The organism is Oceanicella sp., from assembly GCF_056449545.1.
On the sequence record NZ_JBWOMN010000016.1, the window covers coordinates 1 to 57671 of the forward strand.

General features: G+C 68.1%; 45 protein-coding genes. 17 read left to right on the forward strand and 28 right to left on the reverse strand.

The genetic code is table 11. The features are described from left to right. Positions 1-393: 393 nt before the first annotated feature. The 3 genes from soxB (at position 394) to AC1HC7_RS02465 (ending at position 4077) form a co-directional block, all read left to right on the forward strand. Positions 394-2088, forward strand: coding sequence for a thiosulfohydrolase SoxB (gene soxB / locus AC1HC7_RS02455; protein WP_479495360.1), 1695 nt, complete (start codon positions 394-396; stop codon positions 2086-2088). 98 nt (positions 2089-2186) lie between these two features. Continuing rightward, positions 2187-3458: a sulfite dehydrogenase gene (gene soxC, locus AC1HC7_RS02460; RefSeq protein WP_479495361.1), complete on the forward strand. Its 1272-nt coding sequence runs from the start codon at positions 2187-2189 to the stop codon at positions 3456-3458. After that, positions 3442-4077 (forward strand): c-type cytochrome, encoded by a 636-nt coding sequence (locus AC1HC7_RS02465; RefSeq protein WP_479495362.1) that lies wholly within the window; start codon positions 3442-3444, stop codon positions 4075-4077. The genes soxC and AC1HC7_RS02465 overlap by 17 nt, the downstream gene beginning before the upstream one ends. Before the next feature lie 150 nt (positions 4078-4227). Here the strand turns inward: AC1HC7_RS02465 and AC1HC7_RS02470 are convergent, their stop codons facing one another. Both AC1HC7_RS02470 and AC1HC7_RS02475 read right to left on the reverse strand, forming a co-directional pair. After that, positions 4228-5715: a flavin-containing monooxygenase gene (locus AC1HC7_RS02470; protein ID WP_479495363.1), complete on the reverse strand. Its 1488-nt coding sequence runs from the start codon at positions 5713-5715 to the stop codon at positions 4228-4230. A gap of 62 nt (positions 5716-5777) precedes the next feature. Beyond that, a complete protein-coding gene (locus AC1HC7_RS02475; protein WP_479495364.1) occupies positions 5778-6272 on the reverse strand; it encodes a cupin domain-containing protein in 495 nt (164 codons plus the stop codon). Between the two features lie 179 nt (positions 6273-6451). On the opposite strand from AC1HC7_RS02475, the gene AC1HC7_RS02480 reads away from it, so the two are divergent. Continuing rightward, complete coding sequence (locus AC1HC7_RS02480) at positions 6452-7474, forward strand: AraC family transcriptional regulator (RefSeq protein WP_479495365.1); 1023 nt, start codon at positions 6452-6454, stop codon at positions 7472-7474. Positions 7475-7726: 252 nt separating this feature from the next. Next, on the forward strand, positions 7727-8941 hold the full coding sequence (gene hemA, locus AC1HC7_RS02485) for a 5-aminolevulinate synthase (protein WP_479495366.1): 1215 nt from the start codon (positions 7727-7729) through the stop codon (positions 8939-8941). A gap of 174 nt (positions 8942-9115) precedes the next feature. Here hemA and AC1HC7_RS02490 read toward each other — a convergent pair whose 3' ends face one another. From AC1HC7_RS02490 to AC1HC7_RS02525, 8 genes are all read right to left on the reverse strand, one after another. After that, positions 9116-9445 (reverse strand): DUF1491 family protein, encoded by a 330-nt coding sequence (locus AC1HC7_RS02490; RefSeq protein WP_479495367.1) that lies wholly within the window; start codon positions 9443-9445, stop codon positions 9116-9118. A gap of 1 nt (position 9446) precedes the next feature. Next, positions 9447-10478 carry a GTPase Era gene (era, locus tag AC1HC7_RS02495; RefSeq protein WP_479495368.1) on the reverse strand — a complete coding sequence of 344 codons (1032 nt, stop codon included), beginning with the start codon at positions 10476-10478 and terminating at the stop codon, positions 9447-9449. Further along, positions 10471-11169 carry a ribonuclease III gene (rnc, locus tag AC1HC7_RS02500; protein ID WP_479495369.1) on the reverse strand — a complete coding sequence of 233 codons (699 nt, stop codon included), beginning with the start codon at positions 11167-11169 and terminating at the stop codon, positions 10471-10473. Before rnc ends, era begins: the two co-directional genes overlap by 8 nt. Positions 11170-11179: 10 nt before the next feature. Further along, positions 11180-11944: a signal peptidase I gene (gene lepB, locus AC1HC7_RS02505; protein ID WP_479495370.1), complete on the reverse strand. Its 765-nt coding sequence runs from the start codon at positions 11942-11944 to the stop codon at positions 11180-11182. Between the two features lie 280 nt (positions 11945-12224). After that, positions 12225-12623, reverse strand: coding sequence for a holo-ACP synthase (gene acpS / locus AC1HC7_RS02510; RefSeq protein WP_479495371.1), 399 nt, complete (start codon positions 12621-12623; stop codon positions 12225-12227). Then, on the reverse strand, positions 12620-14230 hold the full coding sequence (locus tag AC1HC7_RS02515) for a hypothetical protein (protein WP_479498612.1): 1611 nt from the start codon (positions 14228-14230) through the stop codon (positions 12620-12622). Before AC1HC7_RS02515 ends, acpS begins: the two co-directional genes overlap by 4 nt. Then, positions 14227-15012: a pyridoxine 5'-phosphate synthase gene (locus AC1HC7_RS02520; RefSeq protein ID WP_479495373.1), complete on the reverse strand. Its 786-nt coding sequence runs from the start codon at positions 15010-15012 to the stop codon at positions 14227-14229. The genes AC1HC7_RS02515 and AC1HC7_RS02520 overlap by 4 nt, the downstream gene beginning before the upstream one ends. A gap of 193 nt (positions 15013-15205) precedes the next feature. Beyond that, entirely contained in the window at positions 15206-15832 is a 627-nt protein-coding gene (locus tag AC1HC7_RS02525) for a hypothetical protein (RefSeq protein WP_479495374.1), read from the reverse strand. Between the two features lie 223 nt (positions 15833-16055). On the opposite strand from AC1HC7_RS02525, the gene xth reads away from it, so the two are divergent. From xth to AC1HC7_RS02540, 3 genes are all read left to right on the forward strand, one after another. Further along, entirely contained in the window at positions 16056-16838 is a 783-nt protein-coding gene (xth, locus tag AC1HC7_RS02530; protein WP_479495375.1) for an exodeoxyribonuclease III, read from the forward strand. Between the two features lie 111 nt (positions 16839-16949). Next, positions 16950-18035 carry an Mrp/NBP35 family ATP-binding protein gene (locus AC1HC7_RS02535; RefSeq protein WP_479495376.1) on the forward strand — a complete coding sequence of 362 codons (1086 nt, stop codon included), beginning with the start codon at positions 16950-16952 and terminating at the stop codon, positions 18033-18035. Positions 18036-18047: 12 nt separating this feature from the next. Continuing rightward, positions 18048-18284: a hypothetical protein gene (locus AC1HC7_RS02540; RefSeq protein ID WP_479495377.1), complete on the forward strand. Its 237-nt coding sequence runs from the start codon at positions 18048-18050 to the stop codon at positions 18282-18284. Positions 18285-18299: 15 nt separating this feature from the next. On the opposite strand, the gene AC1HC7_RS02545 is transcribed toward AC1HC7_RS02540, so the two are convergent. Next, the gene (locus AC1HC7_RS02545) at positions 18300-19076 is read right to left on the reverse strand and encodes a glycosyltransferase family 2 protein (RefSeq protein ID WP_479495378.1); all 777 of its coding nucleotides are present in this window, start codon (positions 19074-19076) and stop codon (positions 18300-18302) included. 304 nt (positions 19077-19380) lie between these two features. Between AC1HC7_RS02545 and AC1HC7_RS02550 the strand changes: the two genes are divergently transcribed. Both AC1HC7_RS02550 and AC1HC7_RS02555 read left to right on the forward strand, forming a co-directional pair. Beyond that, positions 19381-21084, forward strand: coding sequence for a bifunctional sulfate adenylyltransferase/adenylylsulfate kinase (locus AC1HC7_RS02550; RefSeq protein ID WP_479495379.1), 1704 nt, complete (start codon positions 19381-19383; stop codon positions 21082-21084). Positions 21085-21317: 233 nt separating this feature from the next. Further along, a complete protein-coding gene (locus AC1HC7_RS02555; protein WP_479495380.1) occupies positions 21318-22355 on the forward strand; it encodes a GGDEF domain-containing protein in 1038 nt (345 codons plus the stop codon). A 29-nt stretch (positions 22356-22384) separates the two neighbouring features. Here the strand turns inward: AC1HC7_RS02555 and recQ are convergent, their stop codons facing one another. Next, complete coding sequence (gene recQ, locus AC1HC7_RS02560) at positions 22385-24442, reverse strand: DNA helicase RecQ (RefSeq protein WP_479498613.1); 2058 nt, start codon at positions 24440-24442, stop codon at positions 22385-22387. Between the two features lie 112 nt (positions 24443-24554). Beyond that, positions 24555-24890: an iron-sulfur cluster insertion protein ErpA gene (erpA, locus tag AC1HC7_RS02565; protein ID WP_479495382.1), complete on the reverse strand. Its 336-nt coding sequence runs from the start codon at positions 24888-24890 to the stop codon at positions 24555-24557. Positions 24891-25047: 157 nt separating this feature from the next. Between erpA and AC1HC7_RS02570 the strand changes: the two genes are divergently transcribed. Beyond that, positions 25048-26232: a deoxyguanosinetriphosphate triphosphohydrolase gene (locus AC1HC7_RS02570; RefSeq protein ID WP_479495383.1), complete on the forward strand. Its 1185-nt coding sequence runs from the start codon at positions 25048-25050 to the stop codon at positions 26230-26232. Here the strand turns inward: AC1HC7_RS02570 and AC1HC7_RS02575 are convergent. The 5 genes from AC1HC7_RS02575 to AC1HC7_RS02595 all read right to left on the reverse strand — a co-directional run bounded on the left by AC1HC7_RS02575 (position 26229) and on the right by AC1HC7_RS02595 (position 36993). Then, positions 26229-27566, reverse strand: a complete 1338-nt coding sequence (locus AC1HC7_RS02575; RefSeq protein ID WP_479498614.1) for an aspartate aminotransferase family protein — start codon at positions 27564-27566, stop codon at positions 26229-26231. The two genes, AC1HC7_RS02570 and AC1HC7_RS02575, sit on opposite strands and share 4 nt — an antisense overlap. 587 nt (positions 27567-28153) lie before the next feature. Then, the gene (locus tag AC1HC7_RS02580; protein ID WP_479495385.1) at positions 28154-29767 is read right to left on the reverse strand and encodes an alkaline phosphatase family protein; all 1614 of its coding nucleotides are present in this window, start codon (positions 29765-29767) and stop codon (positions 28154-28156) included. A 69-nt stretch (positions 29768-29836) separates the two neighbouring features. After that, positions 29837-34669 carry an NAD-glutamate dehydrogenase gene (locus AC1HC7_RS02585; protein ID WP_479495386.1) on the reverse strand — a complete coding sequence of 1611 codons (4833 nt, stop codon included), beginning with the start codon at positions 34667-34669 and terminating at the stop codon, positions 29837-29839. Between the two features lie 283 nt (positions 34670-34952). Further along, positions 34953-36308, reverse strand: coding sequence for an aminotransferase class III-fold pyridoxal phosphate-dependent enzyme (locus AC1HC7_RS02590; RefSeq protein ID WP_479495387.1), 1356 nt, complete (start codon positions 36306-36308; stop codon positions 34953-34955). Positions 36309-36312: 4 nt separating this feature from the next. Then, positions 36313-36993 (reverse strand): HAD-IA family hydrolase, encoded by a 681-nt coding sequence (locus AC1HC7_RS02595; protein ID WP_479495388.1) that lies wholly within the window; start codon positions 36991-36993, stop codon positions 36313-36315. A gap of 107 nt (positions 36994-37100) precedes the next feature. Here AC1HC7_RS02595 and AC1HC7_RS02600 point away from each other — a divergent pair, with 107 nt between their 5' ends. From AC1HC7_RS02600 to tdh, 4 genes are all read left to right on the forward strand, one after another. Next, positions 37101-38588: an aldehyde dehydrogenase family protein gene (locus tag AC1HC7_RS02600; RefSeq protein ID WP_479495389.1), complete on the forward strand. Its 1488-nt coding sequence runs from the start codon at positions 37101-37103 to the stop codon at positions 38586-38588. Next, the gene (locus AC1HC7_RS02605) at positions 38585-39838 is read left to right on the forward strand and encodes a Tm-1-like ATP-binding domain-containing protein (protein ID WP_479495390.1); all 1254 of its coding nucleotides are present in this window, start codon (positions 38585-38587) and stop codon (positions 39836-39838) included. The genes AC1HC7_RS02600 and AC1HC7_RS02605 overlap by 4 nt, the downstream gene beginning before the upstream one ends. Before the next feature lie 153 nt (positions 39839-39991). Then, positions 39992-41179 (forward strand): glycine C-acetyltransferase, encoded by a 1188-nt coding sequence (locus tag AC1HC7_RS02610; RefSeq protein ID WP_479495391.1) that lies wholly within the window; start codon positions 39992-39994, stop codon positions 41177-41179. Further along, complete coding sequence (gene tdh / locus AC1HC7_RS02615) at positions 41176-42216, forward strand: L-threonine 3-dehydrogenase (RefSeq protein ID WP_479495392.1); 1041 nt, start codon at positions 41176-41178, stop codon at positions 42214-42216. The genes AC1HC7_RS02610 and tdh overlap by 4 nt, the downstream gene beginning before the upstream one ends. Before the next feature lie 6 nt (positions 42217-42222). Here the strand turns inward: tdh and AC1HC7_RS02620 are convergent, their stop codons facing one another. The 7 genes from AC1HC7_RS02620 to AC1HC7_RS02650 form a co-directional block, all read right to left on the reverse strand. After that, positions 42223-44277: a putative 2-aminoethylphosphonate ABC transporter permease subunit gene (locus AC1HC7_RS02620; RefSeq protein WP_479498615.1), complete on the reverse strand. Its 2055-nt coding sequence runs from the start codon at positions 44275-44277 to the stop codon at positions 42223-42225. After that, on the reverse strand, positions 44274-45482 hold the full coding sequence (locus AC1HC7_RS02625) for a putative 2-aminoethylphosphonate ABC transporter ATP-binding protein (protein ID WP_479495394.1): 1209 nt from the start codon (positions 45480-45482) through the stop codon (positions 44274-44276). Before AC1HC7_RS02625 ends, AC1HC7_RS02620 begins: the two co-directional genes overlap by 4 nt. A 117-nt stretch (positions 45483-45599) precedes the next feature. Next, on the reverse strand, positions 45600-46616 hold the full coding sequence (locus AC1HC7_RS02630) for a putative 2-aminoethylphosphonate ABC transporter substrate-binding protein (protein WP_479495395.1): 1017 nt from the start codon (positions 46614-46616) through the stop codon (positions 45600-45602). 171 nt (positions 46617-46787) lie between these two features. After that, positions 46788-47624, reverse strand: coding sequence for a hypothetical protein (locus AC1HC7_RS02635; protein ID WP_479495396.1), 837 nt, complete (start codon positions 47622-47624; stop codon positions 46788-46790). After that, positions 47621-49015, reverse strand: a complete 1395-nt coding sequence (gene pbfA, locus AC1HC7_RS02640; protein ID WP_479498616.1) for a (R)-1-hydroxy-2-aminoethylphosphonate ammonia-lyase — start codon at positions 49013-49015, stop codon at positions 47621-47623. The genes AC1HC7_RS02635 and pbfA overlap by 4 nt, the downstream gene beginning before the upstream one ends. Before the next feature lie 72 nt (positions 49016-49087). Further along, positions 49088-49936, reverse strand: a complete 849-nt coding sequence (phnX, locus tag AC1HC7_RS02645; protein WP_479495398.1) for a phosphonoacetaldehyde hydrolase — start codon at positions 49934-49936, stop codon at positions 49088-49090. 41 nt (positions 49937-49977) lie between these two features. Next, positions 49978-51165 (reverse strand): 2-aminoethylphosphonate--pyruvate transaminase, encoded by a 1188-nt coding sequence (locus tag AC1HC7_RS02650; RefSeq protein ID WP_479495399.1) that lies wholly within the window; start codon positions 51163-51165, stop codon positions 49978-49980. Positions 51166-51312: 147 nt separating this feature from the next. Here AC1HC7_RS02650 and AC1HC7_RS02655 point away from each other — a divergent pair, with 147 nt between their 5' ends. Next, on the forward strand, positions 51313-52191 hold the full coding sequence (locus tag AC1HC7_RS02655; RefSeq protein WP_479495400.1) for a LysR substrate-binding domain-containing protein: 879 nt from the start codon (positions 51313-51315) through the stop codon (positions 52189-52191). A gap of 36 nt (positions 52192-52227) precedes the next feature. On the opposite strand, the gene AC1HC7_RS02660 is transcribed toward AC1HC7_RS02655, so the two are convergent. Genes AC1HC7_RS02660 through AC1HC7_RS02670 form a run of 3 tightly spaced genes read right to left on the reverse strand, consistent with a single transcriptional unit; the run spans position 52228 to position 56223 of the window. Continuing rightward, entirely contained in the window at positions 52228-53013 is a 786-nt protein-coding gene (locus AC1HC7_RS02660; RefSeq protein ID WP_479495401.1) for a carnitinyl-CoA dehydratase, read from the reverse strand. Between the two features lie 19 nt (positions 53014-53032). Then, a complete protein-coding gene (locus AC1HC7_RS02665) occupies positions 53033-55066 on the reverse strand; it encodes an acetate--CoA ligase family protein (protein ID WP_479495402.1) in 2034 nt (677 codons plus the stop codon). Continuing rightward, the gene (locus AC1HC7_RS02670; RefSeq protein WP_479495403.1) at positions 55063-56223 is read right to left on the reverse strand and encodes an acyl-CoA dehydrogenase family protein; all 1161 of its coding nucleotides are present in this window, start codon (positions 56221-56223) and stop codon (positions 55063-55065) included. Before AC1HC7_RS02670 ends, AC1HC7_RS02665 begins: the two co-directional genes overlap by 4 nt. Before the next feature lie 159 nt (positions 56224-56382). Between AC1HC7_RS02670 and AC1HC7_RS02675 the strand changes: the two genes are divergently transcribed. Further along, complete coding sequence (locus AC1HC7_RS02675) at positions 56383-57588, forward strand: hypothetical protein (RefSeq protein ID WP_479495404.1); 1206 nt, start codon at positions 56383-56385, stop codon at positions 57586-57588. The last annotated feature ends 83 nt before the right edge of the window (positions 57589-57671 follow it).

The following is a 57671-nucleotide window of genomic DNA, read 5'->3' on the forward strand; positions in this document are numbered from 1 at the left end:
GGGCCCCTCCGCCGCGGGGGGGGGCCGGGGGGCCGGCCCGCCCCCCCCCCCCCGACGCGCCGTCCGCCGCGACCGCCGGCGCGCGGGCGGTCATCATGATCCACGGGCGGGCGACGCGCCGCCAGACCCTGGCCCCGACAGGCCGCCGGCGCGCGCCGACCGCGCGCGGGACGCATGGCGCGGTCCGAACCGGTCGCGCCTCAGATCCAGACCAGACCCAGTTCCAGACCCGGACGCCGCCCGACAGCAGACCCAGCCCCTGACGCCGCGCGGCGGCCAGCCGCGACGCCGATCCAGACCCGGCCGACCCGACGGATCGAGCCCACGGCGCCCGCGGCGCGAAGACAAACGGCGCCCGCGGCGCGAAGACAAACGGACACAGGAGACACGATCATGATTTCCCGCAGAGATTTCCTGCAGGCGACCGTTGCGGCCTCGGCGATCGTCGGCGCTTCGGGCGTCGGGCGCTGGGGGCGGATCGCGGCGCAGCAAAGCCTGACGCAGGATCAGCTGCTGGCCTTCAACGCCACCGGCAACGTCACCATCGTGCATGTCACCGACATCCACGCCCAGCTGAAGCCGATCTGGTTTCGCGAGCCCGAGATCAATCTCGGCGTCGGCGCGGTGAACGGCCTGCCGCCGCATGTGACCGGGGCGGATTTCCTGAAGCTGTTCAATCTCGAGCCCGGCAGCCCCGAGGCCTACGCGCTGACCTACGAGGATTTCACCGCCCTGGCGCGCGGCTACGGTCGCATGGGCGGGCTCGATCGCGTCGCCACGGTGGTCAACGCCATTCGCGCCGAACGCCCCGAGGCGCTGCTGCTGGACGGCGGCGACACCTGGCAGGGGTCCTACACGGCGCAGATGACCGCCGGGCAGGACATGGTCAACGTGATGAACGCGCTGAAGCCCGAGGCGATGGTCTCGCATTGGGAGTTCACGCTGGGCATCGACCGGGTCAACGAGATCGTGGACACGCTGGATTTTCCGTTCCTCGGGGCCAACATCTTCGACAACGAATGGGACGAACCCGCCTACGATCCCTACAAGATGTTCGAACGCGGCGGCGTGAAGATCGCGGTCATCGGCCAGGCCTTTCCCTACATGCCGATCGCCAATCCCGGCTGGATGTTCCCGGGGCTCAGCTTCGGCGTGCGCGAGGGGCGCATGCGCGAGGTGGTCGCGCAGGTGCGCGAGGAGGAGGGCGCCGATCTGGTGGTGCTGCTGTCCCATAACGGCTTCGACGTGGACCGCAAGATGGCCGCGCGGGTCGACGGCATCGACATCATCCTCACCGCCCACACCCATGACGCGCTGCCCGAACCGGTGATGGTCGGCAAGACCATGCTGATCGCCTCGGGGTCGAACGGCAAGTTCGTCACAAGGCTGGATCTGGACGTGCGCGACGGCGCGCTGAAAGGATTTTCGCACAAGCTGATCCCGATCTTTTCCGATGTGATCGCCCCGGACCCTGCGGTTGCGGCGCTGATCGACGAACAGCGCGCGCCCCACAAGGCGCAGCTGGAGGAGGTGCTCGGCCACACCGATTCGCTGCTGTATCGGCGCGGCAATTTCAATGGCACCTGGGACGATCTGATCTGCAACGCGCTGATCGAGCAGCGCGAGGCCGACATCGCGCTCAGCCCCGGATTCCGCTGGGGGCCAAGCCTGCTGCCCGGCGACCCCATCACCCGCGAGGATCTGTTCAACGCCACCGGCATGAACTACCCCGCCGCCTACCGTTCCGAAATGACCGGCGAAACCCTGAAGCTGATCCTGGAGGACGTGGCCGACAACCTGTTCAACCCCGACCCCTATTACCAGCAGGGCGGCGACATGGTGCGGGTCGGCGGCATGGGCTATTCCATCGACGTGTCCAACCCCATGGGATCGCGGGTCACCGACATGACCCTGCTCAAGACCGGCGAAAAGCTGGCCGCGGACAAGACCTATGTGGTCGCCGGCTGGGCCTCGGTCAACGAGGGCACCGAGGGGCCGCCGATCTGGGACGTGGTGGAAAGCCATATCCGCAAGCACGGCACGGTGAGCATCGACCCCAACGCCTCGGTGAAGGTGTCGGGCGCCTGAGCGCCGGCGGTGTTGGTTGGGGGAAGAAACCTCTGGATATTCGCCATAAATTCAATTATATGAATATGTGACGGATTCGAGCTGAAACGGAGAAGCAGATGAGCGACCACCGCAAGGATGGGCTTGCCTCGCGCCGCGGCTTCCTGACTGGCGGCATGGCCGCGGGCGGGGCGTTGGCCGCGGCCGGCGTCGCCAGGGCCGCGAGCGGCGACCCGGCGATCACCGAACTGCCGGACTGGACCACCTCCCCCGGCGCGCCCGTGGACGAGGCGCCCTACGGGCTGCCCAGCGAATACGAATCCCGGGTGGTCCGGCGCAACGTGCCCTGGCTGACCGCGGACGCGATCAGTTCGATCAACTTCACGCCGCTGCACGAGCTTGACGGGATCATCACCCCCAACGGGCTGTGCTTCGAACGCCATCACGGCGGCGCCGCCAATGTGGACCCGCAGGAATACCGGCTGATGGTTCACGGCATGGTGGAACGGGAACTGGTGTTCACGCTGGAGGACATCCTGCGCTTCCCCCGCGTCAACAAGGTGTATTTTCTCGAATGCGCCGCCAATTCCGGCATGGAATGGCGCGGCGCCCAGCTCAACGGCTGCCAGTTCACCCACGGCATGATCCACAACGTGATGTATACCGGCGTGCCGCTGCGGCTGATCCTGGAGGAAGCCGGGCTGAAGCCGGGCGCCAAGTGGATCCTGCCCGAAGGCGCCGACGCCGCCGCCATGACCCGATCCGTGCCCATCGAAAAGGCCATGGATGATTGCCTGGTGGCGTTCAGGATGAACGGCGAGGCCCTGCGCGCCGAGCAGGGCTACCCGGTCCGCCTTGTGGTTCCCGGCTGGGAAGGCAACATGTGGATCAAGTGGATGCGCCGCATCGAGGTCGGCGACAAGCCCTGGCATCATCGCGAGGAGACCTCGAAATACACCGACCTGCTGCCCAGCGGCAAGGCGCGCCGCTTCACCTGGGAAATGGACGCCAAATCGGTGATCACCAATCCCAGCCCGCAGGCGCCGATCACCCATGGCAAGGGGCCGACGGTGCTGACCGGCGTCGCCTGGTCCGGGCGCGGCGCGATCCCGCGCGTGGACGTGACGCTGGACGGCGGCATGAACTGGCATCAGGCGCGCATCGACGGGCCGTCCTTCGACAAGTCCATGCACCGGTTCTATTTCGAATTCGACTGGGACGGCAAACCGCTGCTGCTGCAGTCGCGGGCGCATGATTCCACCGGCTACATCCAGCCCACCAAGAACGCGCTGCGCGCGGTGCGGGGCGAGAACTCCATCTACCACAACAACGGCATCCAGACCTGGTTTGTGAACGAGAACGGCGAGGCGGAAAATGTCGAGATTTCATGAACTGACCCTTGCCGCGCTGCTGGCCGCCGGCCTCGCCGCGCCGGCGATGGGCGAGCCGCTGGGCCTGGGCCGCGCCGCCGCCCCCGACGAGATCGCCGCCTGGAACATCGACATCCGGCCCGACGGCGTCGGCCTGCCGGAGGGCTCGGGCAGCGTCACCGATGGCGAGGAGATCTTCGTCGAGAACTGCGCCGTCTGCCACGGCGATTTCGGCGAGGGCGTGGACCGCTGGCCGGTGCTGGCCGGCGGCCAGGACACCCTGACTTCCGACCGCCCGGTGAAGACCATCGGGTCCTACTGGCCGTATCTGTCCACGGTCTGGGATTACATCCACCGGGCCATGCCGTTCGGCGACGCGCAGAGCCTGGAGGATGATCAGGTCTACGCCATCGTCGCCTATCTGCTGTATTCGAATGACATCGTCGACGAGGATTTCGTGCTTTCCAGGGAAAACTTCCTCGACGTGGAGATGCCCAATGTCGGCGGCTTCATCGACGATGACCGCCTGCAGACGCCGGTGGGCCTGAAGCGAGAGGTCTGCATGACCGATTGCAAGCCCTCGGTCGAGATCACCAAGCGCGCCGCCATCGTCGACGTGACCCCTGACGCGGAGCAGTGATCGAGACGCCGGGCGCGCCCCCCCCAGCGCCCGGCGTTTCAATGGTCGTCGATGCGGGTCATCCGTGACAGGATTCGCGTTTGGTGGAAGGCCCGGTCAGGTTCCTGACCGGGCCTTTTCCGTGTGGCGATCGCCCTGCGCGGTCGCGGTTCACGCGGCGCGGTATTGCGGGGCCGAGGCGAGGAATTCGGCGAAGGCGTCGGCGTTGGGCGGGGCGAAATATTCCGCCAGCAGGTTGCGCCGCTTGCGCCTGGCGGCGCCCATGTCCGCGAGCAATTCGTCGAAATGGCGGAAATGGAACGGCGCCGAGCACAGCCCGCCATAGACCTGCGCCGCCGGGCGCTGGGTGCGCCGCCAGCGCAGATTGGCCTCGATATCCGCGTCCATGGCCGGCTTGTCGGGCTGGTTGGCCAGCATGCCGTCGGCGTAGCGCACCAGCCAGTTGGCCCCCATTTCCGCCGACAGCATGGTGCAGAAGCTGGAATTGAAGCCGACGAAGCCCATGTCCGGCAGATCCGGGTTCACGCAAAGCCGGTAGATCCGGTATTGCCCGTCATCCTCGATCAGCTTGCGCCGATAGGCGTCGTCCAGATACGGCACGCCCAGTTTCCAGCCCACGGCGAGCAGCGACAGGTCGGCGGCCACGCGCTCGCCGCCGGTCATGACGATGGCGCCGCCGTCATAATGGTCGAAGCTGCCGCGGATCGCGGTGATGCGCCCGCTGTCGAGATGTTCGAAAAATCCCGGGGTGACGATGGGCAGCGAACAGGAGGCCTCGCGCTCGATCGGCGTGTCGGGGACCATGTCATGGCGTTTCAGCCCCAGCTGCAGTTTCAGCAGGCTTTCCAGCCCGCGGAAATTCGCCCATATCAACGGCTTGGACAGGGCGAAGGCCAGCTTGCCCAGCGGCGAGCCGCCCCAGCCGTTGAACTGGATTTCCTGCGCGCGCATGTAGAGCAGGTTCTTGAAGTTGATGCCGGCGATGTAATAGGGCACGCGCCAACAGGGCTGGCGATAGACGATGGTGACCGATTCGGCGCCGTTGTCAGCGGCGTTGACCGCCAGGTCGGTGGCGGATTTCGAGAACCCCAGCACCACCACCCGCTTGCCCCGCGCCAGCGCCGGGTCGGTGTATTCCGAGGAATGCAACACCTGCCCGCCGGCGGTTTCGAACTCCGCCTGCCCGGGATGGCTGATGATGTTCTTCTCGCTGAACTGGCCGGTGCAGACCGCGACGAAATCGTAATCCTCGTCATGGGCGCCGGCCGCGTCCTCCACCGCCAGCCGCCAGCCCGGCGCGCCGTCGGGGCGCCGGGTCATGGCGCGGATGCCGGCGTTCATGCGATACAGCGGCTTCAGGTCGTGGCGCTCGGCGTAGCCGTGCAGATAGGCGTGCACCTGCGGGCCCTTGGGCCATTGCGGGTAGTCCTCGGGCATCGCCATGTCGGTGAAGCGGTAAAGCTCCTTGGGCGATTGGGTCTGCACGCCGGGATAGGAGCGCGAGGGCGCCCACACGCCGCCCAGATCGCCGCTGCGCTCGAAGGCGCGGACCTCGTGTCCGCGTTCCCTGAAAACCTTGGCCGCGGCCAGGCCGCTGACGCCGCCGCCGATGACGGCGACCTTCTTCTTCTTCACCATATGCGAATCCCCCCGGCTGGCTGATCGGCGCGGCGGCGGCCTTCGCCGCTGCGCCGCGCGGGTCATTTCTTCAGGTCGAGCGGGTCGAAGGCCATGTCCTCGGGGCGCAGGAACTGCACCTCGCGCATGGCGCTTTCGCGCACCACCTGTTCGGGGTCGCCGAGATTGTGCAGGTTGTCGAACAGCTCGCGCAGGCGGCGCGCCGGGCTGACCCAGAACATGGCGCGGGCGTCCTTTTCGGTCAGGTTGTAGTAGCCATGGGGGATGCCCATGGGCATGCGCACCAGATCGCCGACATTGGCGACGTGGTGTTCGCCGTCGAGGTAAAGGTCAAAGCGCCCTTCGGTGACGTAGATGAATTCGTCCTGCGTCGGGTGGACATGGGGCGGCACGAAGGTGCCCGGCGGATCGAGGGTTTCAAAGCAGAAGCAGCTCTCGCCCTCGGATTTCAGCCAATAGGTGTGGCCGAGGATCGACCATTCCACGTTTCTGAGGCCGGTGTTGGCCTGAATGACGCCCGGATCGGTCTGCACCTGCGCCATGTTCGCGTCAGCCATGCGTGTTCTCCCTTGATTGACGGGCCTTGTTGCGCCCAGTTTGCTATTGCAACTATCCTGCGCGGCGGCGGCGGGCGCTGTCTATCCGCATTGCGAACCCGCTGGCCGCCAGACGAACGCGCGGCGCCGAAAAATCGGATTTGGCGCATTGAACGGGATGAAAGGGGCCGGAGCGAGCGATGTATCTGTCCGCCCACAGCGTGGTCAGCACCGAGGCGCCCGACGAGGCGGAGGCGGAGATCGCGCGGATCTTCTGCCCGCACCGTCTGGAGGCGCGCGGCGAGGGGTTCTTCGCGCGGCACAATTCCTGCGCCGTCGCCGGGCGCGCCGCCAACGCCCCGCCGACGGGCTGCGCCTCGATCAACTACGTGCGCTATGGCGGCGAGGTGGACATCGACCCGGGCGAGCTGGCGGGGTTCTTCCTGCTGCAATTGCCGGTGAGCGGCGGGGCCACGGTGCGCTGCGGGGCCAGCCTGGCGCAGACCGCGCCCGGCGCGGCGGCGAGCCTGGTGTCCCCGACCCTGCCGACGCGGATGACCTGGCGCGACAGCTGCGGCCAGCTGATCCTGCTGTTGCCGCGCGATCTGGTGGAGCGCCGGGGGCGGGCGCTGTTCGGCGGCGACGGGCTGGTGGAATTCGACGCGCGCCTGGATCTGCGCGGGCCGGTGGGGGCCATGCTGCACGCGCAGCTGCATCTGCTGGCGGCGCTGGCGGGGCGCGGGCGGGCGGGCGTCGAAAAGGGCGGGCGCGGCGACATCCTGGCGGCGGAAACCGTTGATGCGGTGATCGGCGCGCTGCTCGCGGGGCAGGGCTCCAACCTCACGCGCGCGGCGGCCCGGGCGCCGGCGACGCGCGCCGCCGGCGGCGCGGCCTTCGCGCGCGCCCGCGAATTCATCGCCGCCAATCTCGACCGCCGCATCGAGGCCGAGGAAATCGCCGCCGCCGCCGGGACCGGGCTGCGCGCCCTGCAAAAGACCGCGCGCCGGGTCGGCGGGGTTTCGCTCACCGGGCTGGTGCGCGACATGCGATTCGCCCGACTGCGCGCGCTTCTGGACGCGGCCCCGGACGACGCGCGGGTCAGCGACCTGATGCTTGCCGCCGGGCTCGATCATTTCGGCCGCGCGGCCGAGGGCTTCCGGCGCCGCTACGGCGCCGCGCCGTCGGGGTATCTGGCTGAACGGCGGACCCGAAAGCGGCGCTGAGCGGCGGCGCGCAAACCGCGGCGCCCGGGCGAATGACGCCCGTGAGTCCAGGGCGGCGCCGAGGCGGATGCGGCGCGGCCGCGCCGTATCGTCGCGTTGCGACCATTCGGCCATTGGTCGGCGTCTGCAACTATTCTATGTTCGCGATCAGCACTTGACCAAAATCAACGCGCGGCGCCGCCCGACAGGGCATGAAGGATCAGCCAGCCCGCCGGATTTCCGCGATCCGGTCCCGCCAGTCGGAGGACCAGAATGGACTATCAATCATTCTTCCAGCAGCAGCTCGACGCCCTGCGCGACGAAGGCAATTACCGGGTCTTCGCCAATCTGGAACGCCATGTGGGCGATTTTCCGAAAGCCACGCGGCGCACGGACGGGCGCAGCCATGACGTGACGGTGTGGTGCTCCAACGACTATCTGGGCATGGGCCAGAACGCCGAGGTGCGTCAGGCCATGAAGGACGCCATCGACGCCTGCGGCGCCGGGGCCGGGGGCACGCGCAACATTTCCGGCACCAACGTGCATCACGTGGAGCTGGAAAAGGAACTCGCCGACCTGCACGGCAAGGATGCGGCGCTGCTGTTCACCTCGGGCTACGTGTCAAACTGGGCGGCGCTGGGCACGCTGGCCTCAAAAATCCCCGGCTGCACGGTGCTCTCGGACGGGCTGAACCACGCCTCGATGATCGAGGGCATTCGCCATTCCCGCGCCGCCAAGCAGATCTGGAAGCATAACGACGTCGCGGATCTGGACCGGCGGCTGGCCGATCTCGACCCTGCCGCGCCCAAGCTGGTGGCGTTTGAATCGGTCTATTCCATGGATGGCGACATCGCCCCCATCGCCGAGATCCTCGACGTGGCCGAAAGGCACGGCGCCATGACCTATATCGACGAGGTGCACGCGGTCGGCCTCTACGGTCCGCGCGGCGGCGGCGTCGCGGAGCGCGAAGGCCTGATGGACCGGATCACGGTGATCGAGGGCACGCTGGGCAAGGCGTTCGGGGTGATGGGCGGCTACATCGCCGCCTCCGAAGCGCTGTGCGATTTCGTGCGCAGCTTTTCCAGCGGTTTCATCTTCACCACCTCGCTGCCGCCGGCGGTGGCGGCGGGGGCCTGCGCCTCGGTGCGGCACCTGAAGACCAGCCGGGCGGAGCGCGACGCGCAGAAGCGGGCGGTGGCCAGGCTGCGGGCCCGGCTCGACCGGCTCGGCATCCCGCATCTGGACAATCCGAGCCACATCGTGCCGGTGATGGTCAACGATCCGGTGAAGTGCAAGATGCTCTCCGACATCCTGCTCGATGATTTCGGGATCTATGTGCAGCCGATCAACTATCCCACCGTGCCCAAGGGCGCGGAACGCCTGCGCTTCACGCCCTCGCCCATGCATAGCGACGCGGATATCGATCATCTGGCCGAGGCGCTGCACGCGCTCTGGTCGCAATGCGCGCTGTCGCGCGCCGTCGCCTAGGCGCGCGGCCTTCGCGGGCGGTCTCGCGACACGGGCCTTGCGACACGGGCCTTGCGACACGGACGGGGGCCTGACGGCGGGCCAATGGCGGATCGGGATCCGCCCTACACGGGATTGCGGGCGTTTTCGCGCAATGGGGCGTGCGGCGCGCGATGGCGGCGCGGCGCGGGGCGTTCAGGTCAGGCCCGGTTCGTCGAGCAGGGTGCGGCCCTGCCGGTCCTCGACCTCGATCACCCAGAGATCAGGATCGAAGCCGCGCTGTCTGGCGATCGACGCGTCGACCCGGGGTTCCGGGCCGCTGGCCAGTTCCGACCAGATGCGCTCGCCTTCGGGGCCGTAGCTGCGGGCGAAGGCGCGGGCCGCGCCGTCCAGCGTGTTGAGCTTTATGATGATCGCCCCGGCGGTGGCATCGCCGCGGGCGGTGACGAAGGCCGGGATGTCGCTGAGCCGCAGCCTTGCGAGATAGGCCCGCACCCAGAAATCCGCCGTCAGCCGGGGCGTCATGTCAGTCGCCCCCTGAATTGCCGTCCGAATAGTTCAGCCCCATCTGCGAATAGCGTTCGGGTTCGTCCATCCATTTCGGCCGGGCGCGCACCTGCAGGAAAAGATGCGCCTTGCGCCCGAGGAATTTCGACAGCTCCTCGCGGGCCAGGGCGCCGATTTCCTTGATGGTCTCGCCCTTCTTGCCCAGCACGATGCCCTTGTGGCCGTCGCGCATGACGTAGATGATCTGTTCGACGCGCACCGAGCCGTCCTTGCGTTCCTCCCAGTTCTCGGTTTCCACGGTCATCTGGTAGGGCAGTTCCTGATGCAGCCGCAGGGTCAGCTTTTCGCGGGTGATCTCGGCGGCCAGCAGGCGCAGGGGCAAATCGGCGATCTGGTCCTCGGGGTAGAGCCACGGGCCTTCGGGGACCTGCTGCGCCAGCCATGCGCGCAGGTCGTCGACGCCATGGCCCTTTTCGGCCGAGATCATGAAGCTGGCGGCGAAATCATGATCGGCGTTCAGTTCGGCGGACAGCGCCAGCAGGCGGTCGCGCTTCACCCGGTCGATCTTGTTGATGGCCAGCGCGATGGTCTGCTTGCGGTCGTCGCGCTCGGACAGGCCCTTGAGGATCGCCTTCACGCCCTCGGTGACGCCGCGCTGGGCCTCCACCAGCAGCACCACGACATCGGCGTCGGCGGCGCCGGTCCAGGCGGCGGCGACCATGGCGCGATCCAGCCGGCGGCGCGGGCGGAACAGGCCGGGGGTGTCCACGAACACCAGCTGCGCGGCGCCCTCGATGGCGATGCCGCGGATGCGCGCCCGGGTGGTCTGCACCTTGTGGGTGACGATCGACACCTTGGCGCCGACCATGCGGTTGAGCAGGGTGGATTTTCCGGCGTTGGGTTCGCCGATCAACGCCACGAAGCCGGCGCGGGTCGGGGCCGGGGATGCGACGCCGCCGGTTTCGACATTGGCTGCGGGGTCTGGCCCGGGGCCGGATCTGGGGCTGGATCTGGGGCTGGATCTGGGGCTGGTCTTGGGCGTTTCAGTCATGGCTTTTCTCCAGCCGCGCCAGCAGTTCGGCGGCGGCGGCCTGTTGGGCGGCGCGTTTGGAGGGCGCGGCGGCGGTGGCGCTTTCGCCGGTCTCCATGTTCGCGGTGATGGTGAAGATCGGGGCGTGGTCGGGGCCGCTGCGCCCCACGGTGTCATAGACGGGCGTCGCCTGTCCGCGCGCCTGCGCCCATTCCTGCAGCGCGGTCTTGGCGTCCACGGGCGCAGCGCCGGCATCGGCCAGCCGGTCGCCCCACAGCGCCAGGATGGCGCGGCGCGCGTCCTCGACGCCGTTGTCGAGATAGATGGCGGCGATCAGCGCCTCCATGGCGTCGCCGAGGATCGCGGTCTTGCGCCGCCCGCCGGTGGTGGATTCGGATTTGCCCAGGCGGATGAGATCGCCCAGCCCGGCTTCGACCGCGCATTCGGCGCAGGTTTCCTTGCGCACCAGGGCGTTGAAGCGGGGGGCGAGCTTGCCTTCGGGTTCGTCGGGATGGCGGGCCAGCAGCAGGTCGGCGATCACCAGCCCCAGCACCCGGTCGCCGAGGAATTCCAGCCGCTGATTGTCGGGCCGGGCGCGCGAGGAGGCGGAGGAATGGGTCAGCGCCTCGTCAAGCCGGGTCGAGGGCGCGACCGTCACCCCCAGCCGCGCGGAGAGCGCGGCGGCGTGGCGGGCGAGCGCGGGTCTGGCCATGACCGGACGATCACTCGATGGTCATGAAGAAGCGGTCGGCGCGCCAGTTCCAGACCTCCCAGAACGCGCCGCCAAAGCTCAGCGCGATCAGGTCGGCGCGGCCCACGAGGTTTTCGAAGGGCACCATGCCGACGCCCTGCCGGCTGTCGTTGGAATTGTCGCGATTGTCGCCCATGAAGAAATAGTTCCCGGCGGGGATGCTGAATTCGCGAGTGTTGTCGGCGCCGAAGCTGTTGTTGTCATTGGCGTTCAGCACCAGATGTTCGACGCCGTTGGGCAGGGTCTCGATGAAGCGTTCCTTCACGCACAGCACCTTGCCGTCCTTGTGGGGGAAGGATTTGCACTGGAGGTTGGATCCGGGGGTGACCTCCTCGACGAACTGGCCGTCGGGACGCTGGGGGGCGAGGACGCCGTTGATGTAGAGCAGCCCGCGTTTCATCTGGATGCGGTCGCCAGGCAGGCCGATCAGGCGTTTCACGTAATCCTGGCCGCTGCGCGGATGCTTGAACACGATGACGTCGCCGCGTTCGGGCTGTCTGGCCATGATCCGTCCGCTGAACGGGGCGAAGGACCAGGGGAAGGAATGTTTCGAATAGCCGTAGGAGTATTTTGAAACGAACAGGAAATCGCCGATCAGCAGCGTTGATTTCATCGAGCCAGACGGAATCCAGAACGGCTGGAACAGGAAGGTGCGGAACACGCCGGCGATCAGCAGGGCGTAGATGACGGTTTTGACAAGCTCGCCAAGGCCTTCCTTTTCATTCTTGCGCGCCATGGAGTCTTGCCTGTCTGCTTGCCGGTTTCGCCCGGGGGAGGGATTTGGGGGTCGATTCGGGTTTTCGCCGCTGCCCGGGAGCAAGTCAAGCCGGGGGCCGCGCGCGCCGGCGGGCGGGCGCGGGCTGCGCGTTTCGCGCATCACCGGGCGCGCGGCTGCGTTCGGTTTCGCGCGGGTTGACCTGTCGCCGGGCCGGGCGGGGCGGGAAATGCGGGTCCGGGTCGGGCAATGCGAAGCCGGGCCGGGCCGGGCGGGTCCGGGCCGGGCGCGGGTCAGCGGGTCAGCGGGGCAGGGCCTCGATCACCACGAAGGCCTGCGCATAGGGGGCGTCGTCGGTGATGGTGACATGGATCACCGCCCGGTGGCCGGGCGGGGTCATCCCGTCCAGCCGCGCGGCGGCGCCGCCGGTCAGCGCCATGGTCGGTTGCCCCGAGGGCAGGTTGACCACCCCCATCTCGCGCCAGGCCACCCCCATGCGCAAGCCGGTGCCCAGCGCCTTCGAGCAGGCCTCCTTGGCGGCCCAGCGCTTGGCGTAGGAGGCGGCGCGCGCGCGCCGCCTTTCGGATTTCGCCTGCTCGACCTCGGTGAACACCCTTTGCACGAAGCGCGCGCCGAACCGCTCCAGCGTGCGCTCGATGCGGCGGATGTCGGCGAGGTCGGAGCCGATGCCGAGGATCATGTCGCGCCGGTTCTGCGATGGGCGGGCATGTCGGAAATGACAATCTCCTGATTGTGTTCGTCCCACGCCCAATAGATGCGCAGGCAGTGATCAGGATTTCGGGTGTTGCTGCCGTTCTTGATATGCTGCTTGATATCCAGCCTCTTGTTTCCGTTGAGCGCCTGGTAGCTATCCTTGCCGCAAGGTGCGTTTTTGAAGCCTGACTCAATCGGGCAATCCCGTAGTTCCAGATCATTCTTGCCCATCAGACTGTCTCGCGCCGGACCGGCGAGCCATTTGATGCATCTAGCAGCAAGCTGCATATCTTTGAGCTTTGGCGTTCTTACGCCTCTTCGGGCGGCGGGGAGTAGCGCAATTCGCGTCGCGAAATTTCGATCAATCCAGTCAAGAAAGGCGTCGCCCCAACTTTCTGGCAGCGATTCGGTCAAGGCGCTTTCCAATCCCCTGGCCGCCAGGGCGTTTTCAAGCTGTTCGACGCGCGCGCGTGCGAAGCGCAGTCTTGCTTCGGCATCGGCGGCTGTCTTGACAGCGGCGTCTTTCTCCGAATCCGACATGTAGTACAATGACTTCACTTCTTCGAAGTTTTTTTTCAGTTGTTCATTTTCCTCGAGAACCGCAGCGAGCCGTTTTTCACTCCTGTCCCCGGACTTTTCGAGACGCTTCGAAACAGCCGCCAGCGCCGCCTGCCTGACCTGCGCAAAGGAAACCACGTCGCGCCCCAGGGCGCGGCGGCGAAGGCTTTCCGCGGCTGCGGCGCGGCGAAGGAACGTGATGCAGGCTTCTCTTGCGGGCGCGTCGCGCAATCTGTCGCCGAGAAACAGGCGGTGCTGGAACGGATCCGCGCCCTCGTCGAAATCCGGCATGTAGATGCGCACCCCGCCATGGAACACGGAAAGGCGCGCGCCGAAACGTTCCGTCAGCGCCCAGGCATGTTCGGCGGGAAGCACGAACAGGTGGGCAAGGCCGATGGTCGCCTTGCCCAGCGCGTTCGTATCGAGGGAGGGTTCGGGGAAACCCTTCTCCGCGTCTCTGGACAGGATGATGACCGGTCTGCGGCGTTCGGGATCGGCCAGCAGGTCGCACAGATCCTCTGCCCCCTCCCGGGTGCCGACATCGCTGACGGCCGCGACCGCCCGCCCGCGCTGCTGCAGGCCGGTTTTTCGGACGATCTGGCGTACAAGCCCGGGAACGGCCGGGGTCGCCCTGATTTCCTGCTCGGTGGAGTTGACCAGCAGGCGGAGCGAGAACCACGGCGCCTCGTCCAGCCTGCCGCCGAGCACGATTTCGGTTCCCCACACGCGGCGCGCCACATTCTTGTCCGGGTCGTCCGCTCGCAGCGCCCAGAGGCGGGCGGCGTCGTCCTCCCAGGTCGTGACCAGACAATTGCGTCCGGCTTTCGTGAATTCGAACGCCTCGCCGGCCCAGGCGCTCTCGGGCAGCGCGCCTGCCCGCTTGGCCACCCATTTGAGAATTTCGCGCCGCGCCTTCTCTAGATCCTCGTCGCGCTTCAGTCTTGCCAGAACGCACAGGACCTCCCGTTCGCGCGGCGGGCGTTCGCCGTCAAGCCTTTGCGCCAGCGACGATAGCGCATCATGCATGGCCGTCACGCCGCGCCCTCGCCAAATGCCTCGGCGCGGGCGTTGTCCATCAGGCCGCGCATGCGGCGGATGGCGCTGTCGAGCCCCGAAAAGATCGCCTCGCCCACCAGGAAATGCCCGATGTTCAGCTCCATCACCTCGGGGAACCCGGCCACCGGGGCCACGGTGTCATAGGTGAGCCCGTGCCCGGCATGCACCTCCAGCCCCAGCGAATGGGCGTAGGCGGACATGTCGCGCAGGCGGGCGAGTTCGTCGTCGCGGGCTTGCGTGCGGCCCTCGGCATGGGCGTCGCAATAGGCGCCGGTGTGCAGCTCGATCACCGGCGCGCCGATGCGCGCCGCGGCCTCGATCTGGCGGCGCTCGGCGGCGATGAAGATCGACACGCGGCAGCCGGCGTCGCGCAGGGGGGCGATGAAATGCGCCAGCCGGTTTTCCTCGCGCCCCACCTCCAGCCCGCCCTCGGTGGTGCGTTCTTCACGTTTTTCCGGAACGATGCAGACCGCGTGCGGCTTGTGGCGCAGGGCGATGGCCTGCATTTCGTCGGTGGCGGCCATCTCGAAATTCAGCGGCACGCTCAGCGCCGCCATCAGCGCGTCGATGTCGGGGTCGGTGATGTGGCGGCGATCTTCGCGCAGATGCGCGGTGATCCCGTCGGCGCCGGCGGCCTCGGCCATGCGCGCGGCGCGCAGGGGGCTCGGGGTGTCGCCGCCGCGGGCGTTGCGGATGGTGGCCACGTGGTCGATGTTGATGCCAAGGCGCAGGCGGCCGAGGGGTTTGGCGAGATCGGTCATCGGGGGCTCCCTCTGTCGGCGGCGCGCGGGCGTGCGGCGCGCCGCAATCATCCCGGCATTGGGACGTCGCTTGGCCGGCGTGTCCAGCGAAATGCGCGGTCTGAAACGCGAAAGGGACCCGCCTGAACGGCGAGTCCCGATGATTGTCGCGATCGCGCCGACATGCGCGCCGGGCGCTTTCGCGCCGTGGGCCTCAGCGCTTCCTGCGCTTTGCCGCCACGCCGAGCGCGCCGAGCGCGAAGGCGAACAGCGGCAGCGCCGCGGGCAGCGGCACGGGGGCCGGTCCGGGTCCGCCCTGCGGGCCGAGGATCACCTGGTAGGTGTCGGTGAAGCTGTCGATTCCGAACAGATCCGACGCCTGAATGTCTGGCGCCACGTAGGACACCATCAGGCTCGTGGCGGTGAACGAGGTCGACAGGATCGGCGCCGGGTCGCCGGGCGAGCCGAACACGGCGTTGCCGGTCGAGATCGGGGCGAAGCCGGTGATCACGTTGGCGTCGTCGAACAGGATGTTGCTCATCCAGACGTCGATGATCTGGTAGTCGTTCGGCCCGGTGCCGGTGAGCGACAGGATATTGGTCAGCGGATTGAAATCCACCTGCAGCGAGTCCGCCCAACCGCTGGGATTGGAGATTTCGTCCGACTCGTCCAGTTCGAAGCCCGCATTGGGCACGGTCTGGGCCGTGCGCTCGAGCACGCGCTCGACGCCGGCGAAAAATGCCGGAAGGTTGAGTTCAGAGCGGAAGTCCGCCTGAATGATCGTTGCATTGGCGGCGCTGGCCAGCAGGGTTGCGGCAGCGGTCGCGAAAATCAGGCGCATTGACAATTCCCCCATATGTGATTCACCATTCGTTAATATATCAAGGCGGCGCAGGAATCCACTGGAGATCTGGTCACGCGCAAGCCGATCATGCTTAACGGGGCGCGCCCGGACGGTTTGCGCCGGGTTTCGGGCCCTTGCCCTCGCGCGGCCTGCGCGGCCTGCTTGCCCTCGTGCAGCGCGCGCGGCTAGTGTCGGTCCCGCATCGCACGGGAGAGGCTCCATGAAAATCGCCAGCTTCAACATCAACGGCGTGAAGGCGCGGCTGCCCGCCCTGCTTGACTGGCTGACCGAGGCGAAACCCGACGTGGCCCTGTTGCAGGAGATCAAGTCGATCGACGCCAATTTCCCGCGCGAGCCGATCGAGGATCTGGGCTACAATGTCGAGACCCACGGCCAGAAGGGGTTCAACGGCGTCGCCATCCTGTCGCGCTTTCCCATCGAGGACGTGGCCCGCGGCCTGCCCGGCGATCCGGACGACGAACAGGCGCGCTGGATCGAGGCCACCATCAGCGGCGACGCGGCGGCGGTGCGGGTCTGCGGGCTCTACCTGCCCAACGGCAACCCGGCGCCGGGGCCGAAATACGACTACAAGCTGGCCTGGATGGCGCGCCTGCGCGCACGGGCGCAGGATTTGCTGGCCTCCGAAGAGATCGCGCTCATGGCCGGGGACTGGAACGTCATCCCGCAGCCTGAGGACGCCGCCCGCCCGGAGGTCTGGACCGATGACGCGCTGTTCCTGCCCGAGACCCGCGCAGCCTGGCGGCGGATCGTCAATCTGGGCTTCACCGAGGCGTTCCGCGACCGCCACCCGGAACCCGGGCGCTACACGTTCTGGGATTATCAGGCGGGCGCCTGGAAGCGCAATCACGGCATCCGCATCGATCATGTCCTGCTGACCCCGCAGGCCGCCGACCGGCTCAACGCCTGCGAGATCGACGAGCATGTGCGCGGGCTGCCCAAGCCCTCGGACCATGTGCCGATCTGGGTCGATCTGGATCTGTGAGCGCCTGAGCGCGGCCGCGGCGGCGATCCCCCGCGGGATGTGCGGCTTGCGCGCCTTGCGGCGCTCTCGACTAGCGCATACCTAGGCCGCAGGCAGACCCCCGGAGGCGCTATGACCATCACCCCCGACGATATCCTCAAGGCGCTCTCGCGCGTGATAGACCCGGCCAGCGGCAAGGATCTCGTCGCCGCCGATCTGGTCCGCGCGCCCCATGCCGAGGATGGCCACGCGCGTTTCATCCTGGAGGTCGCGCCCGATCGCGCCCCCCACATGGATCCGGTGCTGAAGGCCGCCGAGGCGGCGGTGGCGGCGCTGCCGGGGGTGACGAAGGTTTCGGGCATCCTCACCGCCCACGGCCCGGCCCCCGCCGCCGCGCCGAAAGGCCCGCCGCCAAGCCTGAAGATCGGCGGCCACCCCAAGCCGCAGGCCTCCAAGCGCATCCCCGGCGTCAAGCGCATCATCGCCGTCGCCTCGGGCAAGGGCGGGGTCGGGAAATCGACGCTGTCGGCCAACCTGGCGGTGGCGCTGGCGCGGCGCGGCAAGCGGGTGGGGCTGCTCGACGCCGACATCCACGGGCCGAGCCAGCCGCGCATGATGGGGCTGGTCGAACGCCCCAAATCCCCTGACGGCAAGACCATCCAGCCGCTGGTCGCCCATGGCGTCACCTTCATGTCCATCGGGCTGATGCTGCCCGAGGACGAAGCGGTGATCTGGCGCGGCCCCATGCTGATGGGCGCCTTGCAGCAGATGCTGGGGCAGGTGGCCTGGGGCGAGCTTGACGTTCTGATCGTCGATCTGCCGCCGGGCACCGGCGACGTGCAGCTGTCGCTGTGCCAGAAATTCGAGGTGACCGGCGCCGTGGTCATCTCCACCCCGCAGGACGTGGCGCTGCTGGACGCGCGCAAGGCGCTGGCGATGTTTCGCAAGCTCGACGTGCCGGTGCTGGGGCTGGTGGAGAACATGAGCGCCTATATCTGCCCCGAATGCGGCCACGAGGCGCATATCTTCGGCCATGGCGGCGCCAGGGCCGAGGCGCAGAAACTCGGGATCCCGTTCCTTGGCGAGATCCCGCTGCATCTGGACATCCGCCTGTCCGGCGACGAGGGCGCGCCGATCGCCGCCAGCCAGCCCGACGGACCGCTTGCCGCGTCCTTCGGGCATCTCGCCGACCGGCTGATCGACGGCGGCATCGTCTAGCGCGGAGGGGTCATGGCCACGCTCACGGGATTTCTGATCGGCGCCGGGCTGGCGCTGGCGTTCTGGATCATCACCCTGACCAGGCTCGACCGGCTCAATCAGGGGATGCTCGGCACGCTGGGGCTGATCGCGCTGGTGGGTCTGAGTCTGGCGCTCGACGGCTGGATCCTGGTGGCGATCGCCGCCTTTGTCGTGGTGACGGTGGCGCTGCTGCTTGTCCAGACAATGCTGCCGCTGCGGCGGGACTGAACGCCGCATCGCGCGTCAGGCGTCCCGCTCCAGCATCTTGACCACCCGCATGAAGCGCGCGAAGGCGATGTTCACGGAAAACGCGAACCCCTTCCAGCCGCCCAGCGCATGCCCGCGCAGAAAATAGCTCTTGAAGAACACCAGCGGGAATTCCACCGCCAGCCTGACCAGCAGCCGCCAGCGCGCGCGGGGCTTCGCGGCCTGCGCCTGATAGGTCGAATAGGCGTTTTCCTTTTCCGTGAGCGCGTGCCAGTTCAGGAACGGGTAATGCCAGATCGGCGCGCGCAGCTGGCGCGGCGGGGTCAGGGTCTCCACCCGGTCGAACAGCGGATGGTCCCGATAGCGCCCCGCGGCGGCGTGATAGAAACGCACCACGTTGTAATCGGCCGCGAAGGGGCGCGGGCGCGCGTCGCCGGGATAGACGTTGAGGATGCGGATCCGGTAGGCCGCCGGGCGTCCGCGGGCTGCGGCGCGGATCTCGTCGGCGAGGGCGGGCGTCACCACCTCGTCGGCGTCGACATTGAGCCGCCAGTCATGGGCGCAATTGTCCTCGGCGAAGCGTTTTTGCGCGCCGTAGCCGGTCCAGTCGCGGTGAAACACCTCGGCGCCATGGGCGCGGGCGATCGCCACGCTGTCATCGGTCGAACCGCCGTCGACCACCACCACCTGCGCCGCCAGACCGTCAAGCGCCCGCAGGGCGCGGGGCAGCCGCGCGGCCTCGTTCTTCACGATCAGGAAAGCCGAGATCGGCGCCGAATCGCCTTCGCCGTCATCAGCGCCGCTTTTGGTCACCTGCCGCCCCTGTTCGCTTGCCGCCCCTGTTCGCCCGTCGCGCGGGCCGCCGTCAAGTCCGCCGTCAAGTCCGCCGTCAGGGCCGCCCGGATCCGCGACCCTAACGCCCGGCGCGGCGCAAGCAAATGCGTTGCTCTGGCGCCGCGCCCGCGCATCGGCGTCGTGCTGCGCCGCAACAAATCGCTTTCAGCCATTGTTTTTTAACGCTCCGCGCGTCAAAAGGCCCGAACCCATACCGGACAGGCGCGGCGGGTTTTCGCCGATCCTGTCGATTTCGCCCGGATTCCGTAGCCGAAAGCTTGACATGACACTCCAGAACACCGCCCCGATTCCCGAACTCTACGTCTCCTATGACAGCGCGGCCAAGCTGAAGATCGAGGCGGCCGAACTGCCGTCCTGGGATCTGACGGCGCGCCAGGTCTGCGATCTGGAGCTGCTGATGAACGGCGGCTTCAACCCGCTCAAGGGGTTCATGTCAGAGGCGGATTACGATGGCGTGGTCGAGAGCATGCGCCTCGCCGACGGCGCGCTGTGGCCGATGCCCATCACCCTCGACGTGACCGAGGACTTCGCCGCCGAGGTGGGCCCCGGACAGGACATCGCCCTGCGCGATCAGGAAGGCGTGATTCTGGCGATCATGTCGATTTCCGACAAGTGGACCCCGAACAAGGCCAACGAGGCCGCCAGGGTTTTCGGCGCCGACGACGTGGCGCATCCGGCGGTGAATTACCTGCACAACGCCGCCGGGCCGGTCTATCTGGGCGGGCCGATCACCGGCATCCAGCAGCCGATCCACTACGATTACCGCTCGCGCCGGGACACGCCCAACGAATTGCGCACCTTCTTTCGCAAGATGGGCTGGCGCAAGATCGTCGCCTTCCAGACCCGCAACCCGCTGCACCGCGCGCATCAGGAACTCACCTTCCGCGCCGCGCGCGAAGCCCAGGCCAACCTGCTGATCCACCCGATCGTCGGCCTGACCAAGCCCGGCGACATCGACCATTTCACCCGCGTGCGCTGCTACGAGGCGGTGCTGGATCAGTATCCGCAATCCACCACCCACCTGTCGCTGCTCAATCTCGCCATGCGCATGGCCGGCCCGCGCGAGGCGGTGTGGCACGGGCTGATCCGCAAGAATCACGGCTGCACCCATTTCATCGTCGGGCGCGATCACGCCGGCCCCGGCAAGAATTCCGCCGGCGAGGATTTCTACGGCCCCTACGACGCCCAGGATCTGTTCCGCGCCAACGAGGACGAGATCGGCCTGAAAATGGTTGATTTCAAGCACATGGTCTATGTGCAGGAGAAGGCGCAATACGAACCCGCCGACGAGGTCGAACCCGGGCAGACCGTGCTCAACATCTCGGGCACCGAATTGCGACGCCGCTTGTCCGAAGGGCTCGACATCCCCGAATGGTTCTCGTTCCCCGCCGTGGTCGAGGAACTGCGCCGCACCAAGCCGCCGCGCGCCGAGCAGGGGTTCACGGTGTTTTTCACCGGGCTGTCCGGCTCGGGCAAATCCACCATCGCCAACGCGCTGATGGTCAAGCTGATGGAGATGGGCGGGCGCCCGGTGACGCTGCTCGACGGCGACGTGGTGCGCAAGCATCTGAGCTCGGAGCTCGGATTCTCCAAGGCGCATCGCGACATCAACATCCGCCGAATCGGCTATGTCGCCTCCGAGATCACCAAGAACGGCGGCATCGCGGTCTGCGCCCCGATCGCGCCCTACACCTCCACGCGGCGCGCGGTGCGCGAGATGATCGAGCAATACGGCGCCTTCCTCGAAGTCCATGTCTCGACCTCGCTCGAGGAATGCGAGCGGCGCGACCGCAAGGGACTCTACAAGCTGGCGCGCGAGGGCAAGATCAAGGAATTCACCGGCATTTCCGATCCCTACGAGGCCCCGGATTCGCCCGAACTCAGCCTCGACACCGAGGGCGTCGACGTGGACAGCTGCGCCCATCAGGTGATTCTGAAGCTGGAGGCCATGGGCCTGATCAACTGATTCGGACCGCCGGAGCGTTCCCGCTTCGCCCCAAGTCGCCCAAGGGCCCGTCGCCACCTGCGCGACGGGCCTTTTTTACGTTGCCATTACGCCCGTTTAGGCGCGGATCGGCCAGTATTTCCGGGTTTCGCGGTTGGGTATTCAGACTTTGAAAACCGATCGCGGCGCATGATCTTCGCCAAGCTGGTCTGGCTTCGGCATGGAGCCATGATCGAACTGGAGGTAACAAGGCCGTGACGACCCAAACCGCCCGCCCCGAGCCGGATTTCGAACAGACCGCAGCTCTTGCCGACGCCGCGCTGAAGGAAGCGCGGCGACGGGGGATTCCTCCTGAACCTCACGCCTTCGAAGTGCTCTACGGCTACGTGTCCGGCGTCGACGAAGAACTCAGCCGTTCGGTGGAGGAGGTGTTCCGCTCCGATCAGGCCACCAGTCTCAGCGCCATCGACCGCATCTATGAAGAACACCTGGCCATGGGATCGGCGCCCAACCAGTTTCTGCGCATCGGCGAACAGCTCGGCAACGAGCTTGGCGAAATCACCGAGCTGCTCGGCCATCGCGAAACCAGCGACGCCCAGTATCTCGGCTCGCTGACCAAGGCGCGGGACGGGATCTCCATGTTCTCGCGGCCCGGCGCGGTGAAGCAGGCGGTGCGCGAACTGATCGATCTCAGCAACGAACAGGTGGAGCGCACCGCGAAATTCGGCGCGGAGCTGAAAGCCGCGCGCAGCCAGGTCGAGGACCTCACCAAGGAACTCAAGGTCCTGCGCGAAAGCGCCTATCTCGATCACCTCACCGGGGTGCCCAACCGGCGCCGGCTCGACGTGGTGCTCGAAACCGAAATCGCCACCGCGGCGACGCGCGGGCCGCTGTGCTTCGCCATGGCGGACATCGATTTCTTCAAGTCGGTCAATGATCGCTTCGGCCATTCCGTCGGTGATTCGGTGCTGCAGCAATTCGCCAAGATCATGCGCCAGAATCTGAAGGGCAAGGACACGCCGGCGCGCTATGGCGGCGAGGAATTCGCCATCGTGCTGCCCTCCACCAAGCTGCTGGGCGCGCGCCACGTGACCGAGAAGATCCGCCAGGCGCTGGCCTCCAAGGCCTTCGTGGTGTCCGGGTCCAAGCAGCCCATCGGCGCCATCACCGCCTCGTTCGGCGTGACCCAGTTCCGACCCGGCGAATCGGCCGCCGACATGATCTCGCGCGCCGACGCCCTGCTCTACAAGGCCAAGGAATCCGGTCGCAACCGGGTGATCAGCGAGGAATGAGCACCCGCCCGCGCCGCTGACCCGGCGGCCTATTGCCCGTGTTGGGCGATGATGGCCAGAAACGTCGCGCCGAAACGTTCCGCCTTTTGCGGGCTCATGCCCGGCGCCTGGGCCAGCGCGGCCAGCGATTGCGGCTTGCTGGCGGCCAGCTTCGCCAATGTCGATGTGGCGCAGGCCAGATGCTTGCCGCCGCCGTCGATCCCGTAGGCCAGCTCGATCTGCGCCTCGCGCAGCGCCTCGAACAGCGCGCCGCCGCCATTGGCCGCGACGCGGATGCGCGACGGATGCTCGCTGGGCGAGGGCGCGCCGGTCAGAGCCTCCAGAAACGCCGCGCCGTACCGATCCAGTTTCCTGGCCCCGACGCCGTGGCACCCGGCCATGGCGTCCAGCGTCTGCGGCTTGGTCGTGGCCATGTCGATCAGGGTGCGGTCGGCGAACACCACATAGGCGGGCACGCCCTGGGCCTCCGCCAGTCGCCGCCGCACGGATTTCAGCGCCGCGAACAACGGTTCGTCCGCCTCGTCGAGCAGGGCTGCCGGGGTGGCGCGCGCGCTGCGGGTTTTCTGGCTGCGCAGCGCGTCCTTGCGCAGCTCCAGCCGGGTCTCGCCGCGCAGCACCGGGCGGGCCTCGTCGCTCAGCACCCAGGCGCCGTGGCGTTCATTGTCCACCCGCGCCAGCCCCAGCGCGTAAAGCTGGCGCAGGATCCCGCGCCATTGCGGTTTTGAAAATTCCTTGCCCAGCCCGAACACCTTCAGCCGGTCGTGGCCGAGGCGGTCGATGCGCTCGTTGCGCTCGCCCATCAGCACCGCGATGACATGCTCGGCGCCGAACCGCTCGCCGGTGCGGTAGATCGCCGACAGCGCCTTTTGCGCCGCCTCGGTGCCGTCGAACAGCTCCGGCGGCGTGCGGCAGAGGTCGCAATTGCCGCAGGGCTCGGCGCGGTGCTCGTCGAAATAGGCCAGCAGGGTCTGGCGGCGGCAGCGCGGCGCCTCGGCCAGCGCCAGCAGCGCGTTCAGCCGCTGGTGGTCGGCGCGCTTGCGTTCGTCCGGCGCCGGGCTTTCGTCAATCTGCATGCGGCGCAGCTTGATGTCCTCGACGCCGTAGAGCGTCAGCGTGTCCGCCGGCGCCCCGTCGCGCCCGGCGCGGCCGATCTCCTGATAGTAGCTTTCAACCGACTTGGGCAGGTCGGCATGGGCGACATAGCGGATGTCGGGCTTGTCCACGCCCATGCCGAAGGCGATCGTGGCGCAGATCACCAGCCCGTCCTCGCGCTGGAACCGGTCCTGATGCAGCGCCCGAACCTCGCCGCCAAGCCCGGCGTGATAGGGCAGGGCGGCGATGCCCTCGTCGTTGAGCGCCTTGGCCAGCACCTCGGTCTTGTTGCGCGACCCCGCGTAGATGATCCCCGACCGCCCGGCCCGGGGGCGCACGAAATCCAGCAGCTGCTTGCGCGGCGAGGCCTTGGCCTGGAACGCCAGAAACAGGTTGGGCCGGTCAAAGCCGCCCAGAAACACCCGCGGCGGCGCGCCGAACAGCTTGCCGGCGATCTCGGCGCGGGTTTCCTCATCCGCCGTGGCGGTGAAACCGGCGGTCTGGACATTGCCCAGCGCCGCGCGCAGGTCGCCGATGCGCAGGTAATCGGGGCGAAAGTCATGGCCCCACTGGCTGACGCAATGGGCCTCGTCCACGGCGAGAAACCGCACCCCGACCCGGCGCAGCAGCCCCATCGACGACCCAAGGCGTTCGGGCGCCAGATACAGCAGCTTCAACGCGCCGCGGTCGAGCGCCTCGAACACCGCCTCGGTTTCCTCGGGCGTGTTGGCCGAGGTCAGCGCCCCGGCCTCGACCCCCGCCGCGCGCAGGGCCGCGACCTGATCGCGCATCAGCGCGATCAGCGGCGAGATGACCACGGTCAGCCCCTCGCGCCGGATCGCCGGCAACTGGTAGCACAGCGACTTGCCGCTGCCGGTGGGCATGATCGCCAGCACGTCGCGACCGTCGAGGATCGCGGCGACGATCTCCTCCTGCCCGGGGCGGAATTCGTCAAAACCGAATACGGATTTCAGGTGCGCGCGAGTTTCCTGCATGGCGCAGTTGTGCCGGATTCGCCGCCTCGTCGCCAGAGCGGATTCGCAGGATCGCGCCGCCGGTGAAACCCAGCGTAGGGCGGATCCCGATCCGCCATTGGCCAAGGCTGCGCTACATCGAGAAACTGGTGCCGCAGCCGCAGCTCGACGTGGCGTTGGGGTTGTCGATGGCGAATCGCGCGCCGATCAGCTCCTGGGTGAAATCGATGGTCGCGCCGGCGAGGAACGGCAGCGACACCGGGTCCACCAGCACGGTCTGCCCGTCTTTTTCCAGCCGCAGGTCGTCCGCGTCGGCGCTTTCCGCCAGTTCGATCTCGTATTGGAACCCGGAACAGCCGCCGCCCTCGACCGCGACGCGCAGCATCACCGGATGGCCGCTGTCGGCGGCGATCTCGGCAAGGCGGGCGAAGGCGCGGTCGGTCACGCTCGGCGGCAGATTGAGGTCCATGGCTCGTCTCCAGATCCGGTGCGCGCGACGATGCGCGTTACGCCCGCGTCGCATTTCCAGTATAGGCTCGAATCCCGTGCAGGGTCAGGCCATTATGTAGTGAGCGCCCGACCAGCGGCAAGCCATGCCGCGCGTCGCATCGTCAGGAGGCCGCGCCATGACCCCAACCCGACCCGCGCCCTGGGCCTGCGATCCGGCGCAATCGCGCGGCCGCCTGCATGGCGAACCGGGCAGCGCGCATCGCTCGGGCTTTCAGCGCGACCGCGACCGGATCATCCATTCCTCGGCGTTTCGCCGGCTCAAGCACAAGACCCAGGTTTTCGTCGAGCACGAGGGCGATTACTACCGCACCCGCCTCACCCATTCCATCGAGGTGGCGCAGGTGGCGCGCACCATATCGCGCACCCTGGGGCTCAACGAGGATCTGGCCGAGGCGGTGGCGCTGGCCCATGATCTGGGCCACACGCCGTTCGGCCATACCGGCGAGGACGCGCTGCACGACTGCATGGCGGCTTACGGCGGCTTCGACCACAACGCCCAGGCGCTGAAGATCGTCACCGAGATCGAGGCCCACTACGCCGAATTCGACGGGCTGAACCTGACATGGGAAACGCTGGAGGGCATCGCCAAGCATAACGGCCCGCTGCTCGACGGCCCCGATGACGACCCGGGGCGGCTGCATTTCGCGCTTGCCGAATACAACGCCCGCCACGATCTGGAACTGCACAGCCATGCCTCGGCCGAGGCCCAGGTCGCGGCGCTGTCCGATGACATCGCCTACAACAACCATGATCTTGACGACGGGCTGCGCGCCGGGCTGTTCACGCTGGACGAGGCCCGCGCCCTGCCGCTGATCGGGGCCTGCGTCGCCGAGGTCGAGGCGCGCTATTCGCAGCTCGACCCCTTGCGCCTGCAGCATGAGGCGCTGCGCCGGGTGTTCGGATTGATGGTCGAGGACGTGCTGCGCGAAAGCGCCGCCCGGCTGCGCGGCGCCGGGGCGGCAAGCGCCGCCGACATCCGGCTGATGGGCCGCCCGGCGATCCTGTTTTCGCCTGCCATGTGGGCGGATCTGAAGGATATCCGCGCCTTTCTGTTCACGCGCATGTATCGCCACTGGAGAGTGCGCCGCATGCGCCGCAAGGCGGGCGCGGTGGTGCGCGACCTGTTCGCGATCTTCATGGAAAGCCCCGGCGTGCTGCCCGATGACTGGCGCGAGGCGGCGTCGCACGCGCGCTCGGACCGGCTGCGCGCGCGCGTCGTCGCCGATTACATCGCCGGGATGACCGATCGCTTCGCCTTGCAGGAGCACCGGGCGCTGACCGACCCGCAGGCGCGGGTCTAGGCGCGTCCGGCCAGCAGCGCGTCGAGCGTCGCGGCGCAGATGTCGAGCATGGCGTCGATCTGCGCCTCGGTCGATATGAACGGCGGCGCCAGCATGGCGTGGTCGCCCAGCACGCCGTCGGCGCAGCCCGCCGCCGGATAGCAGATCAGCCCCGCCGCCTGCGTCGCCGCCTTGAAGCGCATGGCGAGGTTGGTTTTTTTCGGGAACGGGCGCTTTTCGGCGCGGTCCTCGACGAATTCCACCGCGCGAAACAGCCCGCGGCCGCGAATGTCGCCCACATGCGGGTGATCGGCGAAGCGGGTTTTCAGGCCGGCCTCCAGATAATCGCCCAGACGGCGCACGCGCGGCATAAGATCCTCCTCCTCGAAGGCCTGCAGCACGGCGAGCGCCCCGGCGCAGGCCACCGCGTGGGACATGTAGGTGTGGCCGTTGGCCAGCGCGCCGGACCCGGCGCGGATCGGGGCCACCACATGTTCGGCGGCCATCAGCGCCGCGATCGGCTGGTAGCCGGCGCCCAGCCCCTTGGCGATGATGATCAGGTCGGGGCAGACGCGTTCCTGCGCCATGGCGAACAGCGAGCCGGTGCGCCCCATGCCGCACATCACCTCGTCGGCGATCAGCAGCACCCCGTGGCGGTCGCAGATTTCGCGGATGCGGCGGAAATATCCCGGCGCCGGGGGCACGCAGCCCAGCGTCGCGCCCGACACGGTCTCGGCGACGAAGGCGGCGACGTTTTCCGGCCCCAGCCGCTGGATTTCGGTTTCCAGCGCGTCGGCCGACCGCCGTCCGAAATCGGCGTCGGTCTCGCCTGGGCGTTGCAGGCGGTAGGGGTGGCAGGCGGGTATGCGGCCCACCTCCATCAGCATCGGCGCGTAGGGCGCGCGCCGCGCCATGTGCCCGCCGACCGCCAGCGCGCCCAGCGTGTTGCCGTGATAGGCCATGTCGCGGGCGATGAATTTCGTTCGCGCGGGCTCGCCTTTTTCGACGAAATGCTGGCGGGTGAGTTTCAGCGCCGCTTCCATGGCCTCGGATCCCGAGCCGAGATAATAGGCCAGCCCGGCGCCGAACCCTTCGGGCGCGCGCTCGATCAGGCGCTGCGCGAGCTCCTCGGCCGGGTCGTTGGTGAAGAACGAGGTATGGGCGAAGGACAGGCGGCCGACCTGTTCGCGGATCGCCTCGATCACCTTCGGGTGCGAATGCCCGAGGCAGGCCACCGCCGCGCCGCCGGACCCGTCGAAATAGCGCTTGCCGGTCTTGTCGAAAATATAGGGCCCCTCGCCGCGCACGGCGACCGGCATGGGGGTTTTCAGGCTGCGATGCAGGATTGCGGACATGGCGCTTGCCTCGGCGGTTGTTTTGGAAGGTGCGTTGGGACTCCTTAACTTCGCAGGGACTTCAGTGGCAACCAAGATCCATCTCCCGGTCGCTTGACTTGCCAATAATCCCAACCGTTAAGGCTAGGGTGTTTCCCGTCTTTGGTTGTTCCCGCGCTGCCAGCCGCAGCCGACGGCGATCTGGAGCGCTTGCCCTCGACAACCCACTCGCCGTTGATGATGTTTCCGGAATGGACGCTGCCACGGTATTCCATTCGGACCTCTGTGCCATGTGGCAGTGAAACATTTTTTCCTGACCACGAGCACCCTTCGGGTGTTATTTCTTTCTTTGTATTGGGCGCGGTCGCCTTTGTTGCGGGTGGAGATAGCTTGAGAAGCCTTCGGAGTGCTTCATTCGGCGACTCGTCGAAGCTGACTCGCTCCAACTCTATCAGCTGATGGACCTCAAAGTCGATTTCGATAGGTCGCAAGTTTGCCACGGTGATCTCCTAGATTGGGCGTGTCAATCTCATATGGGGAGCTAAGGAGGGTAATAAAGGTATAAAAGTAGATTCCACCTTAAATTACTAGATACCCTGAAAATCGATTCAGCTGCCGCCGTCATCCTCGCGCGTCGCCTGCGCCATGTCGGCCTCGTCCCAGAACCCGATCAGGACGCCGGCCTGGAATTCGCGCCCGGCGCGGGCGGCGATGTCGGCGTCCGAGACCGTGACCCGGTTGTGGTGGCGCAGCGACCAGTCGGCGATCAGGGCCTCCATCCTGGCGCATTGCGCCGCGAAGGCCGGGTCGTCGCCAAGGTCGCGAAATTCCTGCGGGTCGCTTCGCAGGTCGTGGAGCATCGGGCGAAACCCTTGCGCGCGCACGTATTTCCAGCGCCCGTCGAACGCCATCACCAAGCGGCAATCGGCGATCGGGCGGTCGAGATCGCGCCGCGCCCGGCGCATGGAATAATCGTATTCGCTGAACACCGCGCACCGCCAGTCGGGGGGCGTTTCGCCGCGCAGCAGCGGCGCCAGCGAGCGGCCTTCGAGGATATGGGGCGGCGGGTCGCCGCCCATCGACTCGATGATGGTCGGGACCAGATCGATGGCCTCGACCAGCGCCGGGCTGACCGCGCCGCGCGCCGCGTCCGCCGCGGGCGAGGGATCGACGATGATCAGCGGGATGCGCACCGAGGGGTCGTGGAACAGTTCCTTTTCGCCCAGCCAGTGATCGCCCAGATAATCGCCGTGATCCGAGGTGAAGATGATCATGGTGTCCTCGCCGAGGCCGCGTTCGTCGAGAAACCGGCAGATCCGCCCCACCTGATCGTCGATCTGCGCGATCAGCCCCATATAGACCGGGATCACCCGTTCGCGCACGCCGGGGCGCGCGAAGACCTGCGAAAACCGGTGCCGGTGATAGGCGGCGAGCAGGGGGTGCGGGTTTTCGCGCTCGCTATCCGCGCGGATTGGCGGCTGCACGTCGTCGGGGCCATACAGGCCGTGCCAGGGCGCGGGCGCGATATAGGGCCAATGGGGTTTTATGAAACTCAGATGCAGGCACCAGGGCTGGTCCCCGGCCTGGGCGATGAATTCCATGGCGCGGCTGGCGGCGTAGGGGGTCTCGGATTGGGACTCCTCGATGCGGGCGGGCTTGTCGGCGTGTTCCATCAACCAGCCCGAGAGGATCTCGCCATCGTCGCCGGCCGCGGAATTGGCCCATTGCTCCCACGGGTTGGGGCCGTCGAAGCCGAGCGCGCGCAGATGGTCATTGTAATGCGAGGGCTGCTGCCCGCCATCGGGATGCACGCCGTCGAGCCGGTCCCAGATTTCGAACCCGCATTCGCCGATGCGCGCGCCGATGCCGGACCCGGGGTCGATGCCGAGCCGCCGCATCCCGGCCGCGTCGGCCTTCATATGCGTTTTCCCGCACAGCACGGCGCGGGCGCCGAGGGGGGCGAGGTGATCGCCCAGCGTCCATTCCCCGACCCGCAGCGGCGCCTGATTCCAGGTGGAGCCATGCGAGCGCACATAGCGCCCGGTGTAAAAGCTCATGCGGCTGGGCCCGCAGATCGGCGACTGGACATAGGCGCGCTCAAAGCGCGTCCCGCGCGCCGCCAGCGCGTCGATATTGGGGGTTTTCAGGGTCTTGTGCCCGGCGCAGCCCAGATAGTCGAAGCGCAGCTGGTCGCACATGATGAACAGGACGTTGCGCGCCATGGGGGCCTCCGGGCGGTTGGGCGCGGGCGGCGAAGGCGCGCAGGTCGCGCCGGGGCCGCCCGCGAATGGCTAGCCGGCGAAGGCCCGGAACTGCGAGGTCGCCACCGCCAGCCGGGCGATGCCGAGCGAGCCGCCGGCGCGCAGGTCCGTGACCAGCGCGTCGGCGCGGGCGACCTCCTCGGCATTGGCCTCGGCCCAGGCGGCGATCGCCTCGCCGCCCGAGGCGGTCTCGGTCATCGCCAGCGCCGCCGCCGCGATCTGCGATTGCTGGACGCGCAAATCGCCCACCAGGCGCGAACAGGCGACGCGCTCCCAGTGATCGGCGGGTTCGAGCTGGCGCGCGGCGGCGCGCAGCCAGTCGAGCCCGAGCCGGGCGCCGGCGGCGAAATAGGTGTCGGCCACCGCCGTCACGTCGCGGTCCTGGGCATGCGCCGCGTCGACGATGTCGAGCGCGCCGCCGAGGAATTCCAGCGCGCCGACGCGTTCGGCAAGCTCGCGCGGGGCGCCGCCCCGTTCGAACTCCGCCACCCGCTCGGCCAGACGGTCGCGCAGGAATTCCGAGATCATGCCGCTCAGCCCGCCGGCGATCTCGGCGACGCCGGGCTTGAAATGGCCGATCAGGTCGCCGGTCGGGCGCCCGGCGGCGCGCGGCAGGATGGCGCTGACCTGGCCCACGAGCATGTCGCTCACCGCCAGATGCATGGCGGTCTGCGCCGCGGCGTCCACCTTGTTGTCGAGCGCGTTGATCTCGTCGCGGATGGCGCCGAGTTCGAAGATCTCGCGCCCGGCGACGAAGGCCTTGACCACCTGATCGCTGCGCGCGCCGGTTTCCTCGCCCACGCGGTTGACCTGCGCCGGGCCGGTTTCGTTGATCACCGCGTTGGCCAGCACCGTGGAGATGATCTCGCGCCGCAGCCGGTGGCCCTTCAGCGCCGCCTCATGGGCCGCGCGCAGCGGTTCGGGCATGTAGCCGATGAGGTGGCGTTCCATATAGGGGTCGTCGGGCAGGGAGGACGCGATCAGATCGTCGAATATGCCGATCTTGGCGTAGGCGATCAGCACCGAGATCTCCGGTCGGGTGAGCCCAAGCCCGGCCGCGCCCAATTCCGCCAGCACGTCGTCGGCGGGCAGGGTTTCGACCTCGCGGTTGAGCTGGCCGTCATCCTCGAGCCGGCGCATGAAGCGCGCGTGGTCGTCGAGCAGCGCCGGCGCCCGCGCCTCGGTCAGCGAGATCGCCAGCGTCTGGGTGTAATTGGTGCGCAGCACCAGCGCGGCCACCTCGTCGGTCATCGCCGCCAACAGCTTGTTGCGCTGCTTTTCGGTCATGTCGCCGGCGGCGACCACGGCGCCGAGCGCGATCTTGATGTTGACCTCGTGATCCGAGCAGTCGACGCCGGCGGAATTGTCCACCGCGTCGGTGTTGATCTTCACCCCGCGCCGGCTGAGCGCGATGCGGGCGCGCTGGGTGACGCCGAGATTGGCGCCCTCGCCGATCACCCGCGCGCCGATCTCGTCGGCGTCGACGCGGATGGCGTCGTTGGCGCGGTCCCCGGCGTCGGCCTGGCTTTCCTCGCGCGCCTTCACATAGGTGCCGATGCCGCCGAACCACAGCAGATCCGCAGGCGCCTTCAGCAGCGCGCGCATCAGTTCGAACGGCGTGGCGCGGTCGGAGTCCAGCCCGGTCATCGCCTTGATCTGGGGCGTGAGGGCGATGGATTTGGCCGATCGCGAGAAGATGCCCCCGCCCTCGGAGATCAGGCTTTCGTCATAGTCGCGCCAGCTTGACCGGGGCAGGTCGAAGACCCGCTTGCGTTCGGCGAAGCTGGCGGCGAGGTCGGGCGCCGGGTCGATGAAGATGTCGCGATGGTCGAACGCCGCCACCAGCCCGATCTGGTCCGACAGCAGCATGCCGTTGCCGAACACGTCGCCGGACATGTCGCCGATGCCGACCACGCGGAAGGGTTCGGTCTGGGTGTCGTGGCCAAGTTCGCGGAAATGGCGCTTCACGGCTTCCCAGGCGCCGCGGGCGGTGATCGCCATGCCCTTGTGATCATAGCCGTTGGAGCCGCCCGAGGCGAAGGCGTCGTCGAGCCAGAAACCGTATTCGGCGGCGATGCCGTTGGCGATGTCCGAGAAGGTCGCGGTGCCCTTGTCCGCCGCGACCACCAGATAGGGGTCGTCGGAATCGCGCCGGATCACCGATTGCGGCGGGATCACCTTCATGCCGTCGAGATTGTCGGTGAGGTCGAGCAGCCCGCTGAGGAAGGTGCGGTAGCACCGGATCGCCTCGGTCTGGACCTCCTCGCGCGATCCGCCGGCGGGCAGGCGTTTGGGCAGAAAGCCGCCCTTGGAGCCCACGGGCACGATCACCGCGTTCTTCACCTGCTGGGCCTTGACCAGCCCGAGCACCTCGGTGCGGTAGTCTTCCTTGCGGTCCGACCAGCGCAGGCCGCCGCGCGCCACCGGGCCGCCGCGCAGATGCACGCCCTCGATCCAGGTGGAATAGACGAAGATCTCGCGCCAGGGGCGGGGCAGGGGCAAGTCGTCGAGCGCGCCGCTGTCGAACTTGAAGGACATGTAGTCCTTGGGGTTTCCGTCCGCGTCGGGCTGGAAGTAATTGGTGCGCAGGGTGGTGAGGATGGCGTTGCGGAACCGGCGCAGGATCTGGTCCACGTCAAGGCTCGGCACCGCTTCGAGCGCGGTTTCGATCGACTCCGAGATGCGCTGCGCCGCCGCCGCGCGCCCCTCGGCGTCCAGGCCGTTCGCCGGGTCGAACTGGGCGTTGAACAGCATCACCAGCGACTGCACGATTTCCGGATTGGCGGCGAGCGCGTCCTCCATGTAGTCGATGGAAAACGGGATCCGCGCCTGACGCAGGAACCGCGAATAGGCGCGCAGCAGCGCGGTTTCGCGCGCCCGCAGCCCGGCCAGCAGCACCAGCCGGTTCAGCGGATCGTCATCGACGACGCCGCGCCAGGCGGCGTCGAACAGGTCTTCGAGCTTGTCGCGCAGGTTGGCGAGCCCGACCTCGCCCCCCGCCGCGGACAGCATGTAGAAATCATGGATCCAGATCTCGTCGCTGTCCACGCCGCCGCGCTGGATCTGGAACGGCAGTTCCTCGAGGATGCGAAAGCCCATGTTCTCGAGCACCGGCAGGCAGTCGGACAGCGGCACCGAGGCGCCGTGGCGGTAGATCTTGAAGCGCGCCGCGTTGTCGGGGTCTTCGAGCCGCCGGTAGAAATGCAGCGCCAGGTTCTGGTCGTCGCCCAGCGGGTCCATTTTCTGGATGTCGGCGAGCGCCGCCGCCGCCGGCACCGTTTCGCGGTAATTGGCCGGGATGCCGTCGGCGAAGCGGGCGTGCAGGCGGTGGCCCTGGTGTTCGCCGCAATGCTCGATCAGCACGTCCAGCAACTGGTCGCCCCAGGACCGCACGGCGGCGACGATCCGCTGTTCGACCTCGTCCGGGTCGAAATCGCCGAAGCCGTCCGATTGCATGGCGACGACGAAATGCACCCGCGCCAGCGCCTCGACGCCGTATTGCGGCGACCAGGCGGCGACGCGCCCGTTCAGCGCCTCGGACAGGATGGCCCCCAGCTTGACCCGCAGTTCCGTGGAATAGCGGTCGCGGGGGATGTAGACGATGCAGGACATGAATCGCCCGAACCGGTCGCGGCGCATGAACAGGCGGGTGCGCGGGCGGGTGGCCAGCTGCAGCACGCCGATGGCGGTTTCGTAAAGCTGTTCCTCGGTGGACTGGAACAGTTCGTCGCGCGGGTAGGTTTCGAGCACGTTGGTGAGCGCCTTGCCGTCATGGCTCGCCGGCGAGAACCCGGCGCGCGCGATCACCCGCGCGATCTTTTCGCGCAGCAGCGGGATTTCGCGCGGCGTGCGGTTGTAGGCGGCGGATGTGAACAGGCCGATGAACACATGCGCGCCGATCATCCGCCCGCCGGCGTCGAAGGTTTTCAGCGCGATCACGTCGAAATGCACCGCGCGGTGCACGTTGGAGCGCCGGTTCGCCTTGATGATCAGCACCGGCGACGGGTCATCGACGAATTCCGACATCTCCGAGGACCAGTGGACGAACTGCCCGGCATGGTCGCGCATGATGGTGTAGTCGGGGTCGCGCATCAGCCCCAGCCCGGGGCCGTCGACGGGCCGGAATCCGCCATCCGCGGCATTGTGGAATTCGCGATGGCCCAGGAAGGTGAAATGGTTCGCGCCGAGCCAGTCGAGGAACTCGGTGGTCTCGGCGGTGGCCGCCTCCATGCCCCGGGGCGGCGATTTGCGCAGGGTCTCGGTGGCCGAGGCGAGCGTTTGGAGGATCGATTTCCAATCCTCCACCGCGGCGCGCACATCCACAAGCATCTGCGCGATGTCGTCCTGCACCGCCAGCAGCGCGCGGGCTTCGCCGATCTGGTCCACCTGCACCTGAATGATCGATTCGCGCGTCGATTCGGGGTCGTCCGCGTCGCTCAGCGCCAGCAGCGCGCCGGTCTCGTCGCGGCGCAGGTTCAGCACCGGGTGGATCAGCCCGTGGATGCCGATGCCCCGCTCGGTGAACTGCATGATCACCGAATCCACCAGGAACGGCATGTCGTCATTGCAGATTTCAAGGATGGTGTGGCTTGATTCCCAGCCATGTTCGGCCATGCGCGGATTGTAGAGCCGCAGCTTCGCTTCGCCGGGCTTGCGGGTCTGGCAGAATTTCCACAGCGCCAGGCTGGCGCCGTACAGTTCCTCGGCGGTGGCGGGCACCACCTCGCCCTGCGGGGTCTTGCCGTAGAGCGCGGTGAGCGCGTCCGAGAATCGCTGGAATTCCTCCCGCGGCAGCCGCTCCGCGCCGATGTCGCGGATTTCCTGAAGCTTGATCGAGAATTTCCCGGGCCCGCCGCTCGCCATGGTCTGCATCCTTCAATTTTGCTTGCCGGGATCGCCCCGGCCATATGGGGTTTTGGCGTTTGCGCGCCGCCGCCCCGGTCTTTCGCGCGTTCAACAGATGATTCGCGCGAGAATAGGCGCTGAAGTCTGACTTATTCGTGTCAGGCTGGCGGTCCGGTTAACCATAAGCAACAAAAAATCGCCGCTTGCCGCCCAGGTCAGTGAATTCTCGTTGAAAAGGGCGGACTTCCCGGAAAACCGGCCATATTTCCGGGAAAATCGCGCCATTCGCCGCCGCGCCGGGTCAGCGCGCGGCGGCAAGGCCGGCGTCGAGAGCGTCGAGGATCTCGCGCGTGTCGTCGCCGCTCAGCACCAGCGGCGGCGACAGGATGATGTTGGGGCCGGAGACGCGCACCATCACCCCCGCCGCGTAGGTGGCCTCGAACACCCGGGCGATGCGCGCCTTGTCGAGCGGGGTTTTCGCGTCGCGATCCGCGACCAGTTCCAGCGCCGCCATCAGCCCGTGGCCGCCGCGCAGGTCGCCGACGATCTCGTGCTTCGCCTTCAGCGCGGCCAGTCCGGCGAACAGCTCCGCGCCGCGCGCCGCGGCGTTGTCGTTGACCTTCAGGCGGCGGGTTTCGGCGAGGCAGGCGAGCGCCGCCGCCGCCCCCGCAGGGTGCCCCGAATAGGTGTAGCCATGGCCGATGGACCCGAGCGCCGAGCGGTCGTTCTCGAACACCTCGGCGATGGCTTCGGACAGCATCGCCGCGCCGAACGGAAAGTAGCCGTTGGTGATCGCCTTGGCGGTGACCATGATGTCGGGCCGCACGCCCCAGAGCCGCGACCCGGTCCACCCGCCGGTGCGCCCGAAGGCGGTGATGACCTCGTCGGCGATCAGCAGGATGCCGTGGCGTTCGCAGATCTCGCGCACCATGGGCATGAAGCTTTCATGGGGCGCAATGACGCCGCCGGCCCCCAATATGGGCTCCATGATGAAAGCGGCGATCGTGCGCGCGCCCTGAAAGGCGATCTCGTCCTCCAGCGCCGCGGCGCAAAGCCGGGCCAGCCGCGCCGGGTCGGATTCATTGAACGGGTTGCGATAGGCGCAGGGCGCGGGGATGTGAAAGCAGCCCGGCAGCAGGGGTTCGTAGGCGGTGCGGAAATTGGCGTTGCCGTTGACCGAGGCCCCGCCCATATGGGTGCCGTGATAGCCTTTCTTCAGGCTGAGAAACTTTACCCGCCCCGGTTCGCCGCGCAGCTTGTGATACTGGCGCGACAGGCGCAGGGCGGTCTCGACCCCGTCCGAGCCGCCGGAGGTGAAGAACGCCCGCGTCAGTCCGTCTGGGGCGAAGAATTCCTTCAGCTCCCACGACAATTCGATGATGGCGTCGTTGGTCGTGCCGCGAAAGATCGAATAATACGGCAATTGGTCGAGCTGGCGGGCGATGGCCGCTTTCACCGGCTCGCAGGAATAGCCCAGATTGACGTTCCACAGCCCGCCGACCGCGTCCAGCGTTTCATGCCCGTCGAGATCGGTGATCCGCACGCCGCGCCCGCCGGTGATGATCTTTGGCGGATTGGCGAGACTGTCGGCGGGGTGCGCCATTGGATGCCACAGGTGGCGCGCGTTGTTCTCGCGCAGAAAATTCGAATCCTTCATCGGGTCAGTCTCCCTGATCGAGGCCGAGCAGCGCCAACGCGCGCGCGAAGCCTTCCCTTGGTCTGGTCACGTCGAGATGCACCGGGATCATGCCCGCCGCCGCCGCGCCCTTGATGTTGCGCGGCTGGTCGTCAACGAACACGCAGGCGCCGGGGGGCAGGCCGAGCTGCGCGCAGCAGGCGGCGTAGGCGCGCGGGTCGGGCTTGAGGATGCCGGTATGGGTGGCGTCCACGATCACGTCGAAATCCTGCAGAAACGGCAGGCGTGCGCGAAAATCGGCGCCATAGAACAGGTCGAGCTCGTTGGAGAGCGCCGCCAGCTTCGCGCCGCCCGCCTTTGCGCGGGCGATCGCGTCCAGCGCCTCGGGCCGGATCGCCGCCGCCGGGTCGGCGCCGCGCGCGGCGCGCACGAAATCCGCCATTTCGCGCCAGTCGGCGCCCACCTGCGCCGCCACCTCGCGGGTGCGGTTGCGCCAGTAGTCGCGTTCGCTGATGGCGCCGGCCTGCATGGCGCGCCAGTCGGCGTCGGTCTCGGGCGCGAAGGGGCCGCGCCAGGTCAGGGCGCCCGGCGCCAGGCCCAGCGCGCGTTCGCTGGCGGCGTGGGTCTCGAACAGCGTGCGCGTCACCACGCCGCCGAAATCCAGCGCCAGCGCCTTGCCGCTTGCCGGTCGCTTCCCTGCACTCATGCGCCCCCCAAGATTTGTCGCCGCGTTCCCGTCTTTGTGCTTGATCCAAAGGCGCCTGCGCTGCAACGGTTTTTCGCGACCCCGCCCGCGTCAGGAAAGCCCGCGCCATGCCAGACCAATCCGAAATCGACCTGTTGCGCGCACGCGACGTCCCGGCGCAAGGCCTGTTCATCGACGGCGCCTGGACGCCGCCCGCCTCGGGCGAGACGCTCGACGTGGTCTCGCCCATCGACGGGCGCGCCTTCACGACAATCGCCGCGGCGGGCGCGCCGGACGTGGCGCGCGCGACCGCCGCCGCCCGCGCCGCCTTCGCGGACGGGCGCTGGTCGCGCATGGCCCCCGCCGCGCGCAAGACGGTCCTGCACCGGCTGGCGGATCTGATCGAACGCGAGGCGCTGGCGCTCGCGGTGCGCGGCGTGCGCGACAACGGCACCGAAATCGCCATGGCGCTGAAGGCGGAAAGCGGCTCGGCCGCCGGGACCTTCCGCTATTACGCCGAGGCGATCGACAAGACCTATGGCGAGATCGCGCCGACCCCCCAAACGGTGCTCGGCCTGATCCATCGCGAACCGGTCGGCGTGGTCGGGGCCATCGTGCCGTGGAATTTCCCGCTGATGATCGGCGCGTGGAAACTGGCGCCGGCGCTGGCGGCGGGCAATTCGGTGGTGCTGAAACCGGCCGAGACCGCCTCCCTGGCGCTGCTGCGCCTCGCCGAACTGGCGGCCGAGGCGGGACTGCCCGACGGGGTGCTGAACGTTGTCACCGGAACCGGCGCGGTCGCCGGCGCGGCGCTGGCGCTGTCCATGGAGGTGGATGCGCTGGCCTTCACCGGATCGGGCGCGGTGGGGCGGTCCCTGCTGGAAAGCGCCGCGCGCTCCAACCTCAAGCGGGTGTATCTGGAACTTGGCGGCAAGTCGCCCAATGTGGTGTTTGCGGATGCGCCGGACCTTGCGAAGGCGGCGAAAACCGCCTGCATGGGCATGTTTCGCAATTCCGGGCAGGTCTGCGTCGCGGGCTCGCGGCTGCTGGCGCAGCGCGAGATCCACGATGATTTCATCGCCGCCCTGACGCGCGAGGCCGATTCGCTCAGGGTCGGCGACCCGCTGGACCTGACGACCCAGGTGGGCGCGATCAACTCGTTGCCCCAGTTGCAGAAAAACCTCGCCCATGTGGCGCGCGCCGAACGCGACGGCGCGACCCGCGTCACCGGCGGCGCGCGCGTTCTTGAACAATCCGGCGGCTATTACATGCAGCCGACCATCTTCACGGATGTGCGCCCCGATCAGGCGCTGGCGCGCGAGGAGGTGTTCGGCCCGGTGCTCGCGGTCATGGCGTTCGATGACGAGGCCGAGGCGGTCGCGCTGGCCAATTCCACCGATTACGGGCTCGCCGCCGGGGTCTGGACCGCCGACCTGTCGCGCGCCCATCGCATGGTGCGCGCGCTGCGCGCCGGGGTGGTGCATGTGAACGCCTATGGCGGCGCCGACATGACCGTGCCGCTCGGCGGCGTGGGGCAGTCGGGCAACGGGCATGACAAATCCCTGCATGCGCTCGACAAATACCGAAACCTGAAAACCGCGTGGATCCAGCTATGAGCGACCCGGAAATCCTGATCATCGGCGCCTACGACACCAAGAATGACGAACTGGCCTATCTGGCCGAACGCATTCACGCCGGCGGGGGGCGGGTGCGGCGCATGGATGTGGGCGTGCTTGGCGATCCCGCGTCGCCGGTCGAGCATTCAAAGCGCGAGGTCGCCGAGGCGGGCGGGTCCTCGATCGAGGCCGCCATCGCCAGCGGCGACGAAAACGCCGCCATGCAGATCATGGCCAAGGGCGCGGCGGCGCTGGCCGCGCGCCTGCACGCCGAGGGGAAATTCCGCGGCATGATCGCGCTCGGCGGCACCATGGGCACCGATCTGGCGCTGGACGCGGCCCGCGCCCTGCCGCTGGGAGTTCCGAAATACGTGGTGTCGACGGTGGCGTTCTCGCCGCTGATTCCGGCGGAGCGCCTCGCGGCGGACATCCAGATGATTCTCTGGGCGGGAGGACTCTACGGGCTGAATTCGATCTGCAGATCCTCGCTGTCCCAGGCGGCGGGGGCGGTGCTGGGCGCGGCGCGGGCGGTGGAAACGCCAAACCGGGCGCGCCCGCTGATCGGCATGACCTCGCTGGGCAAATCGGCGCTCACCTACATGGTCCCGCTGAAACCGGCGCTCGAAGACCGCGGTTACGAGGTCGCGATCTTTCACGCCACCGGCATGGGCGGGCGGGCGTTCGAAAACCTTGCCGAAGCGGGCGCATTCGCCTGCGTGTTCGATTTCTGCACGCAGGAGCTTGGCAACCACATCCACGGCTCGGACATCTCCGCCGGGGCGTCCCGCCTGACCGGGGCCGGGCTGGCCGGCATTCCGCAGATCGTGGCCCCGGGCTGCTATGATCTCGTGGACATCGTGGGCTGGCGGCCGATCCCCGACAGGTGGCGCGATCACCCCAGCCACGCCCATAACCGGCTGCTGACCTCGATCGTGCTGAACGAGGCCGAGCGCCGCGACGTCGCCCGCGCCCATGCAAGCCGGCTGGCCGCCGCCCGCGCGCCGGTGGCGCTGCTGCTGCCCGCGGGCGGCCTTGGCGAATGGGACCGCCCCGGCGCCGATCTGCACGATAGCGCGGGCCTTGCCGCCTTCGTCGCCGAGATGCGCGAAACCGCCCCCGCCAATGTCGATCTGCAAACCCTCGATTGCCACATCAACGACGCGGCTTTCGCCGCGGCGGCGCTGAAACAGTTCGACGCCTGGCGCGATGCCGGGATCGTGCCCCCGGGCGCCGCCGCGCCCCCGGCCTGACCCGGGCGCCGCCTGCGCGACGCTGGCCATGCGCGCGCCCATCCTGCATGCTCGGACCGACGCGCCGCCCCGAATCGAAACGCCAGATCGAAACGCCAGATCGAAACGCCAGATCGAAACGCCAGATCGAAACGCCAGAACGGGAGCCGACCAATGTCCCGGACCCTCGTCGCCCGCACTGAAAAAGCCCTCGCCGGGATCGAGGCCGAGGGCCTGACCAAACGCGAAATGGCGATCACCTCGCCGCAATCCCCCCATGTGCGCACCGATGCCGGGCCGCTGCTGAATTTCTGCGCCAACAATTATCTCGGCCTTGCGGATGACAAGCGGCTGGAGGCGGCGGCGAAAGCGGCGATCGACAGCCACGGGCTGGGCATGGCCTCGGTGCGCTTCATCTGCGGCACGCAGGATCTGCACAAGGCGCTGGAAGCGCGGCTGGCGGCGTTTCTGGGGACCGGGGACGCGATCCTGTTCGCCTCGTGCTTTGACGCCAATGCCGGGATATTCGAGGCGCTGCTGGGGGCGGAGGACGCGATCCTGTCGGATGCGCTCAACCACGCCTCGATCATTGACGGGGTGCGGCTGTGCAAGGCGCGCCGCCTGCGCTACGCCAACAACGACATGGCGGCGCTGGAGGCGCAGCTGATCGCCGCCGCCGACGCCGAAATCCGGCTGATCGTCACCGACGGGGTTTTTTCCATGGACGGCATCCTCGCCGATCTGCCGGCGATCTGCGCGCTGGCCGAAAAGCACGACGCGGCGGTGATGGTCGATGACAGCCACGCGGTGGGATTCATGGGCGCAACCGGCGCCGGCACGCCCGAGCACTGGGGCGTGCGGGACCGCGTGGCGCTGCTTTCGGGCACCTTCGGCAAGGCGCTGGGCGGCGCGGCGGGGGGCTACATCGCCGGGCCCGGCCCGCTGGTCGAGATGCTGCGCCAGCGCGCGCGGCCCTACCTGTTTTCCAACGCGCTGCCCCCGGCGATCGTCGCGGCGACGCTGGCGGCGCTGGACCTGCTGGCCGAGGACCCCTCGCCCCGCGACCGGCTGCGCGCCAACGCCGGGTATTTCCGCGCCCGGATGGGCGCGCTCGGGTTTGACCTGACCCCCGGCGCGCACCCGATCATCCCGGTGATGCTCGGCGATGCGCGGCTGGCGCAGGATTTCGCCGCCGGGATGCGGGCGCGCGGGGTGTTCGTCACGGCGTTCTCCTTCCCGGTGGTGCCGCGCGGGCAGGCGCGCATCCGCACCCAGATCTCGGCGGCCCATTCGCGCGACGACCTCGACGCGGCCATCGCCGCTTTCGCCGAAACGGGCCGCGAACTGGGGGTGATCGCATGAAGGCGCTGGTCAAGCAGCCGGGCGGCCCCGGCCTGACGCTGATGCAGCAGCCCCAACCCGAACCCGGCCCCGGCGAGGTGCTGGTGCGCATCCGCAAGGCGGCGATCTGCGGCACCGACATGCATATCTGGAAATGGGATTCCTGGGCGCAGGCCACGGTGCCGGCGCCGATGATCGTGGGCCATGAATACGCCGGGGTCATCGCGGCCTTCGGGCCCGGAATCGGCGAAGAGTCCCACGGCCTGCATGTCGGCCAGCGGGTCTCGGGCGAGGGCCACATCCCCTGCGGGCGCTGCCGCAACTGCCACCGGGGCCGCGCCCATATCTGCGCCAACACAAAGGGCGTCGGCATCCATCGCCCCGGGGCCTTCGCCGAATTCCTGACGCTGCCGGCCGACAACATAAGGCCCTTGCCGGATTTCGTGTCCGACGACATCGCCGCGATCCTCGATCCGCTGGGCAACGCGGTGCACACGGCGCTGGATTTCGACGTCGCCGGCGAGGACGTGCTGATCACCGGGGCCGGTCCCATAGGCTGCATGGCCGCCGCCGTCTGCCGCCATGTGGGCGCGCGGCGCATCGTGGTCAGCGACCTCAATGACGCACGCCTGGCGCTGGCCGCGCGCATGGGCGCCGACCGGGGCCTTCGCGCCGATCGCGAGGATCTGGCCGCGGCGGCGCGGGATCTCGGCCTGCAGGAAGGCTTCGACGTGGGGCTGGAGATGTCGGGCGCCCCGCGCGCGCTCGATGCGATGATCGGGGCGATGATCACCGGCGGCAAGATCGCGCTGCTGGGGCTGTTCGCGGGCGTGCCGGAGGTCGATCTCAACCGCGCCGTATTCAAGGGGCTGAGCTTTGACTGCATCTACGGGCGGCGCATGTACGAAACATGGCACAAGATGTATGCGCTGCTGGAAACCGGGCTTGACGTGTCCCCGGTGATCTCGCACCGGCTGCCTTTCGAAAGCTACGCCGAGGGGTTCGCCGCGATCGCCGAGGGCCGCGCCAACAAGGTCATCCTCGATCTCGAGGCCTGACGCGGCTCAACCGGCGCGCCAGGCGTTGGATTTTCTCAGCACCCGCCGCGAAGCCAGCGCATGGATGATCCGCGCCGCCGCGTTGGTGTAAAAGATCATCATGCCCATGGCGGCGGCGGGGGCGATGTCGCCGGCGTCATCCATGTTCAGCACCGCCACCGAGGCCAGCGCCGTGTCGGTGGAATACAGGAACACCACCGCCGACACCGTGGTCATGGCGTTGACGAACAGGTAGATCGAGATATTGAGGATCGCCGGCATGCAGACCGGCACCGTCACCATGCGAAACAGCTTGTGAAACGGTTGTTTCAGCGAAGCCGAGACGGATTCGAATTCCGTGTCCATCTGCTTGAGCGCCGTCACCGCGGTCAGATGCGACACGGTGTAGAAATGCGTCACCGTGGACACCACGAGGATGATCATCGTCCCGTAGATGAAATTCAGCGGATTGGCGGGGTTGTTGAAGAAGAAGATATAGGCCAGCCCCAGCACCATGCCGGGGATCGCCATGGGCAGCATGGCCAGCATCTGGAACGCCGCGCGGCCTTTCTCGAACCCCTTGGTCTTTTCCACCATGTAGGCGCCCAGGAACACCATCACCGTGCCGATCAGCGCCGTCAGCAGCGCCAGCTGGATCGAATTGCCATAGGCCGCCCAGCCGCCGCCGTCCATCAGATCGAAATCGTAGTTTCTCAGCGACAGGCTCAGATCGTAGGGCCAGAATTTTATCAATGCCGCGAACTGGCAGACCGCGAGGATGCCCGCCAGAAACACCGTCACCAGCATCGAATAGCCCAGGAACAGCCGGTCATAGAACCGGTCTGGCTTGGGTTCGAACACCACCGAGCGCGCCGACAGCAGCGCCACCTGCTTCTTCTGCACCTGCCGGTCGATGGCGAAGGCCAGGATCGCCGGGGCCAGCAGCACCACCGACACCACCGCGCCCATCTCGAAATTCTGCTGGCCGATCACCTGCTTGTAGATGTCCACCGCCAGCATGTTGTACTGGCCGCCGATCACCTTGGGCAGGCCGAAATCGGTGATCACCAGGTTGAACACCACGAAGGAGGCCGAAAACAGCCCGTAGCGCGCGCCGGGGATGGTCACGGTCCAGAATGTCTTCCAGCGGCTCGCCTTCAGCGACACCGAGGCCTCGTAAAGCCGCGCGTCGGAGATCGACAGCGCCGTGGAGATGATGATCATCGCGTGCGGAAAGGTGAAGAACACCGAGCCGATGACGATGCCGATGGGGCCGTAGATGGACTCGCCCATCAGGAAGGCCTTCAGCATCCCCTGATTGCCGAACAGATAGACCAGCGCGATCCCCGGCAGCAGCGAGGGCACCAGGATCGGGGCCATCGCCACCATGCGGAACACGCCCTTGAAGCGCATGCAGCTTCGCGCCAGCGCATAGGCGAACCAGAACGCCAGCGACACGGTGACCACCGTGGAGATCGCCGCGATCAGCAGCGAATTCTGGATCGAGCGGAACAGCGCCGGGGTGGAGAAATAGGTGACGAAATTCGACAGGCCCACGTCGCGCACGGGCCGGATGACCACGCGGCGGAAGGTGTTGGAATCGAATTCCTCCCACTTGTCGCCGACGCGCCGCTCCGACCCCACCAGATAGATCGAATCCGGGCTCAGCCCGCGCAGCTTGTATTTGACCGGGCTGCGGAAGCTGAATTCCGGGAACAGCGGCGTCAGGCTCAGCCGCCCGTCGGACCCGGCGGAAAGATCGCGCGCCGTGAACACCCCCTGCGCCGCGTTCAGCGCCGCCAGCGTGCGGGGCGAGGACCGGTAGACGCCGGATTCGTCGCTGACCTGAATCTCGAAATCCGCGAGGTCGAATTCATAGGTCGAGAACGCCTTGGACAGCATGGCGTAGAGCGGCAGCGCCAGCGCCACGATCAGATACAGCGCGATCACCAGCATGAAGCCGCGCTGCACCAGATCGTCGCGCCCCAGCTTGGGTTTGACCGCGGGGCCGGGGGTGGGGCCGGGGGTGGGGCCGGGGGTGGATCCCGGGGTGGATCCGGGGATCGCCTCGGCGGCGCTCATGCCTCGACATCCGGCTGGTTGAAGAAGTCCCGCGTGGACAGCGCGCCGGGCTCGGCGTCGTCGCCCGGGGCCTCGCCGGTCTCGGCGGGAAACGCCTTCAGCCGCCCCGCGGGCAGGCGCACGCGCAGCGACCCGCCGGTGTCGAGGTCCAGCCGGCGCACCGCGTTGATGGAGAAATCGGCGATCAGCGCAATGCCGCCCAGTTCGGGGCAGGCGAGGGTGGCGCGGAAGAACGATCCGAGGAACTCCATCTCCGCGACGCTGACCGGGGTGGCGTTCTCGGCCTCGGCGCCGTCGCCCTCCACGGGCGAGATGTCCTCGGGGCGGATGGTGGCGATCACCGCCCGGCCGCCGGAAAACCCGCTGCCGGGGCAGTCCAGCCGCGCGCCGCCGATGTCCAGCGCGCCGGGCGCGGGCGCCGTGGCGGGGATCTTGTTCATGGCGCCGATGAAATCCGCGACGAACAGCGTCGCCGGGTCGCGATAGATTTCCAGCGGCGTGCCCACCTGTTCGATCACCCCCTGATTCATCACCACGATGCGGTCGGCCATGGACAGGGCCTCTTCCTGGTCATGGGTGACCATCACTGTTGTGACGCCGAGCTTGCGCTGCAATTCCTTCACTTCGTGGCGCAGATGCACCCGCACCTTGGCGTCGAGCGCCGACAAGGGTTCGTCAAGCAGCAGCAGCCCCGGCGAGGTGGCGATGGCGCGCGCCAGCGCGATGCGCTGCTGCTGGCCGCCGGACAGCTGCGCGGGGTATTTGGACCCCTGTTCGGGCAGGCCCACCAGGTCCAGCAATTCGGCCACCCGCGCGGTGATCTCGGCCTTGGGGCGGCCGGCGTTTTCCAGCCCGTAGGCGATGTTGCGTTCGATGGTGAGGTTGGGAAACAGCGCGTAGGACTGGAACACGATGCCGAAATCGCGCTCCGCCGGGGGCAGGTTGGACACGTCCCGCCCGGCCTGTTCGATGCGCCCCGCCGATTGCAGGTCGAGCCCGGCGATGGCGCGCAGCAGCGTGGTCTTGCCGCAGCCCGAGGGGCCGAGGAAGCACAGGAATTCGCCCTCCAGCACCTCCAGCGAGATGTCCTTCAGCGCGGTGAATACGCCGAAATTCTTCCACAGGTTCGCAATGCGCAGATAGGTCTTCCGCGATCGCGCCGCGGGCGCGCCGCCCTGTCCCTGATCCCCGCCAGCATCCTGCATGAGCGCCGCTCTCCCCCCGGTCCCGCCGTCGGGGACCTTGTTCTTGTCGAATTTCCATGCTCGGGCAGGGGCGATCGCCCGCCCCTGCCGCATCGCGTATCCGATCAGGCGATCCCGCTATTTGGGGTCGGACTTGCCGTCGTAGCGCGACTGCCATTCCTTGAGGATGGCGGCGCGGTTGTTGGCGGCGAACTCGAAATCATTGTCGATCATCTTGTCGACGAGGTTTTCGGGGAAGTACTTCACCGGCTTGGCGACGCCGGGATAGGCGACGACGGCGTAGCCGCTGTTGTAAAGCTCGTTGGCCTTCTTGGTGACGGTCCAGTCCACCAGCGTCTTGGCGGCTTCGAGGTCATCGGTGCCGGCGACGATGGCGGTCGCCTCCATGTCCCAGCCGACGCCTTCGGTGGGCACGATGATCTCGATCGGGGCGCCCGCCGCCTTGGACTTGGCGCCGCGGAAGGCGAAGGACACGCCGATGGTGGTCTCGCCCGCCGCCGCCAGCTTGCAGGGCGCGGAGCCCGAATGGGTGTAGCGGGAAATATTGGCGTGCAGCGCGTCCATGAAGTCCCAGCCGCCCTTTTCGCCGAACATCTGCAGCCAGCTCGACACGTCAAGGAACCCGGTGCCCGAGGAATTCGGGTTGGGCATGATCACGTGGCCCTTGTAGATCGGCTTGGTGAGGTCCTTCCAGCTGGTGGGCGCGGGCACGCCGTTCTTTTCGCCCTCGACCGTGTTGTAGCAGACGGCCGCGACCCAGGCGTCCATGCCGGTCCAGGCCGGCGGATTGCTGCCGTCGACGAATTTCGGGTCGAGCTGGTCGACCCCCTTGGGCGCGTAGGCCTCCAGCATGCCCTCGGCCTTCATCAGCAGCAGCGATGTCGCGGCCAGGCCCCAGATCACGTCGGCCTGCGGGTTGTTCTTTTCGGCCAGCAGCTTTGCGGTGACGACGCCGGTGGAATCGCGCACCCAGTTGATCTTGATGTCCGGGTGGTCGACGTTGAAGGCGTCGGCGTAGCGCTTCAGGTCCTCGGCCTCGACCGCGGTGTATACGGTCAGTTCGGCGGCCATGGCGGTTGCGGCGAAGCCAAGCCCCATCGCGGCGCTCATGGCCAGTTTGGTCAGAGTTTTCATGTTCGTCTCCCTGTTGATCGATCCGCGCCCGGCAGCGAGTCGCGCCGGACCGGGCGTAGCCGACGTCTGTTAATCTTATTTCCGTTTTCGATGACGCAAAGATGTTTTTTTTCGGCCGGCCCTCCTCTGTAACGTTTTATTCAGGAACATGCGACGCCTGCATCGCGCCGGTCAGGCCAGCGCGATCAGCGCGACCCCGATCGCCACCGCGATCGAGGCCGGCAGGCGGGCGCGCCAATGGCCTTCGCCCAGCCACAGCGCCCCGATCGCCGCCGCGAACATCACCGAGGTTTCGCGCAGCGCCGACACCATGCCCAGCGGCGCGTAGTTCTTGGCGTAGATCACCAGCCCGTAGGCGATCCCCGACAGCGCGCCGCCAAGGATGCCGAGCCCCACCGCGCGCCGGTTCAGCCGCAGCGCCAGGCGCCCGCGCCGCGCCAGCACGAACAGCGGCACGAACAGTTCGAAGATGAACAGCCAGGCGATGTAGCCCAGCGGCTCGTCCGAGGCCCGCACGCCCAGACCGTCGACCAGCGAATAGGCGGCGATGGTCGCCCCGGTGGCGACCCCGATCGGCAGCACGGCGCGCGGGATTTCGCTGGCGAACGCGTTCATGGACAGCATGAAGGCCCCCAGCGCCACCGCGCAGATGCCGAACCAGGCCTGCGGCGTCAGCACTTCGCCGGCGAAGACCAGCGCGCCCAGCGTCACCAGCAGGGGCGCCAGGCCGCGCGCGATCGGATAGATCAGCGACAGGTCGCCATGGCGATAGGCGTGGTTGAGCAGGAAATAATACAGGAAATGGATGATGGTCGAGGCGATGACATAGGGCCAGATCGCCGGACCGGGAAACGGGACCTGCACGGCGATCGCGATCCCGAGCAGGACATGGCCGACAGAGATCAGCCCCAGCGTCATCGCCCGGTCCTCGGCGGATTTGACGATGGCGTTCCAGGTCGCGTGCAGGAACGCCGCGCTCAACACGATCCCGAGGATGCCGAGGCTCACGGGCGCATCGCATCGGGGGCGGCGCATGCGTTTGCGGCGTCGGCGATGGCGGTCTCGACGATGGTCAGCGCCCGGTCCAGATCGGCGCGCGAAATGGTCAGCGGCGGCGACAGGGTCAGGATGCAGCCCTGCGAGACCTTGAAGCTCAGCCCGGCGTCGAGGCAACGGTAGCAGATGGCCTCCGCCAGCGCGTCGCCCGGGGTCTTCGCCGCCCGGTCGGCGACGATCTCGACCCCGATCATCAGCCCGCGCCCGCGCACGTCGCCGATGATCGGGCAGGTCAGGGCGAAATCCTTCAGGCGGGCCATGGCATGGGCGCCAAGGGTCGCGGCGGCCTCCACCAGGCCTTCATCCTCGATGATCTCCAGCGTGGTCAGCGCCGCGCGCGCGGTCACCGGGTTCTTTTCGTGGGTGTAGTGGCCGATGGCGAAATCGCCGCACAGGTCCAGCCCGGCGCGCGCGATCACCGCCGCGATCGGCAGGACCCCGCCGCCCAGCGCCTTGCCCAGCACCACGATGTCGGGCGCGGCCGCGTCATGTTCGAAGGCGAAGAACCTGCCGGTCTTGCCGAGCCCGGTGGGGATCTCGTCGAATATCAGCAGCGCGCCATGGTCGTCGCAGGCTTGTCGCACCGACTGCCAGAACCCCGGCGGCGGCACATAGGGCGCGGCGCGCATGGGTTCGGCGATCACCGCCGCCACGTCGCCCTCGCGGTCCAGCGCGTAGCGCACCATGTCGGCGCAGGCGAGCCCGCAGACCTGCGGCCCGGCATGGCCGTAGGGGCAGCGATAGCAGGCGAAGGGCGCCACATGTTCGGCGCCCGGCAGCAGCGGCCCGGCGATGTGGGAGCGGAACGTCGCCTCGCCGCCCACCGAGGCGGCGCCGAACCCGGCCCCGTGGAACGATTCCCAGAACGACACGGTCTTGAACCGCCCGGTGGCGGCGCGCGCGATCTTCAGCGCGATCTCGACAGCGTCCGAGCCGCCGGTGGCCAGCAGGATCTTGGACAGGTCCCCGGGGGCCGCCGCCGCCAGCTTTTCCGCCAGCGCCACGGCGGGTTCGCTGGCGAAGCGGCGCGGCGAAAAGCACAACGCGTCGAGCTGCGCCTTGATCGCCGCGATCAGGCGCGGATGCCCGTAGCCGATATGGTGGACGCTGTTGCCGTGAAAATCCATGCAGCGCCGCCCGTCCAGATCCTCGATCCAGATGCCTTGCGCCTTGGCCACGGTTCCGGCGCAGGGGGTGGACAGGCTCTGATGCATGAAAACGGCCGCGTCCCGTTCGAGAAGCGGCCGTGATTTCGGACCCGCGGCGCGCGCCCGCCAGGCGCGCCCGGCGACCGAGAGGTTGGATTCGCCCTCGCCGTGATTGGTGTTGTCGCGCGACGCCATTCATGTCCCTCCGCCAGCGCAGGGCGGGGCCCGCGCGGGTTTTCGCGCGGGGCCCCGCCCTGTTGCCGACGCTCAGGGTTTTTCGCCGCGCGCAAGCCTTGCGTTGATGTCCTCGATGATGGCGGGAAGCTGCACCAGACTGTCAACCACGTAATGCGCCCCGGCCTGTTCCAGGATCTTGCGCGTGCGGGTCATGCGGCGCTGGATCTCGGCCTCGCTCAGCGACGCTTCCTCCTCCATGGAGTTGATGTTCATGTAGTTGGAATAGCGCACCAGCCCGACGCCCCAGCAGCCGGCGTTCAGCGCCTCGCCGACGCCCGACACCGTGTCGTCGCATTTGACCACCGACTTGATCTCGCTGACGCCCATCAGGTCGAGGTTCCTGTAGACCATGTGCGGGGCGGGGCGGGCGCCATGCACGACCTCGTCGCCGGCGACCGTCGCGTCGGGGGTGAATCCCTGCGCGATGCAGTCTTCGAGCAGGATATCGACCATCGAACGCACGAAGCCGGTGGAGGCGCCGAACTTGATCCCCTGCTTCTGCAGGTCCACGCAGACATCCTTCACGCCGGGCAGCAGCGCCGTGTATTTGCGCAGGCAATCAAGCTGCATGGGCACGAAATCGGCGAACATCGCGTCCACGTCGGACTGGTCGGGGGCCTTGCCCTTGATCGATTCCCAGCGCGCCGCGATCACCGGGTCCTCGGTCAGCATCTTGATGTGCAGATCCTTGCGCAGGCCCATGGGGCCGCGGGCCTCCTCCATGGAAATGGTGACGCCCTGCTTTTCGAACACCTCGACGAAGACGATCGCCGGGGCGATCACATAGGCGTCGGCGAGCGTGCCGCTCCAGTCGAGAACGACGGCCTGAACGCCGCCGCGATAGCTGCGGCTGTAGGTGTAATCGCCGAATTGGCTCATGGGTGAAGTCCTTTGTTCCGGTTGGATGTTCGTGATTTCGATCAGGCGGCCAGCCGGGCCCGTTCGGCCAGCGCCGCGGCGGGCGGGGCGGCGTCGTCGACGCCCATCTCGGCCAGCGTCTCGGCGGCGGCGGCGACGGCCATGCGCATGGCGTGCGCGTCCATCTGCCCGATGCAGCCGATGCGGAAACTGTCCACCACCGTCAGCTTGCCGGGATAGATGATGAAGCCCCTGGCCTTCATCAGGTCGTAAAAGCGGGCGAAGTCGAATGCCGGGTGGGCGGGGCAGAAGAAGGTGACGATGATCGGCGACAGCCAGCGATCCTTCAGCAGGGTCTCGAAGCCCAGCGCGCGCATCCCCGCCACCATCACGTCGCGGTTTTCGACGTAGCGCGCGCCGCGCCCGGGGGTGCCGCCCTCGGCCTCGTGGCCGCGCAGGGCCTCCAGAAACGCCACCACCGCGTGGGTCGGCGGGGTGAAGCGCCACTGCCCGGTCTTGTTCATATGCGCCCATTGCGCATGCAGGTCGAGGCACAGCGAATGGCTGCGTCCCTTCGCGGCCTCCAGTTCCGCCTTCGGGGCGATGACGAAGCCGAAGCCGGGCACGCCCTCGATGCATTTGTTGGCCGAGGACACCATCGCCGCGTAGCCGATCTCGTCGTGATCGAGCGGGATGGCGCCGAAGGCCGACATGGAATCCACCAGCAGCTTTCGCCCGGCGGCGCGGGTGGCCCGCGCGATCTCGGCCACCGGGTTGAGGATGCCCGAACTGGTCTCGCAATGCACCGCCGCCACATGGGTGATGGCGGGATCGGCGGCCAGCGCGGCGGCCACCTCGGCCCCGCGCGGCGGCATGTAGTCGCCCTTGTCGATCACCTCATGGGCGCGCCCCAGACAGGCCAGCGTCCGGGCGATGCGCATGCCGTAGGCGCCGTTGCTGAGCACCAGCGCCTTGCCGTTGCGGGGCACGAAGGATCCCAGCATCGCCTCGACCGAAAAGCTGCCGCTGCCCTGCATGGGCACGCAGTCGAGCGCCCCCTGCGCGTCGCCGCTCAGGGCCAGCAGGCGGGCGCGGATCTCCGCGGTGACGGCGCGGAAATCCGCGTCCCAGGACCCCCAGTCGCGCAGCATCGCCGCCTTCACCGCGTAGGAGGTGGTGAGCGGCCCCGGGGTCAGCAGATACGGTTCGCCGAGTCGCGGCGGCTCAAGGGGTTTGGCGGTGTCAGGCATCTGATTTTCCAGCGGTTCTTGCGCAACGCGCTCCGGTCGGTTCGGGGGGCAGTCTCTGCGCGGAAGATATATATGTAAAATCGTTCTTTTAGATTTTTGCATTGGTTTCACTGATGTATCGTGACGCCGCCCTCACGGAGACGAGCCATGCGCCATGTCCAGCTTCGCGCCTTCCACCACGTCGCGGTTCACGGCGGGTTTTCACGCGCCGCAAAGGCGCTGTTTCTCACCCAGCCGGCGGTGTCCGACCAGGTGCGCAAACTGGAGGAGGCGTATGACATCCTGCTGTTCGATCGCCGTCACCGGCAGGTGACCCTGACCCCGCAGGGCCGCAAGTTGCTGGAGATCACCAACCGGCTGTTTGAAATCGAGAGCCAGGCCCAGGATTTCCTGTCCGAATCCCGCGCGCTCGCCGCCGGCACCCTGCGCATCGTCGCCGATTCGGTCAGCCACATGCTGCCCGCGCTGGCGCGGTTCCGCGCCCGCCATCCCGGCGTGCGGCTGGTGGTGCAGACCGGCAATTCCCAATCCATCGTCGAAAAGCTGCGCCTGTATCAGGCCGATGTGGGGCTGCTGGGCGAGGCCCCGGCGGCGCGGGAATTCCGCATCCTGCGGCTGGGCGCCTCGCGGCTGGTCGCCTATGTGGCGCGCGATCATCCGCTGGCGGCGCGCGCCTCCATGACCATGGCCGAAATCCTCGCCCATCCGCTGGTGCTGCGCGAGGCGGGGTCCAAGACCCGGCGCATGTTCGAAGAGCGCGCCGCCGAACTGGGCCTGAAGCCGCGCCCGGCGATCGAGGCCGAGGGGCGCGGCGCGGTCAATCGCATCGTCGCCGCCGGGGTCGGGGTGGGGATCGTGTCCGAGGCGGAATTCGAGCGCGCGCCTTCGCTTCGCGCGATCCCGATTGTCGATTGCGGCGTGTTGATGGAGGAGGCGCTGATCTGCCTGCGCGAACGCGGCGGCGGGCGGCTGATCCGCGCCTTCATGGACCTCGCCGCCGAGGATGCGCCCGACGCCCCCGCCTGACGCTCCCGCCTGACGCCCCCGCCTGCCCGACGCGCCTCAGCGCCCCTTCCACACGGGATCGCGCTTTTCGGCGAAGGCGCGCGCGCCCTCCAGTTGATCCTCGGACCCATAAAGTACGTCGACGCTGCGCAGGTTGCGCCTGGCGATGCGGTTCAGCGCGTCCTGAAATTTCGAATCCTCGGCGTCGCGCACGATTTCCTTGATCGCGGCGTAGACCAGCGGCGGGCCGCTGGCGATCAGGCGGGCCAGTTCCCAGGCGCGGGCCTGCAGGTCGCCGACCGGCAGGATTTCGTTGACGAAGCCCCGGCGATGGGCCTCGTCCGTCGCCATCCAGCGCCCGGTCAGCAGCATTTCCATGGCGATGTGATAGGGGATGCGCTTGGGCAGCTTTATCGACGCCGCGTCGGCCACCGTCCCGGAGCGGATCTCCGGCAAGGCGAAGCGCGCGTCCTCGGCGGCCAGGATGATGTCGCCCGACAGCGCCAGTTCGAACCCGCCGCCGCAGCAGATGCCGTTCACCGCCACGATCACCGGCTTGTTGAGGTCGCGCAGTTCCTGCAAGCCGCCAAAACCGCCCTGACCGTAATCGCCGTCCACCGCGTCGCCATCCGCCGCGGCCTTCAGATCCCAGCCCGGGCAGAAGAACTTTTCGTTCGCCGAACGCAGGATCGCCACGCGCAGATCCGGGTCGTCGCGGAACCCGGCGAAAACCTCGCCCATGATCCGGCTGGTGGCAAGGTCGATGGCGTTGGCCTTGCCCCGGTCCAGCGTCACCTCGAACACCCCGTCCTCGGCGCGGGTTTTCAGCGGCTCGTCGCTCATGTTCCAGTCCTTTCGGCTTTCAGCCCTTTCGGCGGATCAGCGCGTCGGCGGCGATGGCGTCGTCGGCGGTGCAGATCAGCGGGTTGATCTCGATGTCCTCAAGCCCCTCGGCATGGGCGCGCGCATAGTCTTGCACCGCGTTCACGGCCTTCAGCAAGGCCGCGCGATCAACCGGGGGCGCGCCGCGATGGCCGCCGAGCAGTTTCGCGATCCGCAAGCCGTCCAGCGCCGCGAGGATCGCGTCGTCGCCCGCGGGCAGCAGCAACGAGGCGCTGTCCTCCAGCACCTCCGTCAGCACGCCCCCCGCCGCCAGCGTCAGCACAAACCCGTGCGCCGGGTCCTTGACCACGCCCACCAGCAGTTCGGCGAGGCCGCCAGCGATCATTTCCTCGACCAGAAAATTTTCGGTCGGCATGGCGGCGGCGGCCCTGGTCACCGCGTCGGCGTCGGCGAGGTTCAGCGCCACGGCGCCGGCTTCGGTCTTGTGGGCGAGGCCCTCGCCCTTCAGCGCCACCGGAAAGCCGATGTCGCGGGCCAGCGCGGCGGCCTCGGCGGGGCTGGTCGCGCGCGCGGCGCGGGGGATGCGCAGCCCGAACGCCGCCAGCCGGTTTTTTGACTCGGCCTCGGGGATCAGGTCGGCCGCGACGCCGGGCGTCGGGCGCAGCAGCGGCGCCGCGTCGCCGCCATGCCCGACGCGCGCGGCGGCCTCGATCGCGGCGATGGCGTCGTCGAGCCCGTGCAGCGGCGCAACGCCGTTGGCGACAAGGACATCGCAGATGTCCTCGGGCAGGTTTTCGGGCAGGGTGGCGACCACCGCGGCCGCGGCGCCGGTGCGGTTGCGCGCCGCGATCAGCGCATCGACCGCCATGCGCCAGTCCGGGGCCGCCTCCGCCCCGCCGCGGGGAAAATCCAGAATCAGCAGCGTCAGCGCCAGCCCCGGATCCATCATCGCAGCGAATGTCGCGGTCAGCGCCGCCGCGTCGCGCCAGATATAGGTGTGATAATCCAGCGGGTTGGCAAGCGCCACCCGCGGCCCCAGCGCCTGGCGCAGATCCCGTTCCTGGCGCGGGTTCAATGGCGGGAAACGCACCGCGCGCCCATGGGCGGAATCGGCGGCCAGCGCCGCCTCGCCGCCCGAGCAGCTCATGCTGGCGATGGCGCCCGTGGGCAGCGGACCCAGCACATGCAGCAGCTTCAGGGTTTCCAGAAACGCGGGCAGGCCATGGACCCGGGCGATCCCGAGCCGGTCCAGCAGCGCCTGCGCCCCTGCATCCTCTCCGGCCAGCGAGGCGGTGTGGGACACCGCCCCGGCCCGGGCCTGCGCCGAACGCCCCAGCTTCAGCGCCACCACCGGTTTTTTCAATGCGCGCGCCTTGCCCGCCAGCGCCTCGAAGGCGCCGAGATCGCCGAAACCCTCGATATGCAGGCCCAGCGCGGTGACGCGCGGATCGTCGAGCAGCCCGGCGGCGATCTCCGCAATCCCGGTCTGCGCCTGATTGCCCGCCGTCACCAGATAGGCGATCGGCAGGCCGCGCCGCTGCATGGTGAGGTTGATGGCGATGTTGGAGGATTGGGCGACGATCGCCACGCCGCTCGCCGCCCGGCGCCCGCCATGCAGATCCGGCCACAGCAGCGCGCCGTCGAGATAGTTGATGAACCCGTAGCAATTGGGGCCGAGCAGCGGCATGGCGCCCGCCGCCTCGAGCAGGCGCGCCTGCAAACCGGCGCCGCGCGACTCCTCGGCGACGGATTCGGCGAAGCCCGAGGCGAAGCACACCGCGCCCCCGGCCCCCATGGCGCTGAGCGCCTGCACGATGTCGATGGCGGCGAAACGGTTCACGCCGATGAAGGCGGCGTCGGGGGCGCGGGGCAGGGCGGCGAGGTCGCGATAGGCTTTCAACCCCTCGACCTCGGGGGCCTCCGGGTGCACCGGCCAGATGTCGCCGTCAAACCCGATGGCCGCGTTCTGCGCGATCACCGCCCGGCACCAGGCGCCGCCGCCGATCACCGCGATGGCGCGCGGGCGCAGCAGGCGGGACAGGTCGCGGCTCATGCGCCCAGCGGACGCAGCAATTCGCGGCTGATGATGTGGCGCTGGATTTCCGAGGTGCCGTCCCAGATGCGCTCGACGCGCGCATCGCGCCAGAATCGCGCCAGCGGCAGATCGTCCATCAGCCCCATGCCGCCATGGATCTGGATCGCGGCGTCGGTGACATGGGCGAGCATTTCGCTGGCGAACAGCTTGGCCGAGGCGATCTGGCGATTGGCGGGCAGCCCGGCGTCGAGCCGCGCGGCGGCGGCCAGGGTCAGCAGGTCGGCGGCGTCGATCTCGGTGATCATGTCGGCGATCTGGAAGCCGACGCCCTGAAACCGCCCGATGGGCTGGCCGAACTGGCGGCGTTCGGCGGCGTGGTTCAGCGCGTAGTCAAAGACCCGGCGCGCGCGGCCCACGCACATGGTCGCGACGGTGATCCGCGTCGCGTAAAGCCATTCATTCATCACCGCAAGGCCGCCGTCGACCGGGCCCAGCACCTGCGCATCCGACAGCCGGCACTCGTCGAATTCCAGCACGCTGTTGGGATAGCCCCGATGGCTGACCGATTGGTAGCCGTCGCGGATGACGAAACCCGGCGCGCCGCGATCCACCAGAAACGTGGTGATGCGCTTCTTGGGGCCGCGCGGGGTCCGGTCTTCGCCGGTGGCGGCGAAGACGATGACGAAATCCGCGTGCGCGGCGCCGGAAATGAAGTGCTTCACGCCGTTCAGCACCCAGTCGCCGCCATCCCGGCGCGCGGTGCAGGACATGGCGCGGATATCGGACCCGGCGCCCGGCTCGGTCATGGCCAGCGCGTCCATGCGTTCGCCGCGCACGGCGGGCAGCAGGTAGCGGTCGCGCTGATCGCCCACGCAGGCCATGAGGATGTTCTGCGGGCGTCCGAAGAAATGGGTGAGCGCCATGGAGCCCCGGCCAAGCTCCCGCTCCACCAGCGCGAAATCCACATGGCTCAGCCCGGCGCCGCCGACGCTTTCGGGGAAATTGCAGGCGTAAAAGCCCAGCGCGACGGTCTTGCGCCTGATCTCGTCGGCGATTTCGGGGGGCACGTCGCCAAGGCGCTCCACCAGATCCTCATGAGGATGGATTTCGTTCTCCACGAAGTCGCGCACCGTGTCGACGATCATCCGCTGTTCTTCGGTCAACGCGAATTGCATGCTCGGTTCCTCATGACTGGCGGGCGTCCGATTGCAGCCCGCCCGCCCCGGCGCGCGCTGCGCCGCCAGCGACATTTTTCCGCCAAGCCGCGACCTGCGCTCTTTCGCGCGCCGCGCCGGCCATGCCAAGCTGGCGCGCCAGCACGTCCGGAGCCGCCCATGACCAGTCTCGCGTTTTTCGCCGTCACCGCGATGTGCCTCGCGGCCCTGCTGTTCGCGCCGTTCGCGCGCGCGGCGGCGTGGCGGGCGACGGTGACGCCGCTGGCCTCGATCATGGGCAGCGGGTTTCTGGTGTCCGCGCCGATCCTGGCGGGCGAGGTCGGCGGGCTCGCCGCCCCGGCGATGCTGACGCTGATCGTCTTCGCCTATCTGATCGGCGCCGCCATGCGCCACAACATCCGCCATGTGGAGCCCCTGCTGGGCACTCAGGCCGATCGCATGACCCGCTCGCTCGAACGCCTGTCCCATGTGGTGCTGGCGATCGCCTATTTCATCTCCGTCGCCTATTACCTGGCGCTGCTCGGCAATTTCGTGCTGCAGGCGCTGGGCCGGCCCTCGTCGGAACTGGCGCGGCTGATCGCTTCGGCGCTGCTGGCGCTGATCGGCTGGCTGGGCTTTGGCGGCGGGGTGGGGCGGGTGGCCTCGGTGGAACGCTACGCCACGGCGCTGAACCTGTCGGTGATCGCCGGGCTGCTGGCGGCGCTGGCGGTCTACGGGGTCGGGCTGTGGCGCGAAGCCGGGGCGGGCGGCGTGGTTCCGCCGCCGCCGCGGGGCGACTGGGGCACGGTCCCGGTGGTGCTGGGGATGCTGATCGTGGTGCAGGGGTTCGAGACCTCGCGCTTCATGGGCGCGGAGTTCGACGCCGAGACCCGCATCCGCGCCATGCGCCGCGCGCAGCTGATTTCGGGCGCGGTCTACATGCTGTTCTTTCTGCTGCTGTCGCCGCTGCTGACGCAGCTTGCGGATGCGCGCGGCGTGGCCGGGGTGATCGCGGTGATCGGCGTGGTGGCGGCGGCGCTGCCGGCGGCGCTGACGCTGGCCGCCTGCGCCAGCCAGTTCAGCGCGGCGGTGGCGGACGCGATCGGCGACGCCGGGCTGATCGGCGACGTGACCCGCGGGCGGGTGGATGCGCGCCACACCTTTCCGCTGATCGCGCTGATCGGCATCGCCCTGCTGTGGAGCGTCGATGTGTTCGGGGTGATCGCGCTGGCCAGCCGCGCCTTTGCGCTGTTTTACATGCTGCAATGCCTGGTGGCCTGGGACACGGCGCGTCGGATGCCCGAGCGGCGCGGTCAGGCGGCGCTGTTCCTTGGCCTCACGGCGCTCGCCGGCGCGGTGGTGGTCTTCGGCGTCCCCGCCGAATAGCTTTGGCTTTTTGCGTTGCGCGCGGCGGATGCCGGGGCCGCAGGCGTATCGGCGCGCCCGGACCGCAAGCTGCGTGCAGGGCG

What these genes read in the sequence shown, in the direction of transcription:
- soxB (WP_479495360.1), top strand. Translation starts at nt 394, where the DNA reads ATGATTTCCCGCAGAGATTTCCTGCAGGCGACCGTTGCGGCCTCGGCG.
- soxC (WP_479495361.1), top strand. Translation starts at nt 2,187, where the DNA reads ATGAGCGACCACCGCAAGGATGGGCTTGCCTCGCGCCGCGGCTTCCTG.
- AC1HC7_RS02465 (WP_479495362.1), top strand. Translation starts at nt 3,442, where the DNA reads ATGTCGAGATTTCATGAACTGACCCTTGCCGCGCTGCTGGCCGCCGGC.
- AC1HC7_RS02470 (WP_479495363.1), bottom strand. Translation starts at nt 5,715, where the DNA reads ATGGTGAAGAAGAAGAAGGTCGCCGTCATCGGCGGCGGCGTCAGCGGC.
- AC1HC7_RS02475 (WP_479495364.1), bottom strand. Translation starts at nt 6,272, where the DNA reads ATGGCTGACGCGAACATGGCGCAGGTGCAGACCGATCCGGGCGTCATT.
- AC1HC7_RS02480 (WP_479495365.1), top strand. Translation starts at nt 6,452, where the DNA reads ATGTATCTGTCCGCCCACAGCGTGGTCAGCACCGAGGCGCCCGACGAG.
- hemA (WP_479495366.1), top strand. Translation starts at nt 7,727, where the DNA reads ATGGACTATCAATCATTCTTCCAGCAGCAGCTCGACGCCCTGCGCGAC.
- AC1HC7_RS02490 (WP_479495367.1), bottom strand. Translation starts at nt 9,445, where the DNA reads ATGACGCCCCGGCTGACGGCGGATTTCTGGGTGCGGGCCTATCTCGCA.
- era (WP_479495368.1), bottom strand. Translation starts at nt 10,478, where the DNA reads ATGACTGAAACGCCCAAGACCAGCCCCAGATCCAGCCCCAGATCCAGC.
- rnc (WP_479495369.1), bottom strand. Translation starts at nt 11,169, where the DNA reads ATGGCCAGACCCGCGCTCGCCCGCCACGCCGCCGCGCTCTCCGCGCGG.
- lepB (WP_479495370.1), bottom strand. Translation starts at nt 11,944, where the DNA reads ATGGCGCGCAAGAATGAAAAGGAAGGCCTTGGCGAGCTTGTCAAAACC.
- acpS (WP_479495371.1), bottom strand. Translation starts at nt 12,623, where the DNA reads ATGATCCTCGGCATCGGCTCCGACCTCGCCGACATCCGCCGCATCGAG.
- AC1HC7_RS02520 (WP_479495373.1), bottom strand. Translation starts at nt 15,012, where the DNA reads ATGACCGATCTCGCCAAACCCCTCGGCCGCCTGCGCCTTGGCATCAAC.
- AC1HC7_RS02525 (WP_479495374.1), bottom strand. Translation starts at nt 15,832, where the DNA reads ATGCGCCTGATTTTCGCGACCGCTGCCGCAACCCTGCTGGCCAGCGCC.
- xth (WP_479495375.1), top strand. Translation starts at nt 16,056, where the DNA reads ATGAAAATCGCCAGCTTCAACATCAACGGCGTGAAGGCGCGGCTGCCC.
- AC1HC7_RS02535 (WP_479495376.1), top strand. Translation starts at nt 16,950, where the DNA reads ATGACCATCACCCCCGACGATATCCTCAAGGCGCTCTCGCGCGTGATA.
- AC1HC7_RS02540 (WP_479495377.1), top strand. Translation starts at nt 18,048, where the DNA reads ATGGCCACGCTCACGGGATTTCTGATCGGCGCCGGGCTGGCGCTGGCG.
- AC1HC7_RS02550 (WP_479495379.1), top strand. Translation starts at nt 19,381, where the DNA reads ATGACACTCCAGAACACCGCCCCGATTCCCGAACTCTACGTCTCCTAT.
- recQ (WP_479498613.1), bottom strand. Translation starts at nt 24,442, where the DNA reads ATGCAGGAAACTCGCGCGCACCTGAAATCCGTATTCGGTTTTGACGAA.
- erpA (WP_479495382.1), bottom strand. Translation starts at nt 24,890, where the DNA reads ATGGACCTCAATCTGCCGCCGAGCGTGACCGACCGCGCCTTCGCCCGC.
- AC1HC7_RS02570 (WP_479495383.1), top strand. Translation starts at nt 25,048, where the DNA reads ATGACCCCAACCCGACCCGCGCCCTGGGCCTGCGATCCGGCGCAATCG.
- AC1HC7_RS02575 (WP_479498614.1), bottom strand. Translation starts at nt 27,566, where the DNA reads ATGTCCGCAATCCTGCATCGCAGCCTGAAAACCCCCATGCCGGTCGCC.
- AC1HC7_RS02580 (WP_479495385.1), bottom strand. Translation starts at nt 29,767, where the DNA reads ATGGCGCGCAACGTCCTGTTCATCATGTGCGACCAGCTGCGCTTCGAC.
- AC1HC7_RS02585 (WP_479495386.1), bottom strand. Translation starts at nt 34,669, where the DNA reads ATGGCGAGCGGCGGGCCCGGGAAATTCTCGATCAAGCTTCAGGAAATC.
- AC1HC7_RS02590 (WP_479495387.1), bottom strand. Translation starts at nt 36,308, where the DNA reads ATGAAGGATTCGAATTTTCTGCGCGAGAACAACGCGCGCCACCTGTGG.
- AC1HC7_RS02595 (WP_479495388.1), bottom strand. Translation starts at nt 36,993, where the DNA reads ATGAGTGCAGGGAAGCGACCGGCAAGCGGCAAGGCGCTGGCGCTGGAT.
- AC1HC7_RS02600 (WP_479495389.1), top strand. Translation starts at nt 37,101, where the DNA reads ATGCCAGACCAATCCGAAATCGACCTGTTGCGCGCACGCGACGTCCCG.
- AC1HC7_RS02605 (WP_479495390.1), top strand. Translation starts at nt 38,585, where the DNA reads ATGAGCGACCCGGAAATCCTGATCATCGGCGCCTACGACACCAAGAAT.
- AC1HC7_RS02610 (WP_479495391.1), top strand. Translation starts at nt 39,992, where the DNA reads ATGTCCCGGACCCTCGTCGCCCGCACTGAAAAAGCCCTCGCCGGGATC.
- tdh (WP_479495392.1), top strand. Translation starts at nt 41,176, where the DNA reads ATGAAGGCGCTGGTCAAGCAGCCGGGCGGCCCCGGCCTGACGCTGATG.
- AC1HC7_RS02620 (WP_479498615.1), bottom strand. Translation starts at nt 44,277, where the DNA reads ATGAGCGCCGCCGAGGCGATCCCCGGATCCACCCCGGGATCCACCCCC.
- AC1HC7_RS02625 (WP_479495394.1), bottom strand. Translation starts at nt 45,482, where the DNA reads ATGCAGGATGCTGGCGGGGATCAGGGACAGGGCGGCGCGCCCGCGGCG.
- AC1HC7_RS02630 (WP_479495395.1), bottom strand. Translation starts at nt 46,616, where the DNA reads ATGAAAACTCTGACCAAACTGGCCATGAGCGCCGCGATGGGGCTTGGC.
- pbfA (WP_479498616.1), bottom strand. Translation starts at nt 49,015, where the DNA reads ATGGCGTCGCGCGACAACACCAATCACGGCGAGGGCGAATCCAACCTC.
- phnX (WP_479495398.1), bottom strand. Translation starts at nt 49,936, where the DNA reads ATGAGCCAATTCGGCGATTACACCTACAGCCGCAGCTATCGCGGCGGC.
- AC1HC7_RS02650 (WP_479495399.1), bottom strand. Translation starts at nt 51,165, where the DNA reads ATGCCTGACACCGCCAAACCCCTTGAGCCGCCGCGACTCGGCGAACCG.
- AC1HC7_RS02655 (WP_479495400.1), top strand. Translation starts at nt 51,313, where the DNA reads ATGCGCCATGTCCAGCTTCGCGCCTTCCACCACGTCGCGGTTCACGGC.
- AC1HC7_RS02660 (WP_479495401.1), bottom strand. Translation starts at nt 53,013, where the DNA reads ATGAGCGACGAGCCGCTGAAAACCCGCGCCGAGGACGGGGTGTTCGAG.
- AC1HC7_RS02665 (WP_479495402.1), bottom strand. Translation starts at nt 55,066, where the DNA reads ATGAGCCGCGACCTGTCCCGCCTGCTGCGCCCGCGCGCCATCGCGGTG.
- AC1HC7_RS02670 (WP_479495403.1), bottom strand. Translation starts at nt 56,223, where the DNA reads ATGCAATTCGCGTTGACCGAAGAACAGCGGATGATCGTCGACACGGTG.
- AC1HC7_RS02675 (WP_479495404.1), top strand. Translation starts at nt 56,383, where the DNA reads ATGACCAGTCTCGCGTTTTTCGCCGTCACCGCGATGTGCCTCGCGGCC.